Consider the following 45,646-nt stretch of genomic DNA (forward strand, 5'->3'; position numbering starts at 1 on the left):
CTCTGAAGAGGCGTGCCCACACGCCTTTCCGCCGGTGCGCACGATTTAGTATGTTGCGGGGTTCATCCGCACATAGGCGTCGAGCAGCGACGTCTTGTGAACAACTCCGAGAATTGGAGCGGACCTGGATTTCGGGTCAATGACGGGCAGGCGTTCGCCACGGAAATTGAGGAAAAGCTGCAGGGCCTGGCCCAGCGTCATGTCCGGAGTCAGCACATGGAAGTCGGGAAGCAGATAGTCGGCCGCGGTCATCCGCCGTGGGCTCCGGGGCAAAGCGAGGTCGGATGCGAGGTCCTCAAGGGCCACCACGCCGCAAAAGCGCTGCTGTTCGTCCACCACATACAGGTACTTCACCGGATGCTCGAGGAACATGCGGGTCAGCTCTTCAACGCTCGCCTTGAGCGTAACGACTGTCTCGGCAGGCTTCAGAAGTTCCCGCATCCGGGTAGCCGCCAGGCGCATCCGGTCCTTCTGCGCACGGTTGCGTCTTACGGTCACTTCGTACATCGAAGTGTGCTCCGCGTTGCGCGCGGCGAAGTAAGCGACGACGCATGAAAGTATGAGCGGCAGCACGGCCTGGTAGGACAGCGTCATCTCGAAAATCATGAGGATGGCCATCAACGGAGCGTTGGAGGCTGCCGCGAGAAATGCGCCCATCCCCACGATTGCGTAGGCGAAAGGCTCCGAAGTCATGTGCGGCCAGATTCCATGAACGCCTACCCCGAAGAGGCATCCCACCACGGCTCCAACGAACAGGGTCGGCGTGAATACGCCACCCACTGCTCCGGTGCCGGCCGTTGCCAGCGTCGCAATCACCTTGAGAACGAGCACGATAAGAAGCGCTGTCCACGTCCAGGGCTGATGCAGCAGGGAGTTCACTACCTCGTAGCCATTACCACAGACCTCTGGGGCCCAGATGGAGACGATGCCGACGATAAGACCGCCGAGCCCAAGCTTCAGCGGCAAAGGCAACGGTACCTTGCCGAAGCCCCTCTTCGACGCGGAAAGCAAAAGAAGAAAACGCGGCGCCAGTACCCCGCACAAAAGCCCCAGCACAATGAAGGGCAGCACTTCGATGCCGGTGATGGTTGGGAAAACTGGCATCTGGTACGGCGGCCGGTAACCGGCGAACTCGCGCATTGTGATATTGGCCACGACCGACGAGACAAGAACCGGGCCCAGCCATTCCATCGCCATGCAACCGAGCACCAGTTCCGTCACGAAAAAGGCGCCGGCGATAGGTGCGTTATACGCAGACGTGATACCGGCAGCCGCACCGCATGCGACGAGCATGCGCAAACGTGCGGGGTCGAAGTGCACCCAGCGTCCTATGATGGACGAGCATAGAGCGGCCAGTTGAACCATCGAGCCTTCACGGCCAATCGAGCCGCCAGTCGCGATGGTGAAAAGTGACGAGATGCTGCGCCACATGCTTTGCCAGACGGGCACGACACCGTCACCCATCGTGACGGCCTCCATATAGTCGGCACCAGACTTTGAAGAACTGCGGCGCGCCACTACGAGGCAGGTGCCAGCAATCATTCCGCCAACCGTTGGCAACGCAACCCGGGCGGGCCAGGGGATGTGCCGGGCCATCTCGACAAAATTGCCGGGCTCACCGCCAAAGCACTTCTGCAGCAGGTCGATACCTTCCCGGAAAGCAGCAGTGGCGGACGCGCCCGCGACGCCAGCAACGACCGCCCAGAGCAGCATCGCGTGCCCGTCCGGCTGTCGCAGTGTTTTCCAGATGAAGGTCAGAAGTGCGAAGGGGTTCTTGTTCATTTGTTGTGTAGCAGTCGGGAGCTTCCTTCGCCCTCATTTCGATATGTCGAGCTTAGGGCAGCACACTTCCCAAATCCATTTCGACCTTGATTGCGTCACCCCTGTAGACGACATCTGCGTAGTAGATAACGACGTTATTGGCGTCGTTAAAAACACGCTGGACCCGGGCTACGGGCGCATCAGTCGGTACACGAAGCAAACGCGCAGTCACTGCGTCGGCGCTGCCGATAGTCAGCGTCTGCCTGGCCTTCGCAATGCACTGCGGAGAGAGGGACACCAGAACCGGGATGACAAGTTCGTCGCGGAACCTGTCAGGCGCCATCGAAAAAATGTTCTCTTCCAGATAAAGCGAGATGACGCAGTAGGGCAGGCCATCGGAGGAATGCACCCGTTTCATGTACATGTACTCTTCCGCGAGTTTTCCATCAGCCGCGGTGACGGGTGGCTTCCTTCTGCTCTCCTCCACCGTAACAGGCTGCTGACTGGTCGCCTGATACATCTCGACCAGCGCCTTCAGGGTGGTGACAACCTGCACCGGCTTCATCGTAAGCGCTGCCGCGGAGACGAAGGTTCCCCTTCCCCGTTGAGGAATGAGTACCCCCTCGCTCATCAGTAATTGCACGGCTTGACGGGCTGTCACCCGCGCAACATCGAACTCAGCTGCAATCTGCTCGAGCGTCGGAATTACCTCGCCTTGCTGCCAGACCCCACGAACAATCCGGTCGCGAAGCGAGTCAGCAATCTGCAGATACAGCGGGACCGGACTTGACAACGAGGCGCGCGACATTATCGATACTTATGGACTTTAGAACCTGTACTATAAAGCGTCTCCCGCAGCTCGGGACGAATTGTCGCTTGGCCATGCTATTCGGTCAGCAAGCATCACTTCCCGGGAGACCAGATTTACAGCCTCTCAAGTGAATAACGGGAGGCCGCGAACGGTGAGTGCGGTTTCAGTACGGTCAATGTTTTTCAGAACAGGAGTCCTGGAGCGCGAATCGCCCCCCGAAACTCTTGTCAGTCTGATTGCGCTCAACCGCTATTCCGTGCGTAGGAGTCAGTCGTTGTTCTGGCGCAGAGCTTTTATCACCTGCGCGGCAATCATCGTACTGACCCGCCCGTTGGACTGAAGCGTCAATCCTGCAATGTGTGGCGTCAGTATCACGTTAGGCAAACCCGCAAAGATGGAACCGTCGCGCATGGGCTCCTCCTCGAACACATCCAGTGCGGCTCCGCCCAAACGCCCTTCCCGCAATGCGACTGCGAGCGCTGACTCGTCCAGAATTCCTCCCCGTGCCGCGTTAATCACAACGGCGTGGCGCTTCATGCTGTCCAGCTGAACCTTGCCCAGCATGTTTCGCGTCTCTTCGCGAAGCGGAACGTGCAGCGTCAATACATCGGCCTCGGCGACGGCCTCCTCAAGGGTGACACGCTGCGCACCCGTCCGTTGCCATGCCTGAGCGTCCTCGGCCAAATGCGAGTCAAATGCGATAACCCGAACACCGAGCCCAGTCGCCAGACCAGCAACGAGCTGGCCGATGCCACCGAAACCGACTATTGCCAACGTGCTACCGGCGAACTCACGGCCATTCGAGAGCTGCGCTCGCGGCCATACTCCAGATGCCACGTCGGCGGACGACATATAGGCGCCGCGCAGAAGCACCATCGCCGTCGAAATCACGTATTCAGCGACCGCTGGGGCGTTGGCACCGGTCGCTGGAATGACGTTGACCTGCCGTTGCTCGCAGGCTTCCAAGTCGATATTGTCCAACCCAACACCGAGGCGGCCCACGACCGATAGACGCTGGGCGCATTCGAGGAATGCCGGATTTATCTGCGTCCGGTTCCTGATGATGATTGCATCGGCGTCATGCACAGCCTTGAAAAGGCGTTCGGGGTCGTCGACGAGAGTGCGATCGTCCAACACATCGAAATGCTCTCGCAATGAGTCAACAGCGAGTGAATCCATAAACTCGCTGACTACCACTTTTTTTCGCAATGCGTTCATTCCCAGGCTTTCCTCATTCATCGATACATCTAGAGACAAGACCTTCTAGTGGAGCGTGGTGTTACAGGGGCCGAGGGCGTCAGATAGAAGCGCCTCGGCAATTTGCAGTTATAGCGGTACAAGAAGCGGTACAAGAGTCGACCGAAGGCTTCGCGTAATGTCCGTTCACGAAGTTCTGGATGGTGCAGCAGCGCCAAAACTTGCGCTTCTCACTCCCGGACGACCTTGATTGCGACGCAGGCTTCCGCCAACCGATCCATCCACGCCGGGTGTAAACCCTGGGACCTCAACACGGAAGTTGAGCACTTCAAGTTCTTATAGTACGGTAAACGATACTTTAGTAACAACTGAATTTTGTACGGGGTCTACGTCACATGAAGCGAATTGATGAAATCGAAGTTCAGGTTGGGCCGTTGACGGTCGAACGTGTCGAAGTCCACGTCCTGCGCTGTCCAATCGCAACCCCGGTGCGCACGTCGTTCGGCACGATGCACGACCGCCCGGCCGTCCTTGTTTCAGTGACGGACTCGGATGGCTGCACTGGATGGGGCGAAATCTGGTCGAATTTTCCGGCGTGCGGCGCCGAGCACCGCGCGGCCATCGTGTCGACCGTATTGGCGCCGATGCTTACTGGCCGCCTCGCCGCCCATCCCGTCGACGTTTTCCGTGACCTGACCGACGGCACGGCGGTGCTCGCGTTGCAATCCGGCGAGCCAGGCCCTTTTGCGCAGGCAATCGCGGGGGTTGACCTCGCTCTCTGGGACCTGCGCGCCCGTAGGGCCGGCCTTCCGCTCTGGAAGCTGCTCGGTGGTTCCTCCGAGAACATCCCTGTTTACGCCAGCGGCCTTAATCCGATCGGGTCTGCGGAGCTCGTTGCCGAGAAGCTCGAGCGAGGATACGAGGCGTTCAAACTGAAAGTCGGGTTTGGCGTCGACCGAGACGTGAACAACCTGAAAATACTTCGGGAAATAATCGGCCCGAATCGTCGGCTCATGGTCGATGCGAATCAGGCGTGGGCTCTGCCCGAAGCACTCACAATGGCACCTCTGCTGGCGCCCTTCAATCTTGGCTGGCTGGAGGAACCTCTGCGCTGCGACCGTCCGTTGAACGAATGGCAAACGCTGGCGGCCAGCTCTCCAGTGCCGCTCGCCGGAGGTGAAAACATCGCAGGTCATGATGAATTCGACGCCGCAATTGCGTCGCGTGCGTTCGCTGTCATCCAGCCGGACGCCGCCAAGTGGGGCGGCATTTCTGGCTGTCTGAGCGTCATCCGGTCAACGCAGGCTGCCGGGCTTACCTACTGTCCGCATTACCTGGGCGGTGGCGTCGGTCTTCTTGCTTCTGCACATCTGCTCGCCGCGACTGGCGCGGACGGGATGCTCGAAATCGATTCGAATCCGAATCCGCTTCGTACCCTACTGCACGGTCCGCTCGACACGCTCGTCAACGGTCGGGTAAGCCTCGGAAACGCCCCGGGAATCGGCATTGAACCGAACGTGACCGAATTGCGGGAGCGCATCCGCGAGGCGGCAGCATCCGTAGACGCTTTCCGCAAAGCGGCGCAATAGGACTTTGATGCGTCAGCGTAGCCACCCCGGAAAGGCATTTGCGCTGGCACAACTGAACCTGAATGAATCAACCCGATAACGAGGGAGACATGGCAACTAGCGCTTACTTACCTGCGGCCGCAGAAGCCGTTGATGTAACAAGAAACAAGCTGTACCGGAAGCTGATTCTGAGGCTCGCACCGTTTCTTTTTGTGGCGTACGCCATCAACCAGCTCAACCGGTTCAACATCAGTTTTGCAAAACTCCAGTTCATGAAAGACCTGGCGCTGAGCGACTTCTCGTTCGCACTCGGTGCAGGGCTGTTCTTCATCGGATACGTCATCTTCGAGGTCCCGAGCAGCCTCTATTTGCAAAAGGTAGGTGCGCGCGCGACTTTCATTCGAATCATGGTTCTCTGGGGCTTACTTTCTGGGTTGACTGCTTTCGTACATACGCCGACCCAGTTTTATCTGGTCCGCTTTCTTCTTGGTGCGGCTGAAGCGGGATTCATGCCCGGGGTCATCCTGTACTTGACCTACTGGTTCCCCGCGAATCGCCGTGCGCGAATCACATCGCTGTTCTACCTCGCCGCGACCGCTTCGGGTGTCATCGGCGGCCCAATCTCCGGCCTCATTTTGAAGTATTCGCAAGCATGGGGCCAAATGAGCAACTGGCAATGGCTCTTCGTGGTTGAAGGGGTACCCACTGTCCTTCTCGGTGTGTTCGCCTATTACTACCTCCAGGATTATCCCAAGGACGCAAAGTGGCTCAGCAGGGAGGAGAAGGACATCCTCGCGCAAGACCTGAAGGAGGACCACGCGAGCGCAAATCACAATGCCGTCGGACTGCGTGACGTCATCAAGCTTCCCCGCATTTATGCGTTCGGGCTGGCTTACTTCGCCGTTGTCGCCGCCAACAATACGCTGGCCGTCTGGGCTCCGACCTTGATTAAGGATGCGGGAATTCGCGACGTCTTCAATATCGGCATGCTGTCAGCCATCCCGTACGTCGTCGGGGCAATTGGTATGCTGACTATCGCGGGGCACTCGGACAAGATGCGCGAGCGGCGCTGGCATTTCGCGCTTCCTTTCGGTCTGACTGCAATTGGCTTTGCGCTCATTGGTCTGTTCTACACCAGCATCTACGGAACAATCATTCTTCTGTCGCTCGCCTCCATTGGTATCTTCACGGCGTTTGCGATTTTCTGGGCCATGCCGACCCAGTATCTGTCGACGTCAGCAAAAGCTGCGGGTATTGGCTACATCAGTACCATTGGTATGTTCGGAGGGTTCTTCAGCCCCATCATCCTTGGTTATGCCAAGACGGTCGCCGGGACATTCGTTGGAGGCTTCGTGGCAATGGCCGTGATATCAGTCATCGGCGTGCTCCTGATTTTCGCTGCGGCACCAAAGACTTCAACGTAGTGACCAACCCGCCGGGGGAATTCACCTGGATGGCGCTCCGCGAGACAGCAGCGCAGTCCTGACTTGCGTGAAAGGTACCTTGTGCCAAACGGAACGCAGAAAAGAGAAAGTCGGAACTGGTGTACGGGGAGATTGAAGGCGGTGGAGGTTTCGGCTGAGAATCTGATTGTCGAAGTCGGAAACCGGCAACCAACAAATCATCCACCATGAGCAAGTTTACGGAAAAGAAGTCGTCGGTCTACCGGCAACCGGTCTGGGTGGGTCAGCCTCAGGGTCAACAATACACAATACATGAGACTAAAGGCTCACAAAAGCGATATGCAAGCAAGCTGTTTATGTGACGAAGCTTTGCCTGACACCGTCAATAAAAAACAGTGTCGCGCGCCGCGTCGTACATCAAAGGCTCGCCCCCGGACAGCACTCATCTCGGGGCGCGCCCAATCTTAGGCAGAGGCTCGCCACAGGTAAGCCGACTCTCTCGCAAGTTCAAAACAGGTGTGAATAATGAAATTAAAAATTGGCGCACGACTGCTGGGTACATTTGGTGTTGTCCTGGCTTTCCTGTTGGCGATCTGCTTGACCGCCCATCTGCAGATGGCGCGTATGAATGCGACCACGCAAAACATAGTCGGTGTTCGCGCCGAGGAACTGAGGCTCGTAAATAGGATCCAGGTGGCGACGCTCCGGGAAGCAGTGATGACGTATGCCGCGCTCGAGGAACCAACGCCCGAAGCACAGCGGGACAGAGTCGAACACGCCCGAGCCTTCACGAATAATGAGTCGGCCTATCAGGCCATCCCTCGTCTGATCACCACGGCGAGGGGCCGCGCTCTCTTCGACCGGGTGCTGCAAGCGCGTGCGCCTTACGAGGAGGCCCTGAAGCCCGCGTACGCGCAATTGGCGGCGCATGACAACGATGCGGCACGCGCAACGCTCTTGAAGGCGGGGCTGCTGCGAACCGCGCTTATCCAGCAGCAAGACGAGTTCAAGAGTCTGGTTCAGAGCATGATGGACGCCGATGTGAAGGACAGCAACGACGTCTATGACATGGCGCGCGCAGTCCTGTGGGGAGCGGCGGTGCTGGCGCTGGTGGTGGCGCTGATACTTTGCGCGTTGGTGACGCGTTCGATCGTCCGTCCTTTGCAGCGTGTGGTCGACGGTGCCAATGCCTTGGCGCAGGGCGACCTGCGTGTCCAGGTACACGTTGAGAGCCACGACGAGCTCGGCAACCTGGCCGAGTCGGTGAACCGGGCGATTGGCAACCTGGCTGGCATCGTCGGCGGCGTCAAGCAGGCAAGCCTCGCGATCTCGTCCGCCACCGAACAGGTGGCGGCGGGAAATGCCGATCTGTCGCAGCGCACGGAGGAGCAGGCCGCGTCGCTCGAGGAGACGGCCTCGAGCATGGAAGAGCTGACCGCGACGGTCCGTCACAACGCGGACAACGCCCAGCAGGCCAGCACGCTGGCGACCAACGCATCGGAGGTCGCGCAGCGTGGCGGAGACGAGGTTGGCCGCGTGGTCGAGACCATGCAGGAGATCTCCGATAGCTCCGCCAAGGTTGCCGAGATCATCGGCGTGATCGAAAGCATCGCGTTTCAGACCAACATTCTCGCGCTCAATGCGGCGGTCGAAGCGGCCCGGGCCGGTGAGCAGGGCCGCGGCTTCGCGGTGGTGGCGAGCGAAGTCCGCACGCTCGCGCAACGCAGTGCGACCGCCGCTCGGGAAATCAAGGAGCTGATTGGTGAGTCGGTGGGCCGCGTGAATGTCGGTTCGCAACTCGTCGAGCAAGCTGGCGACACGATCCGGGAGATCGTGCAGTCGGTCAAGCGCGTGACCGACATCATGAGTGAAATCTCCGCAGCATCCCACGAGCAAAGCACCGGCATCGAACAGGTCAACCAGGCTGTCAGCCAGATGGACCAGGTCACCCAGCAGAACGCCGCGCTGGTCGAAGAAGCCGCGGCCGCAGCGCAATCGATGGCTGAACAGGCCCAGGCATTACGTGACTCGGTAGCGATATTCAAACTCGACGACCGGCGCGCTACAAACCCGTCATTGGGCGCGATAGCGCGCCCGACCATGACGAGGGCAGCCTTGCCAAAATCCCTCAAAGCCCTGTCCGCCTCCGCCGCACCGCGACTCTCCGCGACCTCCTCCACGACTGGCGCTTCGAGTCCGGCCACCGAGCCGGACTGGCAGACGTTCTAGCCGCTATGATTTCACGGGATTGTCGGTGTCCATCAGTGATGAATATGCCTTCCTTTTGTGCTGGCTACGGGGTTGTCCATCTTTCTCCGGCCCTGGTGCAAATTTCAGCGGCGAGCGAAAAGCGGCGTAGTCGCCGCTCCCGCATCGAGCGGAAAGGACTGCGTTGTAAGCAGCCGGCGCGGTGGTATCTTTGAGGCGCATATTCGCGAAATTGAACTGACCTTTTCGAATGCGATGCATCAGTTCGATGCCGGCCGTCGTAGTGGCTGCATTTCCGAAGCGTTTGAAGCCGAGCATTGCATTGATCCTGGACTTGATGTTGCGATGATCCTGCTCGATCAAGTTGTTCACATACTTCGACGATCGCAATGTCGTGTCCGCAGGCAGATACTGCTCCGCCTTCATTTCGCGCACCGCGCGGTGAGACGCAGCATAACCGTCCAGCGTGATTGTCTTCGGAGCGAACCCTTGACTCCTGGTCGCTTTCGCGAAGAAAGCATTGGCCGCAGCGACATCGCGCCTGGCAGTGAGCCGGAAGTCGACCGTCTTTCCTGCGCGGTTAACTGCACGGTAAAGATAGACCCATTTGCCGCGGACTTTCACATACGTCTCGTCGACTCTCCATGAACGACCAGCAGATTTCGCAAACCGATCCCAGCGCTTGAGGAACTCCGGCGTGAAGCGTTTGACCCAGCGCATGATCGTAGTGTGCGCCAGCGACAGCCCGCGCTCGGCCATTATTTCAACGATTTGCCGGTCGCTCGCCACTGCCACGCGATCGGCGAGTCGGTGATCTTTCCGGCGTCCTCCGAGAACAACAGCACCACGGCACCGCGATTGCGCTGCCTGACAATGCGTTCGCTAATCCCTGATACCGTCGCGGTAACTCCTCCCTCGACGAGCTTCGCCTGGCCGTTGCCCGAGGCGCCAGTGATGCCGCGCACTGCGGTCGCCGGTACCGAATGGAGAGCGAGACAATTACACATTCAACGAATGCCGACGAAATGTGATCCTGACCGATGCAAGCCAGCAAGAAATCCGGTCGGGCATAAGCTCGCATGGAAGAAATCCGGCTAAGCCCAGATATCAAATTCACGAACAGTGAAAGACGGCAATCCGCCGGGTGGACCCGACGTCAAAATGTCCGTCTCGGCAGGCGGTTGAACGGCTGGAGATGGCCGAGGGTGTGTCAAAACTCAGGCTCACGCCTCTCGTTCAAAAAGTCGGCTTTCGAAAAGGGCCTACAACGGCTTGGTGGCGTGTCGGGAAGGATAAAGTGACCCCTCAAAACCTACAACTTTTGTGTTTTGACACACCCGCGGCCGACTCCTGTCCGTTGCGGGTCGGCCGAACCCGACCGAGGCTGTGTGAAAACGCATGTTGAATGCGGTGTTCTAAGAAATCGACCCTTCAGAACACGATGTATTAGCTTGGTACCGAACTGGGAGGGGTAAAGCGACCCCCGAAAACCGAGTACTTTTGCGTTTTCACACGGCCTCGACCCTGATGGGACATTCGCTCTAGCCGGAAGCGGACATCTCGGCGCGTGGTTTATACGGTTGTCCGTTCGGCGGCCCAGTCCGCGCATTAACCTTGAGCCCACGGCTGAGCTTTCACGCGCGCCACCACCCAGTCGATGAAGCTACGTGTCTTGCCCGCCCTGAAGCGCCCGGATGGCAATAGCAAATGGATCGTGCCAGGGGTGCCGAGTGTCCAGCCGGGCAGCACCGGCACGAGCGCACCTTGCGCGACCGGATTCGCAACAAGCCATGTCGCGCCGGCGACGATGCCGACGCCTGCGACAGCAGCCGCAATCAGGCTCTCGGGATCGTCGGCGGTGTAGCGGGCGTCGACGCGCACGGCGACCGCATCCGCATCCTTGACCAAACGCCATTCGGGATTGCCCTTGAAGCGTGAGTTCGCGACGCACACATGCCGCGTCAAATCATCCGGCCTTTGCGGCGCGCCGTGGGCGGCGATATACGCGGGAGATGCATAGACAAAGCGCTCGTTCGTCATTAGCCGCCGGCTGATCAGGCGGCTGTCCTGCAACTCGCCGATTCTGATTGCGACGTCGAACCGCTCGCCGATCAGATCGACGTAGCGGTCCGAGAACTCAGCGTCGATCGAAACGCCCGGGTGAAGCGCGAGGAACTCGGGCAATAGTGGCGCAATGCACATCCGGCCGAACGTCGCGGGCAACGCGACGCGCAACAAGCCCTTCGCGACGTTGCCCGCTTGCGCCACTTCGAGCAGCCCTTCCTCCATCGCATTCGTCGCGGCCGTCATCCGTTCGTAGAGTGCGGCGCCGGCTTCCGTCGGGGTCAGCTTGCGTGTCGAGCGTTCGAGGAGACGAACCGCGAGACGCGCTTCCAGCGCGCTGACGCGCCGCGAAATTGTCGAGACGTCCTTGCCGAGTGCATCGGCCGCTCGCACGAAACTGCCCGTGCCGAGCACCGACAGGAAGGCCGCAATTTCGTCCATGTACGCCCCGTCCATCTCGTACCCTTCATGCGTGAATGCCCGCCGATGCCCGGCGAACAGAGTGGCTCCGGCGCAAGCTCCTTCAGGTTTGCCATAAACGCTGACGACCGTGAATCAGTACGATAAACGAGATCGGCGTTACGCGTTGCCTGGTGCGTTGTCGCGCAAACGCCATAGCCCGAGCGGATTGTCGTCGCGCAACGCCGGTGGCAGTAGTTCGGGCGGGAAGTTCTGATAGGCGACCGGACGCAGGAAACGATCGATCGCGGTGCTGCCCACCGCAGTGAAGCGTGGATCGGACGTTGCCGGAAATGGCCCGCCATGGACCTGCGCATCCGATATCTCCACCATGTTCGAGAAGGCATTGATGACGATCCGCCCTGTCTTCGCCTCGACAACCGGCAGCAGCCGATGCGCGAGTTCGTGGTCAACCGGTTCCAGGTGAACAACCATACTGAGTTGTCCACGCATGGCGCCGCCGACCGCGAGCATCTCATCCGCTGACTGGCAGCGCACGAGGATCGCGGACGGTCCGAACACTTCGTCGAGCAAGTGTATATCGTGCAGCACCGCCTTTGCGTCTACTTCGAACAGGTGCGTCCGCCCGTCGAGCGCCCCGCCGCTATCAGCACCGCACGCGAGCTCGGTGACGCCGGTACTGCACCGCAAACGTTCGACGCCACGCTCAAAGTTCGCATGGATGTTGCGCGCCAGCATCGTGGCCGCCGGCGTATCAGCGAGCGTCTCGCGCAGCGTGCTGCGCAGTGCATTGAATCCCGTTCCGTCGATCGCCAGGATAATGCCCGGCGTCAGGCACATCTGGCCAACGCTGGCGACCATCTGTTCGACGAAGCGCGTGGCGAACGTATCTGCGCGCGTCGCGAGCGCAGTTGGCAGCACGAAGTGCGGATTGGAGCTTGTCATCTCCGCGAACACCGGAATCGGCTGGGCACGCATCAGGCCGCGGCGCACCAGCGCCATGCCGCCCGCTTCGGAGCCGGTGAACGCGACGGCCTTTGTTTCCGGATGATCGACCAGCGCTTCGCCGATCGAGTTGCCGTCGCCGATGATCAGTGAAAAGACACCTTCGTGCAGACCGTTGTCGGCTACCGCCTTCTGGATGGCGCGGCCGACCAGTTCCGACGTGCCAAGATGCGACGGATGCGCTTTGGCAACCACCGGGCAACCGGAAGCGAGTGCAGAGGCTGTGTCACCACCGGCGACCGAATAGAGAATCGGGAAGTTGCTCGCGCCAAACACAACGACTGGGCCGAGCGGCACCTTTTGCATCCGCAGGTCGACTCGCGGCAGCGGTTGCCGGCTGGGCTCCGCGGAGTCGATCGTCGCATTGCGCCACAAGCCACGCAATACGACGCGCGCGAACATGCGAAGCTGGGCAGCGGCCCACGCAATTTCACCGGACACACGCTCGGGCGGAAGCCCCGTTTCCGCGACACAGCGCGTCACCAGCGTATCACCCAATCCTTCGAGGTTCTCCGCGATCGAATCGAGGAAGCGGGCGCGCAATTGCGGCGCGATACGGCTGTACGAATCGAACGCAGCGGCTGCGAGCCGGCACGCGCGATCTACCTCGGCTGTGCCGCCCGCGCCGAACATCGGCGCGATTGACGCGTTGGTTGCGGGATTCAACGCTCGCATCTCGGCCTGCCCGCCACGTACAGACTCGCGTCCGATCAGCATTTCACCTAGTACTTGCATCGATACTCCTGACTTTCAGCTTGAATGAAACAACGCGGCGTCGCCCGACATCGCGTCAATACCTGCGGCTCATGCGAATGCGGCTTTGTCGAGCGCGTCGGCCACGCGCACGACAACCTTGCCAAGGTGCGTGCCGCGCAACAGGTCGATGAAAGCGGCCGGCGCGTTCTCCAGCCCGACGACCACATGCTCCAGATAGCGCAGCGAGCCCTCTGCCACCCACGGTTCTGCGAGTTCGCGCCACTCAGTGAAGTTTTCCTTGCGGTCTAACACGATGAATCCCTGGATACGCAGCCGTTTGATGAACGTGTCGCGCAGATTCGGGCCGGGACGCAAGACAAGGTCGTTGTATTCGCCGACCATTCCGCACATGATCAATCGCCCGAACGGGTTCATCTGATTGAACACCGCGTGTTGCAGCTCACCCCCGACGTTCTCGTAGTACACGTCGATGCCGTCCGGGCAGACGTCGCGTAACGCAGCCGACAAATCAGTGACCGCGCGATAGTCGATGCATGTGTCAAAGCCAAGCTCGTCTTCGACGAAGCGGCACTTGTTCTCGCCACCGGCAACACCGACGACACGCGCGCCGGCGCGACGCGCCAGCTGGCCGGCCACCGAACCAACCGCGCCGGACGCCGCCGATACGACCACCGTTTCGCCCGCCTTCGGCTCGCCGATCTGCTTCATGCCGGCATACGCGGTTGCACCCGGCATACCGAGCACGCCGAGATACGCTGAATGCGGCGCGCTGCCCGACAGCACCAGCAGATCGTCGCCGCCCGACACGATGTGGCTCTGCCAGCCGCGCGCGCCGACGACAATCTCCCCGGGCTTGAAACCGGCATGTTTCGATGCGATGACCTGGCCGACGGTCTCGCCGGTCATCGGCTCACCGAGCTTCACCGACGGCGCATACGACACCACGTCATCCATCCGGCCGCGCATGTACGGATCAAGCGACAGCCAAAGCGTTTGAGTCAGCACTTCGCCATTGCGCAGAGCCGGGATCTCGTCCTCGACGAGAGCGAAGTTGTTTATCTGCGGAGAACCGCCAGGGCGGCTGTGAAGTACAACGGAGCGACGTTTCGTTTCCATACAGAATCCATCTGCAATTGATTCAGGAGGCTCGGCAGGTCGGTTCCAATTGGAGCGACGCACTTCATGCCGATCGGACGCGACGATGACGCTATCCGGGATGATCTACGGCCTGGATGGCACGCTCATCAGCTGCGGACGCATGCACGGTGACAACGCGTGGAAAGAATAGTAATTCGTAGAGAGCGGGTCGATAATTGGGCGGTCAGCCAAAACATCTTTGCGTACGGCCCCGGAATAAGGCTCGTGCCAGACCACCGGAAAATACATGAGAAAGTTACTGTTTCTCTATATGGCCGCGTGACTAGTAGTCACTATGGGTTAATTGCGCACCTTAGCCGCTCACTTCAACTGCGATTGTCGTCGGTCTGACGTATCGATCGAATGCGCTTATTGGCCCTGTCGTTGTCCTATCGGCGACCGCTGCAAGGAACGCGAAAGCGAACACCACACTCTCTGAGTCCGGACGGTCAAAATGACCTCTTGAGGGTATCTCAGCGGCAGGGGCAATTTCCATCTGTCTCGGCGCTGAGGGCGAAACACCGGCCGCTTGAGGAAGTCTCTGTCTACACAGCGATTCAGCTAAAGATTCGTTTGAGCCTACCGTAAACCCGCTTAGTAACATTTCCCGAATCCCGGGTGCTGCGCATCCGGATCCACCATGGAATTGAACATGTCTATATCCGCTCTCGCAGGCAATAACGCGGCCACTCTCTCGCAATCCAACGCGCAATCGGCATCGTCCGACCCGGCGGCATCAAATGACGGAGCCAATACGGCGTCCCCTACGGTGTCGACGACCACACAAACGTCCGTGGCCGACTCCTCGACGCAGGTCACGCTTAGCCCTGAGGCGCAACAGTTCGCCAAGCTCAACGCCGAGGGCATGACTGTTACTGTCACGAGTCTGTCAGGACTGAACCTGCCGTCGCGGTCGTCCGGTGAGTCGTTTGCCGATTACGCGCAGCAGCTTACCCAGGCGCTGAAAGGATTCACTCCAATTGCCCCACCGACGAACGAAAAAGGTCAATACGACGGCTATATTTCGCAGTCGGCCTTCGAGGCCGTGGTGGCGCAATTCGGCGGTAGTAAAACCCAGGCTGATCAGCTTTTCACGGCGTTCGATACCAACGGCGGCAGTTCGGTATCGAACATCGAGTTGCTAAACGCGATGGCCGGTACCGCCACTAGCCCGAACAGCTCCTCGGCGCAGGCGCTTTTGAAACTGATGGACAGCAGCGGCGATGGCACGGTGAGCAGCGGCGAGTTCCTCAACTTTGAAACTGCAATGGTCGCTGCGGAGAAGCCCGCGTCCTGAAATCCAGCGGCGACACCCGGCGAGAGTGTGAATATCGCTGTCGTTGCCGTGGCTCGTGAGCTCGGGGGTCTCATCAGGATTCAAAGCCGAGGAGTCGAAGCTTCGAATAGCAGATCGTCTGGCCAACCTAATTGCCGTGTCCCGCCGTCCTGAGCTGGCGAGTCTTCCGGTTACCTACGAATTTCTCCGCTCCCCAAGGCAGACCGTTGGGTTTCGACTGATTGCTGACGATCCGAACGTCGAGGTCGAGTGTCTCAAACCGGACCCGGCCGCTTCGCGATCAACACCAGCGCCTGAGTCGGATGCTTAAGGGGCACTATGCCTACTTCGGCATCAGCGGGAATTATGAGCGCCTGGCGACCCTGCCGCATCAGGTCGCACGCATCTGGCGCAAGTGGTTATCGCGGAGGTCGAATAAACGCTCTCTGCCGTGGATTGCCTTTGCGGGAATACTCGAACTATTCCCGTTACCGCAGCCTCGGATTGTCCATCGCTACGCCAAACCGCGAGCGAATCGGTTTCGACGCATTAGCGGAGGCAGGTGGTATGCTGCGGACCTTTCAAGAATGAAATGAAGGACAAGGAAGGCTCTGAATCCGGCGGTCGCCAAAGTGCTGAAGCGGTTGCACTATCCGCTCGATGTGATGCTGGTGTGCGTGCGTTGGTAGGTTGCCTATCCGCTGAGCCTGCGCAACCTGGAAGAGATGATGGCTGAACGCGGAGTCGCCGTAGACCATTCGACGGTTCATCGCTGGGCCATCAAGCTTCTGCCCGTTCTCGAGAAAGCCTTTCGCAGGTGCAAGCGCGCAGTCGGCAAGAGCTGGAGGATGGAGGAGACTTATGTGAAGGTCAGGGGCGAGTGGCAATACCTCTATCGAGCCGTGGACAAAGATGGCAACACGGTTGATTTCCTGCTGTGCGCCAAGCGTAACGAGGCAGCAGCGCGGCGTTATTTTGAAAGGTCGATCGATCGGAACGGCGCACCGGAAACGGTAACAATCGATAAAAGCGGAGCCAACCTGGCAGCGCTTGAGGGCACCTGATCAGGTTCGCTAATTCCAATCCGTTCAAACTTCTGGCTAAGAAGGATTCGGCTGTTCAGGCGCGGATTCTATGACCATTTTTGCTGTTTAGGTCAATTCAGTTTTTACCAAAACGTCGCATCTGACGAAGTAATCGGCCGGCTCAAGCGTTTCAGCATGCGTATCGACGCGGGGCTTTAGCCTCTTCTGGATCTGTGTCTCTTCATCCGGCTAACCGGCACTCTCCGACCGCGCGAAAGTTGTTTGCACAAAGCGAGCGAATCGTCGATACGCCTAACGAAAACCGGCACTGTTCGGCAGCGGCCGTCCACTTCTTCGTTTGATTTTTTATCTCGACACACCGTGCAAATGTCCGATGTACCAAGTCCAACGGCCATTCGCTCACGTGGGGTCGCCTGCCGCTTTCGGCCTTGGCCGACATTCGCACCTCGGCGCATATGACTCAGCTATGGAGCGAATTCCGGGCATTCGCATATACACTTGGTGCCAAAATCTTCAGCGTTCTGAATGGCTGATTGGCGCCTGATGCATGGGATTACGCGTATGATCCCGACTTTCGAATTCACGGCCGACGTCTCTGGTCGGTAACCGCTCCGCGTCGTGCATTATCTCTTCAAGGTGAGAACCATGTTCAGGATTTTTTTGCAATTAGGCTTTGCGACCGTCGTTGTATCGATACTTGGGGCGTGTGCGACGGCGCCTGCAGGTCCTGCCAGTTCTTCCATCGACCCGCCTCAGGGCGAGCGCGTGATGACGTTGGTAGCGTCTGGTGTGCAGACTTATTCGTGTGAGTTCGACGCGCAGCATCATCTGGGATGGGTGTTCAGGAGCCCACAAGCGACGCTGTTCGACATGAGCGGCCGCGCCGCGGTCCGGCACGGCGCCGGGCCGTCCTGGGAAGCTGAAGACGGAAGCCGGATTGTAGGGCGTGTGCTTGCACAGCGTCCCAGCGAAACGTCGGCAAGCATACCGCAACTGTTGCTCGAAGCTCATAGCACGTCCGGTATCGGCACATTGTCGGCTGTCCGGTATGTGCAGCGAGTGCACACCGTTGGAGGGTTGATGCCGGCCGCACCATGTTCGACGGAACACGAAATCGGTAGCTCGCCCTATCTTGCGGATTATGTTTTCTATCGGTAGTAGCACGCGCTTTTTTGCGGGCGTTTTTGTCAAACCGAAGGGAAACGGTTGTGGTGCAATTCCTGCGCGTCGGTCTGTACCCTTGAGCTTTTGACGACCACGAGCCAATGAGCGAGCTGAAAGATCTCGAATGGTTGTTCAACGGGCGTCATTTCGACCGCGAAGTCATCGTCCTTTGTGTGCGTTGGTATCTGCGCTACAAGCTCAGTCTGCGTGATCTTGTCGAGATGATGGCTGAGCGCGGCCTGTCCCTGCTCACACTACGATCCTGCGTTGGGTGAAGCGCTACACGCGGGAGTTCGTCAAACGCTGGAATCGGTTGGCTACGACAGCCGGTCAGTTGTGGCGAGTCGACGAGACCTGCGTGAAGATTCGCGGCAAATGGGCCTATCTCTACCGCGCCGTTGACCGGGCGGGAAAGACGATGGATTTTCGCCTCAGCGCGAGGCGCGACGTGGCGGCAGAAAAGGCGTTCTTCGCGAAGGCAATCAGGACTCAGGGACGCGCTCCTGAGACGATCATGCTGGACGGCTACGCGGCATCTCATCGGGCGGTCCGCGAGATGAAGACCGACGAGTCGCTACCCAGGTGAACGAAATTGCGATCCTCGAAGTTCCTGAATAACCTGGTTGAGCAGGATCACCGCCACATCAAATCGCGGGTGAACGTGATGCTCGGGTTCAAGCGGTTCCGCAGCGCCGCCGTTATTTTCTCCGGCATCGACCTGATGCATCGGATTCGCAAAAGCCCGTTCGATCTCACCAGCATGCACCTCGAAGATGCCGCTTCGCCCTCGATCTGGATGGCGGTTCTTTCGGCTCGTTGAGGTGCCCGAAGCAAGAACGATTTCTCGCCCGACTACCGAGTTTGCACCACTACTCTCAAATCAAACAATGCAAGATCTGACGGTGCGGGAAAAGCAGGTCCTCGCCATGATAGGCGCGGGTCTGAAAAGCGTGGATATTCAAAACGCATTGCAAATCGCGCCCATGACGCTGCGAAAGCACCGCGCAAATATTACGCAGAAGCTAGGGCTCAGAACGAGCGGGCAACTTACTGCTTACGCGGTGGGCCTGACGCCGGTGCCTCTCAAATCAACTTCATTTCTCGAAAATCGCTGAACTTTTAGGCGACCGTGAGCGCCTGGTGCTGGAGCGACTCGCTACCGGGATGACGAGCAAAGAGATTGCGCGCGCCCTAGGAATCAGTGACCGTACTGTTAGCAAACATCGCGAAAACATAAAGCGCAAGGTCGGCGTGCGGGACCTCGCCGGGCTCATTCAGCTAGTGCGCGCGATCTCCTCGTGAAGGACAGATTCGCCGTAATCCGACTACGCATTCAGAGGTATTTCTCGGATCAATGATTGGACTCATTGTTCAGTTGCGGTGTGTGCATAAGCGGGCATCGCAAAGTCAACTTTTCATTCGAGGAAACCATGAACAATGCAGATCAGCTTCACAGTCAGCTAGTGGCCGGCGCAACGTTTTTTGGTAGTGAGCTTTGGAACCTTCATCCCAACTTTCTTGCAGCGGCAGCGCCTGGAGAAGCTACTCCTACTCCTCCGCCTCCGATCGATAAAACGGATGGTGGCCTTTTTAGTGCCGTGCAACTGACTAAAGAAGTCGCGGCGGAAGTGCAAGCGGACATGACAAAGGCTTCGACCTGCATGCTGAATTTGACTTCGCTCGGAACCACCTACTGTCAGAGCGTCGCAGCAAAGGCGAATAATCCCGATCTCCTCTTCGACACGGCCACCTGGAAGCAGGTCCTGCTTCACTACCCGATGCTTGGCCCAATGAGCTTTAAAGATACCGGGTACTCGAAATCGATCCGCGGCGTTGAATTGTCTTCCGCGTTTCTCCAGCAGATCCTTGGGTTCGCCGCTACGGGACCCGTTGTCGGCGCTTTCCAGACCTTCATTGGGTCGTTTGGTAACAAAATCAGCGCGGGTGTGGACAAGTCAAGCAAGCCGTTCCATTTTGCGTCGAACACCGTCTTCATCGACGCCCAGCAGGTCGGCAATGAGTGGTTAGTTCTACCGCATCTGAAAATGTTCTTCTGCGACTTCACTTCTCAGGAGCGGAAGGTGTATTCGAGCTGTGGCTCCGCGACGATGCTTGATGTGAACCTCCGTTACATTGAGGTCGATGCAATCTGGAACTTCCAGCTCTACAAAAGCGATCCGACAGTTGCTGCCGCGTTTGACAAGCTCGTCGGTGCAAGCAATATCAACAAGATTTCGGAAGCAGCAACTTTCTTTGGTGGCACGGTTAGTTAGCACGCGGATGTTGCAGTAGGTGGGACCACCGTTTCGCAAATCTGCGGCGACACAGCGGACCTCTACCGCGTTCGTAGAGGTCCGCCTTCTGACCGTTATCTGGAGAATTTCATGAATCCTTCCTTGACATCCGTCTTCTTCCTTTCAGCGGACGGGTTGGCGCGCGACATGCCAAATGTGCAAATACTCGACGTATTCGGATTAGTCCACTCATTTGCCAGTTCGCGTGCCAACACTGTATCTGCAAAAGATTATCAAAGTTCTTCTCAGTTGGCTCTGTTGCGGGTTCCGGGCCTTGGACCTGCTAAAGAGCTTCGATATTCGGATGCGTTTCCCTCTGAGAACGCCGCGATTACCGCGCTACTTACGCGGGTTCCGGAGAGCAAGCCATCCAGACAAGCGGAATTTATCGCCAGTCTCGACGCGCCCCAATCACCCGAAGCGCGTGATGAGTTTCTAACGCTTTACTGCGGTTCGGTAACACCGGCAACTGATACGTCTGTGAGTATCAGCGCTGTCAGCTTTCTATTCGTACATTGGGTACCGGATGTCGCACTGGGAGATAGTGGCCAGCTCGATGTCGTGCAGATGAGTAGTGTTTTGAACAAAGAATGGTTCGATTCGCATCAGAGTGAGTGGCTTGCCCTGACGAAACACGGCGATCACTCGTCAGTTATCAACTCGGGAAGGTTCCTTCAACTTCCGGCGTAGGGGTGTTCGGCCGACCTTGGAGAAGGTCGCATTGAAACCCGCCTCATCAAACAAACCCGTTGGGATCATTCCATGAAAAATCTGAAATTCGTTCGCGCGCTTTTAACTTGCCATGCAGCGAAATCTGTCGGGTTGCTGGCATTGACGTTTACTACGTTCGCTGCGGTTGCCCAAACTTGTGTTCCACCTGCGAATAAGGATTGGACCGGGTGGTTGACGGCTCAAGAAGACGCAGGCGGGCATGCGAAGGCGTGTCATCTTGGTGTATCCGTCTCAGGATTGATCGGTCGGCTGGAAAACCGCGGCGGTAGTAAGGCACCCGCTTGCGCACCGTATGGTGAAGCCGCCAGCTCGTGGTCGGATCCGGCATCGCTTCTAGCCGCGATAAAGCCGGCTATAATCGCCGACGCGGCCGGCTATGCAGCGGGAGCTGCTGGCACCCATGTCATTCAGGGCGTCTCAGATAAAACTGTCGGAATAGTGGTTACCCGTTTTGAGGGATCTAATCCGGCAAAGAATAGAGCGGCCTGCGATGGAAACAATTCTTACGTATGCGTGAAAACAAAAACGTGGACGGCGGTCGTGCGGAAAACCGAAGCCGGCGCCTGCTACCTCGTCACGGCCTATCCTGGAGACTAATCCGGCATAAGCTGCGAACTGTGAACGGCCGTAAGGAACCAGGACATCGTATCGCCCAAGCCGTGCGGGCGCTCACGGTCGCAGATGGCCCGATTGTGACATTCGCACATTGTGATCGCTTGCCCGTCCAAGGATCGATCTGAGGCAATTGATTGCGACCGCACCGTGTTAGATATACTACCCTTACCAAACCGCGAAGGTGCGCGTTGAGCGTCAAGACCCATGCGCTCGTCCAACCGTGCTGTGCCGAATCTGATCGAAACCCGGAACCAGTTGTATCCTGAGCGGTATCCGGAAACTGCCCGCGCCGATGCGAGTCTTGGGGGATGGCAATCTGCTGCCAGAGGATATGAACGACGCCAATCCGCATCCGGGCGGAATACAGATGAAGAGCGCGGGCACTTCGCAGTAGCGGCGCTCAGGCATGGCATGAGTGGCGTTTCCGGATGCCGTGGACCGGGACGAATATCTGAAAATGCCCAGAGACCGGTCTATCCGGAGATTGCGATGAATGTTTCCAGATGGGCGAACTCACCGCACATTCGGGTAATCTCGAGATTGCATTGGCATCGTGCAGTCGCCCGTTGGGAAACTGCACGGCCACTTCTGGTGACACTCCAGACGCTTTTACTCGACACTATTTAGCATCCGCATCGCTGCCTTTTCGGCATTGGCTACGTGCAGCCGGGCAATGTCCTGAGCTCCCGCAGCGTCGCGCGCCTTCAGCGCTTTATAAAGCCGGTCGATTTCGCTCAGGCTGTCTGGTAGGCGATCCGGGTGCATCAGCGAGGTCGTGCGCAGCAAATTAATGCGCGAATACAGGCTATTGAGAATTTCCTTGATGAGCGCATTACCGCAATTGTCGAGCAGAAGGTCATAGAGCGCAGCCTTCGCGCGCAATACCCCTTCCTGATTCTGTGCGGTGGCTTGTGCGCGCAGTTCCTTCACCACGTCACCAAAGTGCCGGATAGCGTCGTCGTGAGCAAGGCGGGCGAATTCGTGGGCGGCGAAACCTTCGAGCAGCCCGCGTAGCGCGTACAACTCACCGGCCTCCTCTTTCGACATCACCGCAACGATGGGGCCCTTGTGAGGCACGCTTCGCACCAGCTTCTCGGCCTCGAGCTTGCGCAGCGCCTCGCGCACCGATGTCCGGCTTACACCTAGCGTCTCGCACAGTTCGCGCTCAATCAGTCGTGCCCCTGGCGCGAAGCGCCCGGTCACGATCGCCTGTCGCAGAACGTTTTCCACCTGATGACGTAACGTCTCAGGCCTCACCAAGCCCATGTCTGTTAACATTATTGTATTCCCGTCCGACAAGATTCAACCTCCATGATACTTGAGCGGGACCGCCATCGGCGCTCTTAAGATCGCGTGGAACAAGAAATCGGCGAATCGGCGCGCGTTCAGGCGCGTTCGGACGCTACACACAGCGGCGCGCGCGAGACGATGGAAAGCGCTGCATCGAACTTCATGATCATCGGTTGTGCGTGGGCGACCTCGACCGAGGCGATCGCGTCGTCGCCGATTCCATCGAGCCGCTTGAAGAGCGCGCGCAGTGAATTGCCGTGACCTACCATCAGTACGGATTTCCCACGCGCTAGTGCCGGCGCGACGCAGTCGTCCCACAGCGGCAGCACGCGTCGTAACGTGTCGCGCAGGCTTTCGGTGCGTGGCAGTGAATCCGGGCCGGGCATTGCGTCGTCATGCAATGCGCGCACGAGTGCAGCATGCAGGTCGGCGTCGAGCGCTGGCGGCGCAAGATCGAAGCCGCGCCGCCATTGCCGTACGCGTTCGGCCCCGTATGCCAGCGCGGCCGCATTCTTTTCCATGCCCGTCAGCGCGCCATAGTGGCGGTCATTCAGACGCCACGAGCGCACAATTTCCGGCATTGGCTCGTCGAGCGCGCACAGCACGTGCCCGAGCGTATCGGCTGCGCGTGACAGCGCCGACGTGACCGCGAGATCAAAGCAAAAGCCCGCGTCACGTAAGCGCTCGCCGACGCGCTGTGCATCGGTAACCCCTTGCGCGGACAGGCCGACGTCGCTCCAGCCGGTGAACCGGTTGGAGCGATTCCAGACCGACTGGCCGTGACGTAGGACCACAAGTGTGGCCGATTTCTCAATCATGTCGATGGTTCAGCGCTAGTTGTAGCCGAGAATCGCGACGGCCCGCACATGCACGTGCTCGTTGCTGTTCGACGCGAGAATTGAAAGCGGCGGTGACTGCATCGCTCGCCACGCTCAACCGCGCCCACCGGGGCTCGCGTTGGCATGCGTGGAGGGAGTGTGCGGCGCGGCCCGCTGCCGTGATAGTAGGTCTACGGAAAAGATCGACTCGCGCATCGTAAGATCATCCATGTGAGGCCCCGCTCGCCGCGCTGCGGTGCACGAGAGCGGCCTCCAGCAGCGGTGCAGCCAGTTCCGCGCCGTGAATCCCCGTCACGCTGACAATCTCCAGCAACTCCATCAATTCCTCGGCGGTCGCGCCGTAGCGCAGCGCGTTGCGCATGTGCAGCTTGAGGCCAGGTACGTACAGGTGCGTAGCAGAGGCGTCAAACGCGCAGTACATGAACTCCTTGATCTTCGGGTCCAGTACGCCGGTACGCCATGGCACCGACGAGAACTCGACATACGCTTCGAAGAGATCTGGATCGAGTTCCAACAGGCCCTCCCAACTAGGATGCCAGTAGCCACGGTTCTTCTCGAACCCGGCTTTCAGCTTTTGGCGGCGCTCGTCAAGTTGCGGCGCGCCATTGCGCAGGCCCTCCTCTTCCAGCACTTCGAGCAGTACCGGTACGCCGACGTTGCTGGTGTGAATACCGATCGTGCTGATCAACTCCAGCACTTCGATCAACTCGTCGCGCGTCGCACCGAACGACAGCGCCCGCTCAATATGACGCGCGACGCCTGGCGCGTACAGTTGTGTCGCGCACGCATCGGCGGCCAGCGCGATGAACGCGCGTGTCTTGTCGTCGAGATGATTCCTGCGCTGCGGCACGCCTGCGAACTTCAGGTATGCGTCGACGAAACGCGGGTCGAGGCGCACGAGGCTGTCCCATTCGGGACTCGCCTTGCCGTGCAGGCCAATGAGTTCGTCACGAAGGCGTGACCGATCCAACTGCGGCATAGTCCGGGTCATAACGTGAATTCCATCGAGGGAAATGCGGCGAATGTTTTTTTGCGCGTGCGGGACCACCCTGCGCACCGCACGCGCGCTCAGTGCGCTCGCGCTAGCGGGCCGCGACAGTCGGATAATCCTGCTCCGCAACCTCCTCCTGCCACGTTCCCTTGCCGATCGATGTCGCGATATGGACCAAGTAGCTCCCTTCGCTCGCGCCGTGCCAGTGCCGCTCGTTCGGCCCGATGAACACGATGTCGCCCTGGCGGATCGGCTGCGGTTCTTCGCCGTCCAGACAGATCCAGCCCTGACCGGCCGTGACCTGCAATACCTGGCCGTGCTCGTGCGTGTGCCAGTAAGTGCGTCCTCCCGGTTCGAAGAGCACGGTATTGATGGTGACGCCGTTGGTAGCCGGCATGACCGGGTCGGCCCAGACAGTACCCGTGAACGTGTCGCTGCGGCGCTCGGACATCGCGCCAGCCGCTCTGCCGTGAAAGACCTTCATGCGTTTTTCTCCTTGTGTGCTCCGTCGAACAGCCGCACGCCGCCCGACACGTCGCCAATCGCATCGACGACACGGTTGCTGATTACATCGCCATAACCAAGCGCGGTGCCGAGGCCGAAGCTCGCGAGCGGGCCGGCCGAATTCAGCGACATCACGCCGAGTTCGCGCGCGCGGTCCACGTACAGCACGACATCCTTGGTCATCAGCTTGCCGGTCAGGCCGCCTTCCAGATAGTCGCCGTCGACGATCTTCGGGAAACGATTGAGCGTGGCGAAATTGACGCCGCTGCTGCTGTTCAGCACATCGAGCAGCAGATGCAGGTCGAGGCCGGCCTTCTTGCCCGCCACCATCACTTCGGCGCTGGCGGCAAGGCTCACCGCGTTCAGAAAATTGTTGAGCAGCTTGGTGGTGTGACCCGCGCCGCTCTCGCCCATGTGGGCGACCTTCGAACTGATCGGCGCGAATGCCCATTGCAGCGCGGCGACGGCGTCAGCGTTGCCGCCCACCATCAGTGTGAGCGAGCCCTTCTCCGCCGCGGCCGCGCCGCCCGAAATGCCCGCGTCGACGTAATGCACGCCGCGCTCGGCAAAGCGTTTGCCGAGGCGGATCGTCGAGCTGGCAGCGGCCGTGCTCAAATCGACGACGATCTGTCCCGCACGGCAATGCGCGAGCACGCCCTCTTCACTCTCGACAACCGCCTCGACCACCTTGCTGTCCGGCAGCGACATCATCACGACGTCCGCATACGCAATCACGTCGCCTATCGTGCCAGCCGCCTTCGCGCCTGCCGCGTCGATACGCTCACGCATGGTGTCGTAACCGAGCACTGCGATGCCTGCATCGACCAGGCGCCGGGTCATGCGCCCGCCCATGTTGCCGAGACCGATGAAGCCGATCCGTTCCTTGTTCATGAGTTCTGTTCCTCTGCTTCGAAATTAGAAATCCACATCCTTCGTTTCCGGGCCCATCAGCGCACCGACCATGCCGACCAGGCCGCCCACGCACAGCAGCACGACCGATGTCAGCCGCAGTGGCATGAAAGCGCCGAGCCAGTTCATATAGAACGCGTAGAACGAAGGGATGATCACCGACAGACTGAAGCCGACGCCGAAGCCGGTGGCGCGCACATCCGTCACGAAACGCTCGTTGATGTACGTGACGATCACACCCCACGGCGACGTGACGAGCACCGCGAGCACACACACCAGCAGCATGATGGTCGACAGCGACAGCCCATCGACATTCGCCAGCACGTACAGCAGCGCTGCGCCAACCGTGGCGATCAGCGGACCGACGATCACGAAGAAACGGCGCCGCCCGATGCGCTGCGCGATCAGTCCCGAACCGATGTAGCTGAAAAACAGCACGAAGTACGTGAGCATGAGCGTCGCGGTCATCTGGAAGCCGGTCAGATGCAGCGTCTTCACCAGCAGGCCCGTCGGCAGGAAAATCGTGATGATGTTTTGCGTGAGCCAGAAACCCGTCATCATCACCAGAACCTGCAGGAGGTTGCGCCCGCTCTTGCCGCGCAGCAGATCGGAGAGCGGCAGCTTTTCGGCGACGGCTGCCTTGTCAGCGGCTTCGCTCTTCCAGATCTCCGATTCGGAGACCTTGCGCACGTAGTACATCGTCAGCAGCCCGGCGAGCGCCGCGCCGAGTACAAACGGAATACGCCAGCCCCATTGCGCATACGGCGAGTGCATGCCGTTTAGCGGAAACAGCACGAACATCAGCATTGCGACGAGGTTGATCGTCACGTATGCGGCCGGAAAGCCGGCGATGATGAAACCGCCAACGAAACCGCGCTGCTCTTTCTTCGAATACTCGATCGCCAGCGGCATCGCGCCCGTGTAGCCGCCACCCAGAAAAATCCCGTCGACGAAACGCAGCAGCACCAGCAGCCAGTACGACACGATGCCGATGGTTTCGTAGCCGGGCAGCAACGCGATTAGCAGCGTCACCACGCCGAAACCCGACACCGACCAGATCGAAGCCTTGCGCCGGCCGACGCGGTCCGCGATCATGCCGAACAGCAACGCCCCGACCGGCCGGCCGAGGAGCGTCGTGATAAATACCAGCGACGCGAGGATGGTCTCCATGCCGGCCGAAAGGTGCGGCGGCTGGAAAAAGCCGAGCACCGGTGACAACACCACCACCGGCAGATAGATATCGAACATGTCGATGAATTCAGAGAAGAACGCACCCTTGATGGCGTTGCGCCTCCTCGATTCAATCGACTGATCGTTCTCCGCCGTTACAACGTCATTCGCAGTCAACGCTTTCATGCCTGTCTCCGTTCGTTGTTCGCACTGCTTTGCGGCGCGAGTTCTCCTTGCGCAGCCCCGTGTGCTGTTGGCTGTCTGCAGTGTGTTGCCGCGTCAGGCGGCGGCCGCTTCCGCTTCGTAGGCCTTGATCGCGTCGCTCGCGACGCGGAACGCCGCGAGCGCGAGCGGTGCGCCGCAGTAGGCGGCGGCCTGCATCAGCACTGCGCGGATTTCTTCCTTGCTGACACCATTGCGCAACGCGCCCTTCACGTGCACCGACAATTCGTGGTGCTGGCTCATCGCCGTCAACATGCCGAGATTCAGCATGCTGCGTGTCTTGAAGGACAACGTCGGATCACCCCAGATGTCGCCCCAGCAGCTCTCGGTGACGAACTTCTGCATCGGCCGGTTAAAGTCATCGGCATTCGCCCACGATTTTTCGACGTGCGCGGCGCCCAGTACCTCCTTGCGATTCTCAAAGCCTTTGTTGAAGCGGTCATTGGTGTCCATCATGTTTCCTCTGTGGTTCAAACTGATTGCGAATAGGGTTGACTCACGCGCGTCCGATCCCGATCGTCATTGACTGCCTGAATGATTGTCGGACAGTCTTTGCGCCGAAATTTTTTTTGGCGTGACTACAGACTTGCATGCGTCACGTTGCAATTCAATCCGCGCCGTAGCCCACTAGCGCCTTTGTCTCCAGATACTCGCGCAGGCCGGCCTCGCCCCATTCACGGCCGTTGCCCGAGCGCTTATAACCGCCAAATGGCGCGCCGAAATCGGTGGGCGGATAGTTCAGGTGCACCCCGCCCGCGCGCAGTGCGCGGCCTACCCGGCGCGCCCGCGCGACGTCCGCCGATTGCACATACGCCGCGAGACCGTAGTCGGTGCCGTTCGCAATCCCGATTGCCTGCTCTTCGGTGTCGTACGGAATCATCGATAGCACCGGCCCAAAAATTTCCTCGTGAGCGATGGTCATTTCGGGCGTGACGTCGGCGAATACAGTCGGGCGTGCGTAATAGCCCTTAGTAATGCCGTCTGGCCGGCCCGTGCCGCCCGTGACGAGGCGCGCGCCTTCATCGATGCCGGTCTGGATCAGTGCCTGCACCCGCTTGAACTGGTTTGCGTTGACGAGCGGCCCAAGCTGCGTCGACGGGTCATCGGTCGGTCCAATCCGATACGCTTGCGCGGCACGCTTCGCGATCTGCGCGGCATCGTTCATGAGATGACGCGGCACCAGCATGCGCGTCGGAATCGAGCACGACTGTCCAGAGTTCGTGAAGCAGCCGGCGACGCCGCGTGTGACGGCCTGATCCAGATCGACATCATCGAGCAGAATGTTGGCCGACTTGCCACCGAGTTCCTGCGCGACGCGTTTGACGGTTTCCGCCGCCGACTGTGCGACCAGCACGCCGGCGCGAGTCGAGCCGGTGAACGAGACCATGTCGATATCCGGATGGCTCGCGATAGCAGCGCCGACACCCGGCCCGTCGCCGTTGACGAGATTGAATACGCCCGCAGGCACGCCTGCTTCATCGAGCACTTCGGCAAACAGCAATGCACTTAGCGGCGAATATTCGCTTGGCTTGAGCACCATCGTGCAGCCGGCCGCGAGCGCCGGCGCAATCTTGACGACGATCTGGTTGACGGGCCAGTTCCACGGCGTGATCAGGCCGCACACACCAATCGGTTCGAGCACCACGCGCGTGCTGCCGTGCTGTTCTTCGAATTCGAAGCGTTCGAGCACATCGATCAGCGCATTCAGATGCGCAGGGCCGCGCATCGCCTGGCCGTTGCGGGCGAACGTGATGGGTGCGCCCATTTCCTGACGCATGATCTCGGCGAATTCGTCGTAGCGACGCTCATAGATCGTGATGATGCGCTTGAGCAGCGCGATACGTTCGGGCACGCTCGTCGCCGACCAGGCAGGAAATGCCCGGCGCGCAGCCACGACTGCGCGATCGACATCATCGGCGTTGCCCATTGCAAGCTTTTCAAACGGCATTTCCGTCGACGGATCGACGATGTCGAACCAGACAGCAGATGCGGGCTCGACCCAACGTCCATCGATATAAAACTGTGCTGCACGTGACATAACGGACTCCGGAATCAATGAATCAGAGACAGGCTCAGGATGCTGCGCCCGGCAGGAGGCGGTACATCTCGGTGTGGTCGGTAGCGGGTGTAGAACGCTGCGCCGCCTCGTCCCATACCTCCGTACACGTCGCGCCGAACGTCATGGGATGATCGACTGCCTGCGCTAGAGCGCGGGCAATCTTCAGGTCCTTGTTCATCAATTGCAGCGCGAAACCAGAAGCGAAAGTGCCGCTCAACATGAACTGCTTGACCTTGTTTTCCGAGGTATTGCTGCGGCCCGAAGACGCATTGAGCACGTCCGTCATCACTTCCGGCTCGATACCGAAGCGACTCGCGATCTGCAGCGCCTCGACCGTGGCCGCAAGCCCCGCCGCCGACACATAGTTGTTGAGCGCCTTGGCTGCATGCCCGGCGCCCGCCGCGCCGATATGCAGCACGCCAGTGCCCATTGTGTCGAGCAGCGGCCTGCAACGCGCGAGCACGTCCGCAGCGCCACCGACGAGAATTGCCAGCGTGCCTTCCTTCGCGCGCTTGACGCCGCCCGACACGGGCGCATCCAGATACGCGAGGCCGAGTGCTTCGAGCGTCTTGCCGAGTTCACGCGAACGTTCTGGTTCCGACGAACTCATGTCGATCACCACGGCGCCCTTCGCGAGCCGCGCGGCCCAGCCGTTGCCGGCATCTTCACCCAGCACCACGGCTTCGACGATCGCGGAGGTGGGCAGCATGGTGATCAAGGCGTCGAGGGATTCGGCATTGTCCGCATTCAGCCGTTGCGCGCCCATCTGATCAGCCAACATGTCGGCACGGGCGGCGTCGGCATCGTCGATGAACAGTTCGAAACCGGCCTTGCGCAGGCACTGCACCATCGGTGCGCCCATCATGCCGAGACCGATGAAACCGATCCGTTTGGGTTGTGTCATGAAATATCGCTCCTAGCGCAGCGCCGAAAACGCGGTTGGCGTGAGGAAATGGTTCTCGATGCGTTCAACGATCGGCCTGTCGGCTTCTGTCGCCGCTCGTTTGGTGATCCAGTCCGGATCGGCCTGGAAAGCGTTCCACTTCTGCTCGCGCTCGGCCAGGCTTTCCCACTTCACCATATACGTCAGCGCGTGATTGCTTGGACCGATCAGCGTCGTCCAGAAGCCAATCTGTTCGATGCCGTGCTTTTCGAAAAAGCCAAGTGTGGTCGACGTGAAGCGCTCGAGCAGCGCTGGCAGACGCGTCGGCGCACAGTGGTAAATACGCATTTCAACGATCATGTATGTCTCCGTTCCCGATGTGAGTGGCCGTAGCCAATGAGTCTTTCCGATAGCGGTTCTAGTCCGCGAGGCCGTCGCCCGACGACCAGCGTTCGACGTATTTGACGAGTTCGGTCATGTCGCGCTTAGAGCCGTCCTGCATCGCAGCGTAATTCCAGACCTGACGCGCGACACTGCCGACCCACATCGGCACGCCGAGCGCCTGGCACTCGTCGACCGCAAGCCCGATGTCCTTGCATACACTGCCGACTGGAAAGCCGAAGTCGAAGGTTCCCGGCAGCACGTGCTTCGGGAATTTATCCATCGTCGCGCCGTTTTTGCCGCTACCCGAATTGATCACCGACATCATCACTTCCGGGTCGAGACCGCCGCGCATGCCGGCGACGAAGGCTTCCGACGTGATGGCAAATGCCGTCGACGACAGCATGTTGTTCAATAGCTTGAGCAGCTGCCCCTGGCCCGGCTGGTCGCCAACGACAAAAACATTGCCGAGCACTTCGAAAAGGTTGCGCACCTGATCGAGCACATCCGGCTTGCCGGCCATCATGATGGCGAGCGTTCCCTTCTTCGCGCCCGCGGCACCGCCACTCACTGGCGCATCGACAGTGTCGATGCCTTTTGCGAGCAGGCCGTCCGCCACTTCTTTTTCCGTACGCGAACCGACGGTCGACAGGTCAACGAGAATCTTGATCGCTCCTCCCTCGATCAGCCCGCCGTCGCCAAGCGCGACTTGCTTGAAGATCGCAGGCGTGGGCAGACTCGTCAACACGATGCGCGCGTTGTCGGCCACGTCCCGCACGGATTTCGCCGCACGCGCACCGATTGCCGTCAGTTCCGCGACCGCCTGCGCGTCGCGATCGAACACGACGAGCGAATGACCCGCCTCGATGAGACGACGCGCCATGGGCCTTCCCATCACACCCACACCGACAAAACCGATAGTATTGTTTCCTTGACCGCTGCTTGACATGACTTTCCTCGTTCGTTTGGAATCCGTATCGATATACTGTTTCTTTATGCGTCTCGGGCTGCGTGCGCGAGCCGCATGAGCGCCGCGGCATCCGTTTCGCTGTCGAAGCGCCATAGCGCGTCGATGAGCGGCTGCGGTGCGATGCCCGAGCCGCCAAAGGCGGCCAGTTCGCGCAGCTTCGACGCGAGTTCGACGTCGGCAAGCGGCGCCGCCAGACTGCCGCGCGCCGCGTGAATGCGCCGCGATACGATCTCGCCCGAGTGCAGCACGACGACGACCTGCGCAGACTCGACCGGCCACGATGCGTCGTCGATGAAGCGCAGCCGCGTGCCGAACACGCGCAGCGATGGGTCCGTCACTGCGCTGTCGCTGAATTCAGCAAGACCTGCTTTGCCCGTCGCCAGCGTGACAGCTACCGCATGCTGCGCACTAACCTGCGATTCGCGACCGGTGCGCACATTAGGCCGGTCGGTACGTTCACGCAGCAACGGATGCCCGGTCAACTCGACACGCTCGACGTCATTGAGCGTCCAACGTGCGTCGCGGCGAAGATCGAGACAGGCGTCAATCACCGGGTTGAGCACCACACCGCACGGATAAGGCTTGTAGGTGTTCGACAGTAGCGCCCACTCGTGGCCGAGATCGCGAGTCAACGCATCGACATCCGGCCTCGCCGCGGTGACGCGCAGGAACCCGCGCGCGCCTTCGAGAGGTGAATCGGGACCGGAGAAATCGTCGGCAGCAAGCAGCGCTGACAGCAGACCGTTGCGTGCGGCGTTGCCGACGCCGATGCTCTTCGACATCGTCCCGAGCGTCTCCACGAGACCACCGGCCTGCGCTGACGCGTTGCCCAATGCCCATACTATCTGTTGTGCGCTCAGACCCAGCACCTTCGCAATCGCAGCTGCCGCACCGAACACGCCGCAGGTCGACGTGATATGCCAGCCACGCTGATAGTGCTCAGGAGAAACCGCATTGCCGATCCGGCACTCCACTTCGACACCAACGACGAACGCATGTAGCAACGCTGCGCCCGTCATTGCACTGGCATGGGGGTAACTGTCCTTGAGCGACTCGACGAGCGCGAACAGTGCGGCAGCAACGGGCGCGGTCGGATGGATGATCGTCGGGATATGCGTGTCATCGAAGTCGAACACGTTCGCGCTCATTGCGTTGAGCGCCGCCGCGTTCAGCATGTCGATGCGCTCGCCGCGACCGATCAGGCTCGAACTCTGCCCTGCGCTAAAACGCTGATAGTTGCGCACTGCCTTGTCGAGCGTTGGGTCGGTACAGCCAGCCAGAGCTACGGCTACATAGTTGACGAGCGCGCGCTTCGCCTCGTGACGCACGACGGCCGGCACGTCGTCCCACGTCGTGTCGCCGACCCATTGCGCGAGCCGCTGCGTCGCGTGTCCCGCCTCGCTGTTCGTGCCCGTCTGGCTGAAGCTGCCGTCTGCCTGCGCTGCCATGTGCTGGGTTATCCTTTGCCGGAATACTCGTTTGATTCACTGGATCGTCTTATGCAGATCCACCGCGCGGTCCACGCTTACGGCTTGGTCGCCGAGGCCGTGCGGGCGTTGACCGCGTTGCCGGACACATCGACCATGTCGCTGACTTCAGCGGCAATCGATTCGAGCGAACGCCGCCGGGTTTCAGTGCCGAGCACGCCCACGATCAATGCCTGTATCAGCAACGTGCCGACAATCAACGTTAATACACCTGCGATGCCGAAGCCCGTGAATGCCCATGCTACGGCGTACGGCACAGCGATGCTGACCGCTCGCCCTACCGTGTTCGACACGCCCGATCCGCGCAAACGCAGCTCGGTCGGGAACAGTTCGGGTACATAGGTTGCCACGCTAAACGACGACAATACGTAAATGCAGCAGGTGATCGCAAAGCCAAGCGCAGCAATCGCCACTTCGGATTGCGCGAACGGATAGGCTGTGCCGAAACCCGCGCAGATCAGCGAGAACAGGACGATGCCCCACTTACGGCCAACGCGTTCCGCAAGCGCGAAAGCAATCATCGAGCCGATCGGGCCTCCGGCGAACATGATGGCCGTCAGGCCAAGCGAGTTCGACACGCTGTGGCCCTGCTTGACCAGGAACGTCGGAATCCAGCTGACGAAAGCGTAGTTGACGATGAAAAGTCCGACCAGCACGGTGATACCAGTAACAGTGCGTGCTAGCAGGCGACGCGTGAAGAGATCGCCGAGACGACCGCTATCCGGCGCATCCGCACGGTACGGCTGCTGTGCGGCAGCCGAGATAGCCGTGGCTGAATCAACGCCGCACGCCGCTTCGATACCCGACACGATCTCGTTTGCCTCAGCGGCACGATTGCGCGAAGCCAGCCAACGTGGCGACTCCGGCATCGACTTACGCAGAAACCACACGACCAGCGCACCACAACCCGCGATTGCGAACATCCAGCGCCACCCATATTGCGGCACGATCAACCAACCGAGGAACGTCGACAAGAAGAGCGATGTGTTGATGATCAGATTGAGGATGGTGCCGAAGCGGCCGCGCCATGCAGCCGGAATGAACTCGCTCAGCGTGCCGTAGCCAACCACGATTTCGGCGCCCATACCGATTCCCATCACCAGGCGGAAAAAAATCAGCCAGTGCATGGACGGCGCGAATGCCGCTGCGATCGACGCGAAGCCGTAGATTCCGAGATTGAACTGGTAGCAGAACCGGCGCCCGAAACGGTCACCGAGAAGGCCTGACAACCACGCGCCCGACATCATGCCGATAAAGGTGACGGACACGAAGATCGCATTGAGCTTCAGGGTCGATTCGCCGCTATGGATCATTGCGGCGAGCACGGTCCCCGCAATGTAGATATCGAAGGAATCGAAGTACATGCCCGCAGCGATTAACCCGAGCAACCGCCAGTGATAGCCGGACAGCGGCAAGCTGTCCAGTCTGTATCCAATACTCGCTTGGTTCTGCATGGATGCTGTCTCCGTCAACTTCGTTGTTCTAGTTTCGCAGCCTCTGGCGCCGTCACCGCCCAGTGAATGTGAGCGCTAACAGCAAAACCAATTATATTCCTGTCATACAATCAGTCAAGGGTGAATTGCAACCTGTGGGAATCCTGTTCGTGTTGCGGCGCATGAATCCGGTCTCAAGCGAGAGTCCGTTGCCGAGTGTAGCGGCGCTGAACGACCCCTGATGCAAGTCACTCAAAATCGGTCTACAGGAAGCAGCGTGGGTCGGGAAGTTGGGCAACGGGCGAGACATGGCCGCCGCGCAGGAAGAGTCTCCGTCCGTTAGGCGGGGCGGAAGTTAAATTGCCAGCCAGCCACCTTCGACGGGCAGCATTGCGCCTGTCATCTGTGCTGCCGCATCACCGCATAGAAACACCACCAGATCAGCAACATGCGACGCCTCGACGAAATGGCCGGTCGGCTGCTTGCCCGTCAGAAAGCGCTCGATCGCTGCGTCACGGTCCAGCCCCTGGCTCTCCATTAGCGCCTGAATACGACTTTCGCTCGTCGGCGTGTGCACGGCGCCTGGGCAGATAGCATTGCAAGTGATGCCCTGTCCCATCGTTTCCGCGGCGACCGCGCGTGTGAGCCCGAGTAGCGCGGATTTGGTCGTCACGTAGTCAACGCGATTCACCGTGCCGCGCATACCGTACACCGACGTCATATTGAAGATCCGGCCCCAGCCGCGCTCCCGCATGCCTGGCAACGCCAGGCGGATTGCATGGAAGGCGGCACTTAGATTGACCGATAGCGCCTCGTCCCATTTGTCGACTGGAAACTCTTCGATGGGCGCGAAATGACGCACCACTGCGTTGTTGATCAGCACATCGATTGTGCCAACGCGCGCAATCGTTTCGAACATCATCCGTTCGACGGCTCGCGCATCGCCAAGGTCCGCCTGCAGATAATCGGCACGATAACCATGCGTCTGCTCGAATTCCGCGCGGATCGGCTCGACCTGCTCAAGCGTTTCGATTCCATGCAGCACGACCCGGCAACCAGCGGCCGCGAGCGCATTGGCCATCGCAAGACCCAGCCCATGCGACGAGCCCGTTACGAGTGCGATTCTCCCCTTCATTTTGCATTTTCCCTGTCGACAAGCGTGTCTGTTGCGAGGCCGTAGCGAAGCGTAATCGCTCGCGGCCGCATAAATGATAGCGCTAACTTAACTGAAAAGATGAGGCGTTGCAATATCGGGCGTTGCCCCGGACAGGTACGTCGAGGTCAGAGGGAAACCAGCTACAGCGTTGTCGAGCAGGCACCGCAAGACGGTCCGACGAGGCGTTCGGCGGACGCAAAAAAAGGGGCGCAACTTGCGCCCCTTCGATTTTTCCACCCTTGAACGTGCTTGCTTCAGGTGCTCTCACGCTGGATGATTTCGAAACCTAGATCGAGCCTCGTCGGCACGGCTGGTTCATTGCTGCGCATTCTTTGCAGCAGCGCTTCGGCGCTGCGCCGGCCGATCTCGAGGCGAGGCAGATTCAGACAAGTCAGCCGCGGCACCGTGTGCCGCAAAATGTCGAGATCGTCGAAGCCAGCAATTGCGATGCGCTCAGGCACCTTCCAGTTACGCCGCTGCGCTTCGAAAAGCGCGCCGACAGCGAGTACGTCGCCCGCGAAGAAGATCGCGTCCACTTCAGGCGCACGCTGCATCATGTCTACCATCGCATGTGCGCCGGAGGTCAAACCGCCCTCCACTTCGCGTACAAGGCCAAGGTTGCGCTCGCGGCCAAGCGCAGTGAGCGCAGCGTGATAGCCCTTCAGACGCTCGCGGGCGCGCATGTTGATCCTGGTGGTCAGGCAGACAAATCCGATCGACTTATACCCACGTCCAGCCAGGTACAGAGTCATCTCCTTCGCCGCGTTGAAGTTGGAATAGCTGACCGCCATGTCGATCGGCGTACGCGCCAGGTCGCCCGTTTCGACGACAGGAATGCCGGCGGCGCGGATCATCTGGGCGGCACGCGGCGTATGTACGGTGTTGTGCAGCACGAGGCCGCACACGCGCTGGGCAAGGAACGCATCGATCAACGCCTCTTCTTCTTCGAGCGAATAGCCGCTGTCGGCAAGCAGAAGCTGCACGCCTGCCGTGCGGAGGACGTCCGCGCAACCCTTGATGCTGTGGGAATACAGAGAGTTCTGGATGCTCGGGACGATCTGGCCAACGACATTCGAACGGGCCGATGCGAGGTTCGATGCGATGTGATTCGGCACGTAGCCGATTCGCCGGACCGTATCAAGCACCAGCTTGCGGGTTTCCTCCGACAACAGTTCGGGCTCCTTGAGCGCGCGCGACACAGTCATCAAGGACACATTCGCTGCCTTGGCAACGTCGACCATGCGTACGGCCTGGCCGCCCGGACGGGTCTTGCCCACGCTCGCGCCGACTTTCGACGCCTTCTTCACTCCGCCTGCCGGCCCGTCGGCCAACCCGATCTTCCCGTCGTCGACGGCCGCCACACGCTTTTTCACTCACCCATCCAGCTCTTCAGTTCGATGGAGAATTGTAGCGTATGCCATGTGGAGTTCCGTACGCTTTCGCGGCATCCAGTTATCCCAGAACACCGTTCGACTCGTGCCCACAACAACGCAACACGAGTCGGTTTCTGCCTGATATGATAGCGCTATCATATCTTGGGAACAGGAGACAGCTGCCATGACAGACGCACCCGAAAGCTACAAGATTTTCGCGATCAAGTATGCACACCACGACCGCCCCGCCCGCGATAACTTCATTGGCGGCGACCCGCACGATGTGAACATGCCGCTCGACTATTTCGTGTGGGCGGTGGTCGGCAACAGTCGCACCTTCCTCGTCGACACAGGATTCGACGCCGAAGTAGGAGCGCAGCGCGGTCGCATCATCACTCATTCCGTCGAGGAAGGGCTTGGCGCAATCGGCATCCGCCCTGAGACGGTCGAAGATGTCATTGTCACGCACATGCACTATGACCACGCCGGCAACCGCTCGCTATTCCCGAAGGCGCGCTACCACGTGCAGGATCGCGAAATGGCGTATTGCACAGGTCGCTGTATGTGCCACGGCGCGCTGAATCATCCGTTCAACCCTGAGGATGTCAAATCGATGGTGGGTCGCGTTTTCGAAGGTCGCGTGTCGTTTCACGACGGCGCATCGAATATCGCATCGGGCTTGAGCGTGCATCGGGTCGGCGGCCATACCGACGGTCTGCAGGTAGTGCGTGTGCACACCGAGCGCGGCTGGGTCGTGCTTGCTTCCGACGCGTCGCATCTTTACGCGAACATGGAGCAGAACCGCCCATTCCCGGCCGTTTACAACGTGGGCGACATGATCGAAGGCTACCGTCGCGTGCACGAACTGGCGGACTCTGCGCAACACGTTGTGCCTGGCCACGACCCGGCGGTACTGACACGTTATCCGGCAGAGAACAGGGAGACCGACGGCTGGATCGTTCGGCTCGACGCTGCTCCACGCTAAGCGTGCGACTCGTTCGGCGTTGAAAATCGAGCGCTCATCCTGTGCGCCGGGAGGCGTTCACGCATGTGCGGCGCAGGCACGCTATGCGCACGTGCACACCGCGATGGGGTAAGCCGAACGACAATCAACTGCTCGCCATGGCAGATGAACGCCTCGGCAAGTCTAATATTGGACGGCAGTTCGCCCCCCTGAGCAGACCTCGACGGACACGTCGTCAAGATCTGCTTCTGGGTCGAACTGCGCCGCCCGAGACTTCGCATCAGATTTACAGCTTGGGCCATTGCTTCGCCGTAGTCGTTATGGCCTAAGTGGAGGTGATCGTCGTTTTCGTGCACCTAAAGCCAGATTGCGGCCACACGATCGCAAACGCGACCGTACGGCCGCTTTCGGAGCGCGCGCGATGCGCGTGTAACCGGGCCAGGGAACATCATTCGGAGTCTTCGCTCTGTGGACGCTCTCGCCGATACGCAGAAAGTCTCCTTTTCAACCCCGTGCAATTCAACGTGATCGCGTAAACCGATTCGTGGACGTCAGCGAAGATGCCGCGGCGCGTCCATGTGTCAGAACATCGGCGGGTTGGTCCAGCGCCTCGCGCGGCTCGCCCTAGGCGAGCAACAATAAGGCATCGGCGAGCGAGAGCACCGTGGTGCGCGAATCGAACGCTGTAGAAAATAGATGATCGTGCACGACCTGATCCGGGTCGTAGCAGCAATCCTTGACCGTTAACAAGCGGAAGTCTGCGTCGCTCGCGTACGCAATCGACGACAGCACGACACCGGTCGACGCTATGCCCACCATGACCAGCGTCTCTATACCCTGCGCGGAAAGCCGCGCCTGCAGATCGGTACCAAAGAACACACTGGCACGATGGGCGATGATGAGTGGCTCGTTGGCCTGCTGGCCGAGTTCCGGCGCGATCTTGTCGTCGATGAAAAGGCCGAGTTGCTTGATCCCCTGCCCGTTCTTGTTTAACGGACTGACTTCCGGATAGCCTGGACCGAACTGGATCTTGGCGAAATAGACACGGACGTCTTTTGCCCGCGCAGCGTCGCACAGCTTGCGCGTATTGGCGAGCAAAGTGGCGGCGACCGATGGAAATAGCCCCAGGATATCCGTCTGATAATGCATGACCACCAGAGCGGTTTGCGCTGGCACGATCACCGGAATCCGCGTGTTCACGCCCGGCGCGGAGGTGGCGCGTCCCGCGCCCGGTCGATGATGATCTGCGGGATCGATGGATCCAGATTCATTCCGTGGCGACATATGGGCTCCGCGACAAGGAAAAGACGATCGCTTTTTCATGACCATCATGCGGCGAAGTCTTGAAACACAAAATGTGGTCGCCGTGGCCGAACATGCGGTGGGTGGCACCGCCTCTAGCACCCCTTACTTCTGGCCTTCTGTGCAGCCGTCTTCGGAAAATGGCGATCACGCGAGCCTCGCATCGTCCGCCGTCAGGAATAAACGGAAAACGCGATCAATTTCAAGTCTGGCAAGGCTTTCAGCGCGATGACTCGCATTCTCACACGATTCGCTACCTCGATCCACGTAGTGACGCACTGCCATCTCACTCTAACTGAGCCTCGAATGGACGCCGCTCAACGATGCGCCAGCGACTTCGCCGGCGCCTCGCCACTACGCTGCGCAGACCAACTCCGGCCCACTAGTCGGGGTAATCGTACCTTTCGTGCAATTTCTGGCGGTTTGATCCTGAAATCCCTTATTGATCAACGATTTGCACATTCTCCGATTGCTCGAAAACCGTGGAGCCGCTGAGCCTTGCTGCGAGCGGCTCTGCATGCGACTACAGTGGGGAAGTTGCGGCGACTTCGCGGAAAGCCGCATCTTACATACTCCCGAATCGTCCGGGAGATGACTCCGGGCCGTCCTGTATCAGGTCACGGACAGGCACCATTCGGCATGGGCCTGCCAGGTTCATATCTCGACGCGCACCGAGCCGCGCTCAAATGGATAACGGCGAGTTACCGGATTGTGGCTGGAAGATACTTGCGAACCTTGCCCCTTTCTTTGCTTCGGGCAAGCCATGCACATTCGGGGCACCAGTGGCCCCGCACAACGCGCGGCGGTGATTCCCACTCATGCCCACGCTCACAACGCCACCGCAGGTGTGTGTTGGAGTCAACATAGTGTTCCGACAGGCATTCGCCATCCCGGCTGGCTGCGAGCGCACGCATTTGCTCCAGTGTGCCGCGTTGCCGGTCATACGCGCAGCGTGGGCACCAGTGGCCCTGGCGCACTCCCATTCGAGCGGCGTATGGCTGTTGACGTACTCCTTCGACAGGAACCGGCCACCCCGTGCCGCCGCAATGGCCTGCATTTCTTCAATGGTCAACGGCTTCATACATGATCGATGCTGTCTCGTCGGTATAAGCCTTGAGGCTCCACGTTGCGTCGGTAGGGAAAACGCGCATGCCTCTACAACATCTCGTCTCCCTCATTATTGGACAGGTTTACAGAGCACCTGAAGGGCGCAAGGTGTGACTTGCTCGACAGCGCCTGGAACGGCGAGCGGGACACCAATGTTCTCTCTCTTGCCTGGACATAATGTTCATACTGCAATTCCTCCCCGAACCACATTCCCGCCACCAGCAGCACTGGCGCAAAGAAGAACAGCGCTGTCGCCGCAAATCTAGTGAATACCGTCCTGCGACGAAGAAGCAGGAAAACTCCCAAGGTCAGCGCGGACCAGATCGCCAGGGCAATCCAGAAAGCGATCAGGACAACACCGGCCAAACTACCCACGTCGGCTCGACTGGTAAGCGGGAACAGGGCGAGTATCAGCGCAGGTAGCGCAGCCATCCTGATTTTCTTTGTATCGCGATTGCACACGTGAGCTTCCTCCGTCGCCCTACGCCTGGTCGATGTAAGCCTTCAGGGTCCATTCCCTGTCGCTTCGATGCTTGCGCATGCCGAATAGCGCGTCGAGGCCTGGAATGGGACGAGGATCGTTCATGACAAGCTGCGGCATCGTTTCGCCTTTCCTCAAGCGGCGCGTCGCATCATAGGAAACGTCCGCGAATTGCCGCACAGTCCAGAGCCCGTCTTGCGGGCATACTTGCCCCGTGCGGGCAACCGTCCCCAACGGCACACGCATATCCTTCGCGCTTTTGACGGGCGCAACGGGCAGCCCCGTTGCCGGATCGAGATTCTTCTCGCGGGCCAGTCTTGTGACTAGCGCTTCGGCAGGTTTCTGCGGTGGCTTAGCCGCATCCTGTTCCTTCTGCCACTGGAACGTACCGTCCCACGGCGGCAGCTTCGCGGGCGGCAGTGGTACGATCTGGTCGATGTCCGGCACCTTCGGGTTGCGACCGTCATTGGCATTGAGAAATTCCCAGACGAGTCCGTATCTACGTGATCGCTCGGCGTCATTAGATTGGCCTACGTAATACATCTCGTCCGAGGGACTCGTGTCGAAACCATACTTCAGGAACGATCCAGACTGGGCGTCCCCGACCTGCACGCCCTTCTGGAACGCCTTGACTGCTTCTGCATAGAGTTTGCTGTCCATCAGGTCGATACCCAGATAGCTGCCAGCCTTGCCATATCCCTGATCGACTGCACATTCCATCATCTGCCGCGAGATGTCTGGAGCATGATCTTTACCTGAAAGCAAATCACCCACGTAATACTGCGCCTCGGGACTGCCTAGGTCCGCAGCCTTGCGGAAATAAATCCGCGCCTTCCTCTCGTCCTGCTTCACGCCATAGCCGAGTTCGAGGTAATGACCCATGTCGTAGTAGCCGCCAGGGATGCCCGCAGCGATCAACTGTTCGGCCAGGTCAATCGTTTCCGTGGCCGCGTGAGGAGACGATGCCTGTCCGGTGGACACCAGCAGTTGCAGGTTGTGATTGGCCTTGTAATGACCATACGCGGCGGCGATCCGGTAGTAGGGGGCAGCAGCATTGAAATCTTTCGGGCCGGGTTTCTTTTCGAGGAACAGGGCATACTGGAAAAGCGCATCGGCCTGCGGGTCGAGCGGCGGCAGATGGTTAGCCTCGTGGACACAGGTAAAGGCCAGTTTCGCACGCACGGCGCTTATGTCGGCTTGAGAGGGCATCGGATTATCCTTGTTTGAACAGGCGCACAGCAGGAGCGCCAGGCACATCGCGGCAGCGGCGTCTCGTTTCATCGGCTAGTCCAGTCTCAAGCGGCTCGCCGATGTCCACATGAAGCCGACAAGCGATGCAAGTGGTGTTTCACTGTTTCTCTGTTTTCCCGCATTCCGACTAATAATGTTTTCCCACCCTTGGGCTGCCAGTTCAATTGAGTCTGATGCAGCATCTTTGATCGCTTCGGTATGAATAGTCCACAGATGCCTGCGCAGCGGCTGCGTCACGTCCATCCGTTCGTGACAGATGTTCAGTTCGCTGTCCACCTCCATGCTGCGCCGGTTGACGTTGGCCGAGCCATGCGTGAGAAAGACGTCATCGATAATCATGACCTTGCTGTGGACATAGACGGGCATCCAAGGACTGCCCGCAGGCGAGTCAGGTGCTACCAGCGAGCAGACGTGAACCTTGAGACCCGGAACCGGCTCGGGCAGAACCGCCTTGCTCGTATTGAGGTTGTCATCGTACTGTTGCTGGAGTTTGGCCTCCTTAGCGCGTGCGGTATCAATAGCGCTTTGTGCGTCGGCCTGTTGCTGCGGGCTGCTCGCGTTTCGCATCTGCGTGTTCGCCGCCGTAACCTCTTTCTGGGCATCCAGTAATGCGGGGCCGAGCGTGTCGTTGCGCTGTTCCCGTGCGATGGTCGGAATGGTGTCGGCACGACCCAGGCTGTTGAGCATGTCGTAGGTCGTTCCAGGCCCCTGTCCGATACCGTCCTTGTTCGCGTTGGTGACAACAAACAGGTGAACCGGCGTGGCCGGATTACGTCCGGCGCAGATCTGTGCCTGCACCGCACTCTTGATCTTTTCGGCCAGGTCCGGCCAGCGGAAATACTGGTTCTCGATGTAGATGAATTTCGTCGCGTTGTTGACCGCCTGAAGATAGAGCGCCTTGATATTTCGCACGCCCTCCTGGGACTGCGTGCGGGTAATCTGCGCCATGACGGGCATACCGAACTCGCTGCGTAGTTTGAACTGCCCCTTCAACGCCTTACGCTTTGCGGGCAGATCTTCCTTTGCGTCACGTTGCCATGCACGGCAAAAGTTGTCGTTCAGGCTTTCGAGGATCGGCCCCGTCACAATGGCCGACATGTCCTGCCGTGGCGTCGCACCGTTGCGTCCCAGGTTCGGTGCTTTCTTCGCGTAGCTGTGCCCGTCGTCGTCCCAGTAGGCGTCGAGCGTGTTGTGTCCCATTACGAAGCCGACCGCCACTTCCGGCGCTTCGTAGTCGATCAGCACCATCTTTTGATGATGGGATGGTTCCAGGCCATACGCGGCAATGGTCCCGCGCGTTGGACCATTGCCGCTTCCGCGCATGAGCTTTTCGCGATACATGATTTCCTGGCGGTCGTGCCGGGAGAAGTCGCGCGTCACCAGTTCGATGCCGATCTCCTTGAAGGACTGCGAGCCGAACATCTGATACGGGTCCTGTCGGAGTGCTGTGTACATCTGCGATCCGGCTGGTGCAGCCCCCGAAGGTTTGCCGCCAGCCGGCAACAGAGCGTTGTGATACCAGTTCCGGTCGTAGGCGATCTGCTGGGCATCCTCGTTCTGTGTCATGAACCGCGCCCCCTCGGTCCACCCCGGCACCTCCTGTTCGCCGATTTGCGCGATCCAGGCGGAATCGAGCCAGCACAGGATGCGGACCTTGCGGCCCTCCCTGGCCTTCCTGATGAGCAGATCGCCAATACGCAGCGATTTGCCGCCATTGCGTTTGAAATACATAGACGGCTGGAAACCCCAACAGACGTAATCAATAGTCGTCGTCGCCTTGTCGATGGCGTCATAGAGCGCTCCGAACGCGTCGTGGCCGTTCACAAGTGGCTTGTACGTCGCCTTGTCCGGCCTGTATTCCGTCTGCTGCACGAACCACGGCAGGGTTATCACGGCGCTTCGGGTGCAGGACAGCGCAATGGGGACGACAATGGTTGGTTGCTGGGTCATGGTCGGGCGTCCGTTTCCGGGTTAAGCAGTTCGTCATAGTTCGCGCGGTGCTGGGCGCGATCCACCGCACTGGCATCCGTGCCGCTCCTGCCTTCGTAAAAGTGAATGCCACCATTGGCGAGCGCACCGTTTTCCGCGTTGCCCCGGTATTGGTCGGCCACGGGTATCGTGTAGCTCGCGCCGTTGGCGAGCTTGAGCGTGTATTGCTGCGTGGTGGGGTGGTGTTCAACCTGAAGCAAGCCGGTTTCGTCCATCACGCCCTGCTTGACCAGCGTACCGCCCGCGAAAAGGCTATAGGGCATGTTCGCGGGAATCGCCGCCCGCGAGGCGGGCGATGCGCCTGCGTAAAACGTCAGGGGCGTGGTCGGCATATTCGAGAGCGCTGGGTGGTCCAGGTCAAGCGGCATGTTCAGCGGCGCCGCGCCTTTCTTCTGGACCGTGATTGTCTTGATGAACAGGTCGAGTGGGCCGCCCAGGGTGATGCTGCCGTCCTTCATGTGGATGAACGCGCCACCCGATTCGAGCGCGAGTTCTTTCTTCGCGCAGAGGCGCACCGTGCCGTTTACGCTCGCCATCGTAAGGTCCTGATCCGCGATCAACGACATGCCATCTGTCTGCGCCTGTATCTCGACGGGGCCTTTGGCCGTAAAAATCTTGATTCCAAGCTTCTGCGCGAACAGCGAAATCCTCTCACCCGCCGCGACAGTGAAGCGATTCAGGACACTCCAGTCGGCGTTCTTCCCGGCCACCGCCGAAATGTCGCCCTGCGCAGCGAACTGCACGCCCTGGCCCGCCACGAGCGCCGCCGATGCAGGCGTGCTCATCAGCAGGCCCGGCTTTTTCAGGCCGTCCAGATCTTCCTTCATCTGCTGCTGTGCGCCGGTATGAGCGGGCTCGGCCTTCGCGCTGCTGGCGGACGCCGCCAGCGCCTTCGCGGTCGCCAGCGCGCTCTCAAGCTGCGCGATGGTCTCCTGCATGTCGAGCTGCTTGCCAGTGGCGCCGGGGCGGTCGTAGGCCGTCAGATGCAGGCCCATGCCCGCGCGGTTCACACCGTAGCCGGACGTGCGAAGCTCATAGCCTTCGCCGCGCTTTTCCAGTTTGTTGTCGACTAGGTAGCCAAGATTGAGTTGTGACTTGCCCGAATGCTCGGTGCTAAGCTTGATGCCTTCCTGGCCCGCCCAGTCCTCCATGCGCAGCTTGTTGTTCTTCTGCGTGCGGATCACGTTGCGCGAAAGCCAGCGGCGGTCGTTCGTCACCAGGTCGCGCGCCTGGCTATGATGGTGGAACGCGGTGATTTCGGGCTTGTCCGGGTCTCCGTCCCGGAAGGAAATCACGGCCTCGTCGTTATCCAGCGCGACGAAGTGCATGCCGGTTTGCAGCTTGCCCGCGAACGGTTTCGCCAGACGCAGCGGCACGCTTTCGCCACCATTCGGCCAGTTGCCGAAATCGGCATCCAGACGGACGGTGTAATATCCGGCGGCATTCAGATAGCCGTAGGTGTATTTG

The 45,646-nt window shown here is 59.8% G+C and carries 39 protein-coding genes and 3 pseudogenes; 13 read left to right on the forward strand and 29 right to left on the reverse strand.

What is annotated here, in order from left to right; translation table 11 throughout:
• Window positions 1-45 precede the first annotated feature (45 nt).
• The 3 genes from P0D89_RS33025 to P0D89_RS33035 all read right to left on the reverse strand — a co-directional run bounded on the left by P0D89_RS33025 (window position 46) and on the right by P0D89_RS33035 (window position 3,811).
• Window positions 46-1,782, reverse strand: a complete 1,737-nt coding sequence (locus tag P0D89_RS33025; protein WP_408364328.1) for a ClcB-like voltage-gated chloride channel protein — start codon at window positions 1,780-1,782, stop codon at window positions 46-48.
• Between the two features lie 52 nt (window positions 1,783-1,834).
• Window positions 1,835-2,569 (reverse strand): GntR family transcriptional regulator, encoded by a 735-nt coding sequence (locus P0D89_RS33030; RefSeq protein ID WP_408364326.1) that lies wholly within the window; start codon window positions 2,567-2,569, stop codon window positions 1,835-1,837.
• 270 nt (window positions 2,570-2,839) lie between these two features.
• Window positions 2,840-3,811, reverse strand: coding sequence for a hydroxyacid dehydrogenase (locus tag P0D89_RS33035; protein ID WP_408364324.1), 972 nt, complete (start codon window positions 3,809-3,811; stop codon window positions 2,840-2,842).
• A 353-nt stretch (window positions 3,812-4,164) separates the two neighbouring features.
• Here P0D89_RS33035 and P0D89_RS33040 point away from each other — a divergent pair, with 353 nt between their 5' ends.
• The 3 genes from P0D89_RS33040 to P0D89_RS33050 all read left to right on the forward strand — a co-directional run bounded on the left by P0D89_RS33040 (window position 4,165) and on the right by P0D89_RS33050 (window position 8,969).
• The gene (locus tag P0D89_RS33040) at window positions 4,165-5,358 is read left to right on the forward strand and encodes a mandelate racemase/muconate lactonizing enzyme family protein (RefSeq protein WP_408364322.1); all 1,194 of its coding nucleotides are present in this window, start codon (window positions 4,165-4,167) and stop codon (window positions 5,356-5,358) included.
• Window positions 5,359-5,420: 62 nt separating this feature from the next.
• Window positions 5,421-6,761 (forward strand): MFS transporter, encoded by a 1,341-nt coding sequence (locus P0D89_RS33045; RefSeq protein WP_408364320.1) that lies wholly within the window; start codon window positions 5,421-5,423, stop codon window positions 6,759-6,761.
• A 504-nt stretch (window positions 6,762-7,265) separates the two neighbouring features.
• Entirely contained in the window at window positions 7,266-8,969 is a 1,704-nt protein-coding gene (locus P0D89_RS33050) for a methyl-accepting chemotaxis protein (protein WP_408364318.1), read from the forward strand.
• A gap of 144 nt (window positions 8,970-9,113) precedes the next feature.
• Here the strand turns inward: P0D89_RS33050 and P0D89_RS33055 are convergent.
• From P0D89_RS33055 to P0D89_RS33075, 5 genes and pseudogenes are all read right to left on the reverse strand, one after another.
• Window positions 9,114-9,731, reverse strand: a pseudogene (locus P0D89_RS33055) (IS6 family transposase); the annotation flags it as partial.
• Window positions 9,707-9,913 carry a hypothetical protein gene (locus P0D89_RS33060; RefSeq protein ID WP_408364316.1) on the reverse strand — a complete coding sequence of 69 codons (207 nt, stop codon included), beginning with the start codon at window positions 9,911-9,913 and terminating at the stop codon, window positions 9,707-9,709. The pseudogene P0D89_RS33055 and the gene P0D89_RS33060, both read right to left, overlap by 25 nt.
• A gap of 643 nt (window positions 9,914-10,556) precedes the next feature.
• Window positions 10,557-11,453: a LysR family transcriptional regulator gene (locus tag P0D89_RS33065; RefSeq protein ID WP_408377745.1), complete on the reverse strand. Its 897-nt coding sequence runs from the start codon at window positions 11,451-11,453 to the stop codon at window positions 10,557-10,559.
• A 138-nt stretch (window positions 11,454-11,591) separates the two neighbouring features.
• Complete coding sequence (locus tag P0D89_RS33070) at window positions 11,592-13,172, reverse strand: aldehyde dehydrogenase (NADP(+)) (protein ID WP_408364312.1); 1,581 nt, start codon at window positions 13,170-13,172, stop codon at window positions 11,592-11,594.
• Window positions 13,173-13,241: 69 nt separating this feature from the next.
• Window positions 13,242-14,270 carry an NADP-dependent oxidoreductase gene (locus P0D89_RS33075; RefSeq protein WP_408364310.1) on the reverse strand — a complete coding sequence of 343 codons (1,029 nt, stop codon included), beginning with the start codon at window positions 14,268-14,270 and terminating at the stop codon, window positions 13,242-13,244.
• 661 nt (window positions 14,271-14,931) lie between these two features.
• Here P0D89_RS33075 and P0D89_RS33080 point away from each other — a divergent pair.
• The 9 genes and pseudogenes from P0D89_RS33080 to P0D89_RS33120 all read left to right on the forward strand — a co-directional run bounded on the left by P0D89_RS33080 (window position 14,932) and on the right by P0D89_RS33120 (window position 21,400).
• On the forward strand, window positions 14,932-15,588 hold the full coding sequence (locus tag P0D89_RS33080; protein WP_408377747.1) for an EF-hand domain-containing protein: 657 nt from the start codon (window positions 14,932-14,934) through the stop codon (window positions 15,586-15,588).
• Window positions 15,589-16,232: 644 nt separating this feature from the next.
• Window positions 16,233-16,622, forward strand: a pseudogene (locus P0D89_RS33085) (IS6 family transposase); the annotation flags it as partial.
• Between the two features lie 636 nt (window positions 16,623-17,258).
• Window positions 17,259-17,771: a DUF3455 domain-containing protein gene (locus tag P0D89_RS33090; RefSeq protein ID WP_408364336.1), complete on the forward strand. Its 513-nt coding sequence runs from the start codon at window positions 17,259-17,261 to the stop codon at window positions 17,769-17,771.
• 107 nt (window positions 17,772-17,878) lie between these two features.
• Window positions 17,879-18,597: pseudogene (locus tag P0D89_RS33095) on the forward strand (IS6 family transposase).
• Window positions 18,598-18,664: 67 nt separating this feature from the next.
• Window positions 18,665-18,892 (forward strand): response regulator transcription factor, encoded by a 228-nt coding sequence (locus P0D89_RS33100; RefSeq protein WP_408364306.1) that lies wholly within the window; start codon window positions 18,665-18,667, stop codon window positions 18,890-18,892.
• Window positions 18,885-19,079 carry a LuxR family transcriptional regulator gene (locus tag P0D89_RS33105; protein ID WP_408377755.1) on the forward strand — a complete coding sequence of 65 codons (195 nt, stop codon included), beginning with the start codon at window positions 18,885-18,887 and terminating at the stop codon, window positions 19,077-19,079. Before P0D89_RS33100 ends, P0D89_RS33105 begins: the two co-directional genes overlap by 8 nt.
• 128 nt (window positions 19,080-19,207) lie before the next feature.
• Window positions 19,208-20,050 carry an Evf family palmitoylated virulence factor gene (locus tag P0D89_RS33110; RefSeq protein WP_408364304.1) on the forward strand — a complete coding sequence of 281 codons (843 nt, stop codon included), beginning with the start codon at window positions 19,208-19,210 and terminating at the stop codon, window positions 20,048-20,050.
• A 111-nt stretch (window positions 20,051-20,161) separates the two neighbouring features.
• Window positions 20,162-20,761 (forward strand): hypothetical protein, encoded by a 600-nt coding sequence (locus P0D89_RS33115; protein ID WP_408364302.1) that lies wholly within the window; start codon window positions 20,162-20,164, stop codon window positions 20,759-20,761.
• Window positions 20,762-20,833: 72 nt separating this feature from the next.
• Window positions 20,834-21,400, forward strand: coding sequence for a hypothetical protein (locus P0D89_RS33120; protein WP_408364300.1), 567 nt, complete (start codon window positions 20,834-20,836; stop codon window positions 21,398-21,400).
• A gap of 627 nt (window positions 21,401-22,027) precedes the next feature.
• Here P0D89_RS33120 and P0D89_RS33125 read toward each other — a convergent pair.
• The 15 genes from P0D89_RS33125 to P0D89_RS33195 all read right to left on the reverse strand — a co-directional run bounded on the left by P0D89_RS33125 (window position 22,028) and on the right by P0D89_RS33195 (window position 37,085).
• The gene (locus P0D89_RS33125) at window positions 22,028-22,696 is read right to left on the reverse strand and encodes a GntR family transcriptional regulator (protein ID WP_408364298.1); all 669 of its coding nucleotides are present in this window, start codon (window positions 22,694-22,696) and stop codon (window positions 22,028-22,030) included.
• Window positions 22,697-22,803: 107 nt separating this feature from the next.
• On the reverse strand, window positions 22,804-23,526 hold the full coding sequence (locus tag P0D89_RS33130; RefSeq protein ID WP_408364296.1) for a 2,3-bisphosphoglycerate-dependent phosphoglycerate mutase: 723 nt from the start codon (window positions 23,524-23,526) through the stop codon (window positions 22,804-22,806).
• Window positions 23,527-23,749: 223 nt separating this feature from the next.
• Window positions 23,750-24,538 carry a carboxymuconolactone decarboxylase family protein gene (locus P0D89_RS33135; RefSeq protein ID WP_408364294.1) on the reverse strand — a complete coding sequence of 263 codons (789 nt, stop codon included), beginning with the start codon at window positions 24,536-24,538 and terminating at the stop codon, window positions 23,750-23,752.
• A 91-nt stretch (window positions 24,539-24,629) separates the two neighbouring features.
• The gene (locus P0D89_RS33140; protein ID WP_408364292.1) at window positions 24,630-25,022 is read right to left on the reverse strand and encodes a cupin domain-containing protein; all 393 of its coding nucleotides are present in this window, start codon (window positions 25,020-25,022) and stop codon (window positions 24,630-24,632) included.
• A complete protein-coding gene (locus tag P0D89_RS33145) occupies window positions 25,019-25,933 on the reverse strand; it encodes an NAD(P)-dependent oxidoreductase (protein WP_408364290.1) in 915 nt (304 codons plus the stop codon). Before P0D89_RS33145 ends, P0D89_RS33140 begins: the two co-directional genes overlap by 4 nt.
• A 24-nt stretch (window positions 25,934-25,957) precedes the next feature.
• Window positions 25,958-27,307 (reverse strand): MFS transporter, encoded by a 1,350-nt coding sequence (locus P0D89_RS33150; RefSeq protein ID WP_408364288.1) that lies wholly within the window; start codon window positions 27,305-27,307, stop codon window positions 25,958-25,960.
• Window positions 27,308-27,400: 93 nt separating this feature from the next.
• The gene (locus P0D89_RS33155; RefSeq protein ID WP_408364286.1) at window positions 27,401-27,796 is read right to left on the reverse strand and encodes a carboxymuconolactone decarboxylase family protein; all 396 of its coding nucleotides are present in this window, start codon (window positions 27,794-27,796) and stop codon (window positions 27,401-27,403) included.
• A 154-nt stretch (window positions 27,797-27,950) separates the two neighbouring features.
• Window positions 27,951-29,381: an aldehyde dehydrogenase family protein gene (locus P0D89_RS33160; protein WP_408364284.1), complete on the reverse strand. Its 1,431-nt coding sequence runs from the start codon at window positions 29,379-29,381 to the stop codon at window positions 27,951-27,953.
• 34 nt (window positions 29,382-29,415) lie between these two features.
• The gene (locus P0D89_RS33165; protein WP_408364282.1) at window positions 29,416-30,306 is read right to left on the reverse strand and encodes an NAD(P)-dependent oxidoreductase; all 891 of its coding nucleotides are present in this window, start codon (window positions 30,304-30,306) and stop codon (window positions 29,416-29,418) included.
• A 12-nt stretch (window positions 30,307-30,318) separates the two neighbouring features.
• On the reverse strand, window positions 30,319-30,645 hold the full coding sequence (locus P0D89_RS33170) for an NIPSNAP family protein (protein ID WP_408364280.1): 327 nt from the start codon (window positions 30,643-30,645) through the stop codon (window positions 30,319-30,321).
• Between the two features lie 58 nt (window positions 30,646-30,703).
• Window positions 30,704-31,729: an NAD(P)-dependent oxidoreductase gene (locus tag P0D89_RS33175; RefSeq protein ID WP_408364278.1), complete on the reverse strand. Its 1,026-nt coding sequence runs from the start codon at window positions 31,727-31,729 to the stop codon at window positions 30,704-30,706.
• Window positions 31,660-33,084: an MmgE/PrpD family protein gene (locus tag P0D89_RS33180; protein ID WP_408364276.1), complete on the reverse strand. Its 1,425-nt coding sequence runs from the start codon at window positions 33,082-33,084 to the stop codon at window positions 31,660-31,662. The genes P0D89_RS33175 and P0D89_RS33180 overlap by 70 nt, the downstream gene beginning before the upstream one ends.
• Before the next feature lie 77 nt (window positions 33,085-33,161).
• Complete coding sequence (locus P0D89_RS33185; RefSeq protein WP_408364274.1) at window positions 33,162-34,577, reverse strand: MFS transporter; 1,416 nt, start codon at window positions 34,575-34,577, stop codon at window positions 33,162-33,164.
• A 334-nt stretch (window positions 34,578-34,911) separates the two neighbouring features.
• A complete protein-coding gene (locus tag P0D89_RS33190) occupies window positions 34,912-35,691 on the reverse strand; it encodes an SDR family NAD(P)-dependent oxidoreductase (RefSeq protein WP_408364272.1) in 780 nt (259 codons plus the stop codon).
• Window positions 35,692-35,966: 275 nt separating this feature from the next.
• On the reverse strand, window positions 35,967-37,085 hold the full coding sequence (locus P0D89_RS33195; RefSeq protein ID WP_408364270.1) for a LacI family DNA-binding transcriptional regulator: 1,119 nt from the start codon (window positions 37,083-37,085) through the stop codon (window positions 35,967-35,969).
• Between the two features lie 184 nt (window positions 37,086-37,269).
• Here P0D89_RS33195 and P0D89_RS33200 point away from each other — a divergent pair, with 184 nt between their 5' ends.
• Window positions 37,270-38,070, forward strand: a complete 801-nt coding sequence (locus P0D89_RS33200) for an N-acyl homoserine lactonase family protein (protein WP_408364268.1) — start codon at window positions 37,270-37,272, stop codon at window positions 38,068-38,070.
• A 603-nt stretch (window positions 38,071-38,673) separates the two neighbouring features.
• Here P0D89_RS33200 and P0D89_RS33205 read toward each other — a convergent pair.
• From P0D89_RS33205 to P0D89_RS33230, 6 genes are all read right to left on the reverse strand, one after another.
• Window positions 38,674-39,333 (reverse strand): cysteine hydrolase family protein, encoded by a 660-nt coding sequence (locus tag P0D89_RS33205; protein WP_408364332.1) that lies wholly within the window; start codon window positions 39,331-39,333, stop codon window positions 38,674-38,676.
• 700 nt (window positions 39,334-40,033) lie between these two features.
• Entirely contained in the window at window positions 40,034-40,432 is a 399-nt protein-coding gene (locus P0D89_RS33210) for a hypothetical protein (RefSeq protein ID WP_408377749.1), read from the reverse strand.
• A 74-nt stretch (window positions 40,433-40,506) separates the two neighbouring features.
• Complete coding sequence (locus P0D89_RS33215; protein ID WP_408364266.1) at window positions 40,507-40,920, reverse strand: hypothetical protein; 414 nt, start codon at window positions 40,918-40,920, stop codon at window positions 40,507-40,509.
• Window positions 40,921-40,939: 19 nt separating this feature from the next.
• Window positions 40,940-42,220, reverse strand: coding sequence for an SEL1-like repeat protein (locus P0D89_RS33220; RefSeq protein ID WP_408364264.1), 1,281 nt, complete (start codon window positions 42,218-42,220; stop codon window positions 40,940-40,942).
• A gap of 3 nt (window positions 42,221-42,223) precedes the next feature.
• On the reverse strand, window positions 42,224-44,140 hold the full coding sequence (locus P0D89_RS33225; protein WP_408364262.1) for a phospholipase D-like domain-containing protein: 1,917 nt from the start codon (window positions 44,138-44,140) through the stop codon (window positions 42,224-42,226).
• On the reverse strand, window positions 44,137-45,646 hold a 1,510-nt coding region (locus P0D89_RS33230), incomplete at its 5' end, for a DUF2345 domain-containing protein (protein ID WP_408377751.1). The genes P0D89_RS33225 and P0D89_RS33230, both read right to left, overlap by 4 nt.

The sequence above is a fragment of the Paraburkholderia sp. RL18-085-BIA-A genome, assembly GCF_046027075.1.
In the GTDB taxonomy this organism is placed as follows: Bacteria; Pseudomonadota; Gammaproteobacteria; order Burkholderiales; family Burkholderiaceae; genus Paraburkholderia.

What these genes read in the sequence shown, in the direction of transcription:
- P0D89_RS33125 (WP_408364298.1), bottom strand. Translation starts at nt 22,696, where the DNA reads ATGTTAACAGACATGGGCTTGGTGAGGCCTGAGACGTTACGTCATCAG.
- P0D89_RS33200 (WP_408364268.1), top strand. Translation starts at nt 37,270, where the DNA reads ATGACAGACGCACCCGAAAGCTACAAGATTTTCGCGATCAAGTATGCA.
- P0D89_RS33135 (WP_408364294.1), bottom strand. Translation starts at nt 24,538, where the DNA reads ATGACCCGGACTATGCCGCAGTTGGATCGGTCACGCCTTCGTGACGAA.
- P0D89_RS33145 (WP_408364290.1), bottom strand. Translation starts at nt 25,933, where the DNA reads ATGAACAAGGAACGGATCGGCTTCATCGGTCTCGGCAACATGGGCGGG.
- P0D89_RS33070 (WP_408364312.1), bottom strand. Translation starts at nt 13,172, where the DNA reads ATGCAAGTACTAGGTGAAATGCTGATCGGACGCGAGTCTGTACGTGGC.
- P0D89_RS33190 (WP_408364272.1), bottom strand. Translation starts at nt 35,691, where the DNA reads ATGAAGGGGAGAATCGCACTCGTAACGGGCTCGTCGCATGGGCTGGGT.
- P0D89_RS33075 (WP_408364310.1), bottom strand. Translation starts at nt 14,270, where the DNA reads ATGGAAACGAAACGTCGCTCCGTTGTACTTCACAGCCGCCCTGGCGGT.
- P0D89_RS33130 (WP_408364296.1), bottom strand. Translation starts at nt 23,526, where the DNA reads ATGATTGAGAAATCGGCCACACTTGTGGTCCTACGTCACGGCCAGTCG.
- P0D89_RS33065 (WP_408377745.1), bottom strand. Translation starts at nt 11,453, where the DNA reads ATGGACGAAATTGCGGCCTTCCTGTCGGTGCTCGGCACGGGCAGTTTC.
- P0D89_RS33120 (WP_408364300.1), top strand. Translation starts at nt 20,834, where the DNA reads ATGAAAAATCTGAAATTCGTTCGCGCGCTTTTAACTTGCCATGCAGCG.
- P0D89_RS33090 (WP_408364336.1), top strand. Translation starts at nt 17,259, where the DNA reads ATGTTCAGGATTTTTTTGCAATTAGGCTTTGCGACCGTCGTTGTATCG.
- P0D89_RS33115 (WP_408364302.1), top strand. Translation starts at nt 20,162, where the DNA reads ATGAATCCTTCCTTGACATCCGTCTTCTTCCTTTCAGCGGACGGGTTG.
- P0D89_RS33160 (WP_408364284.1), bottom strand. Translation starts at nt 29,381, where the DNA reads ATGTCACGTGCAGCACAGTTTTATATCGATGGACGTTGGGTCGAGCCC.
- P0D89_RS33210 (WP_408377749.1), bottom strand. Translation starts at nt 40,432, where the DNA reads ATGAAGCCGTTGACCATTGAAGAAATGCAGGCCATTGCGGCGGCACGG.
- P0D89_RS33035 (WP_408364324.1), bottom strand. Translation starts at nt 3,811, where the DNA reads ATGAATGAGGAAAGCCTGGGAATGAACGCATTGCGAAAAAAAGTGGTA.
- P0D89_RS33140 (WP_408364292.1), bottom strand. Translation starts at nt 25,022, where the DNA reads ATGAAGGTCTTTCACGGCAGAGCGGCTGGCGCGATGTCCGAGCGCCGC.
- P0D89_RS33155 (WP_408364286.1), bottom strand. Translation starts at nt 27,796, where the DNA reads ATGGACACCAATGACCGCTTCAACAAAGGCTTTGAGAATCGCAAGGAG.
- P0D89_RS33030 (WP_408364326.1), bottom strand. Translation starts at nt 2,569, where the DNA reads ATGTCGCGCGCCTCGTTGTCAAGTCCGGTCCCGCTGTATCTGCAGATT.
- P0D89_RS33205 (WP_408364332.1), bottom strand. Translation starts at nt 39,333, where the DNA reads ATGTCGCCACGGAATGAATCTGGATCCATCGATCCCGCAGATCATCAT.
- P0D89_RS33045 (WP_408364320.1), top strand. Translation starts at nt 5,421, where the DNA reads ATGAATCAACCCGATAACGAGGGAGACATGGCAACTAGCGCTTACTTA.
- P0D89_RS33220 (WP_408364264.1), bottom strand. Translation starts at nt 42,220, where the DNA reads ATGAAACGAGACGCCGCTGCCGCGATGTGCCTGGCGCTCCTGCTGTGC.
- P0D89_RS33175 (WP_408364278.1), bottom strand. Translation starts at nt 31,729, where the DNA reads ATGGCGCTTCGACAGCGAAACGGATGCCGCGGCGCTCATGCGGCTCGC.
- P0D89_RS33100 (WP_408364306.1), top strand. Translation starts at nt 18,665, where the DNA reads ATGCAAGATCTGACGGTGCGGGAAAAGCAGGTCCTCGCCATGATAGGC.
- P0D89_RS33025 (WP_408364328.1), bottom strand. Translation starts at nt 1,782, where the DNA reads ATGAACAAGAACCCCTTCGCACTTCTGACCTTCATCTGGAAAACACTG.
- P0D89_RS33225 (WP_408364262.1), bottom strand. Translation starts at nt 44,140, where the DNA reads ATGACCCAGCAACCAACCATTGTCGTCCCCATTGCGCTGTCCTGCACC.
- P0D89_RS33185 (WP_408364274.1), bottom strand. Translation starts at nt 34,577, where the DNA reads ATGCAGAACCAAGCGAGTATTGGATACAGACTGGACAGCTTGCCGCTG.
- P0D89_RS33080 (WP_408377747.1), top strand. Translation starts at nt 14,932, where the DNA reads ATGGAATTGAACATGTCTATATCCGCTCTCGCAGGCAATAACGCGGCC.
- P0D89_RS33180 (WP_408364276.1), bottom strand. Translation starts at nt 33,084, where the DNA reads ATGGCAGCGCAGGCAGACGGCAGCTTCAGCCAGACGGGCACGAACAGC.
- P0D89_RS33040 (WP_408364322.1), top strand. Translation starts at nt 4,165, where the DNA reads ATGAAGCGAATTGATGAAATCGAAGTTCAGGTTGGGCCGTTGACGGTC.
- P0D89_RS33170 (WP_408364280.1), bottom strand. Translation starts at nt 30,645, where the DNA reads ATGATCGTTGAAATGCGTATTTACCACTGTGCGCCGACGCGTCTGCCA.
- P0D89_RS33050 (WP_408364318.1), top strand. Translation starts at nt 7,266, where the DNA reads ATGAAATTAAAAATTGGCGCACGACTGCTGGGTACATTTGGTGTTGTC.
- P0D89_RS33110 (WP_408364304.1), top strand. Translation starts at nt 19,208, where the DNA reads ATGAACAATGCAGATCAGCTTCACAGTCAGCTAGTGGCCGGCGCAACG.
- P0D89_RS33165 (WP_408364282.1), bottom strand. Translation starts at nt 30,306, where the DNA reads ATGACACAACCCAAACGGATCGGTTTCATCGGTCTCGGCATGATGGGC.
- P0D89_RS33150 (WP_408364288.1), bottom strand. Translation starts at nt 27,307, where the DNA reads ATGAAAGCGTTGACTGCGAATGACGTTGTAACGGCGGAGAACGATCAG.